Below are 57671 nucleotides of genomic sequence, written 5' to 3' on the forward strand. Positions count from 1 at the left end.
CAAGAGGTAATTTAAAATAATTTTCCAACTGTCGTTTTTTTCAGCAAAACAGGCAGTAACACGCCATTAAAAAAGCAATTTGTCGCTTAATCGCCGCAGTGACGCCTCGCGATGGCATACTAATTTCGATAAAGCAGATAAAGGATGAGTCTACATGCCCTTAAGCGTACAGCAGTTAGCCGCACAGAAGAATATTTCATGGATTCTGGCAGAAAAACTGGCGCAGCGAATTTTAACCGGTGAATATGCTCCCGGTGAGATCCTGCCCGGTGAAATTGAGCTGGGCGAGCAGTTTGGTGTAAGCCGGACCGCTATAAGAGAAGCCGTAAAAACGCTGACGGCGAAGGGAATGGTTTTGCCCCGCCCTCGCATTGGAACCCGGGTCATGCCGCAGACCAACTGGAACTTTCTCGATCAGGAGCTGCTCGCCTGGTGGACAACGGAAGATAACTTCTCGCAGGTAATCAACCACTTTCTGGTAATGCGCAACAGCCTTGAGCCGCAGGCATGCAGGCTGGCTGCAGCCAATAGTTCCGCAGAGCAAAAAGCCCATCTCAATACCTTAATGTCAGAGATGATAGCGCTGAAGCACAACTTTAAGCGCGAGCGCTGGATTAAGGTCGATATGGCCTGGCATGAGCATATCTACACAATGAGCGCTAATCCGTTCTTAACGTCCTTTGCCTCATTGTTTCATTCCGTATACCAAACTTACTTTACGTCGATTACCTATAACGATGTGGTGAAACTAGAATTACACCAGGCTATCGTTGACGCTATCGTTCAAAGCGATGGCGATGGCGCATTCAGGGCCTGCCAGAGGTTACTTAACGCCCCTAACGAACAGCCGGATAACGCACGGGATAATAAATGATTGAAAAAAAAGCGCGTAGCATGGCCGGTTTGCCCTGGATCGCGGCGATGGCTTTCTTTATGCAGGCATTAGACGCCACTATCCTTAACACCGCGCTTCCCGCTATCGCACAAAGCCTGAATCGCTCTCCTTTGGCGATGCAGTCTGCCATTATCAGCTACTCTCTGACGGTTGCTATGCTGATCCCGGTTAGCGGGTGGCTCGCCGACCGCTTTGGCACTCGCCGGGTATTTATCATCGCCGTCAGCTTATTTACCCTTGGTTCACTGGCCTGCGCACTTTCCGGTTCGCTTGGCGAGCTGGTTATTTTCAGAATTGTTCAGGGGATCGGCGGAGCGATGATGATGCCGGTTGCGCGTCTGGCCTTATTACGCGCCTACCCGCGCAGCGAGCTATTGCCAGTGCTCAATTTTGTGACCATGCCGGGGCTGGTCGGCCCAATCCTTGGTCCCGTACTGGGAGGTGTGCTGGTCACCTGGGCCAGTTGGCACTGGATTTTCCTGCTTAACATTCCCGTCGGCGTCGCAGGGATTCTGTACGCGCAAAAATATATGCCGAACTTCACCACCCCACGGCGAAAGTTTGATATGAACGGTTTCTTTCTCTTTGGTCTGAGCCTGGTGCTGTTTTCCAGCGGTATAGAGCTGTTTAGCGAGAAGCTTGTCGCCGGCTGGATCGCCCTGTGCGTTATCGCCGCCAGCATAGCGCTGTTGATCGCCTATATCCGCCACGCTCGTCGCCACCCGGCACCGCTGATTTCGCTCTCCCTGTTTAAAAACCGTACTTTTTCGGTGGGTATTTCCGGCAACCTCACCACCCGCCTTGGAACGGGGTGTGTACCTTTCCTGATGCCGCTGATGCTGCAGGTGGGTTTTGGCTATCCGGCGATGATCGCCGGGTGCATGATGGCACCAACGGCGCTGGGCTCCATTCTGGCAAAATCGATGGTAACGCGAGTACTGCGCCGTCTGGGATACCGACGCACCCTGTTCGGCGTAACCCTTTTTATTGGCCTCGCCATCGCCCAGTTTTCGTTACAGTCCCCCGCCATGCCGATTTGGGTATTAATTGTTCCGTTGTTTATTCTGGGAATGGCGATGTCCACGCAGTTCACCGCGATGAATACTATTACGCTTGCCGATCTGACCGATGAGAATGCCAGCAGCGGCAACAGCGTGCTGGCGGTGACGCAGCAGCTTTCTATCAGCTTAGGCGTGGCGATCGGTGCCGCGGTGCTGCATTTCTATGAAGGTTTCAAAGGTGCCAGCACTGTTGAACAGTTCCATTATACCTTTATCACGATGGGGGTGATTACAGCGCTCTCCGCGCTGGTCTTTATGCTGCTGAGGACCAAAGACGGCCGCAACCTGATCAAGGAACGGCACCGCGCTAAGCCGACCCCCGCGTCATCAGAACGGGAGTAAGCTGCAGCCTCTGCTGCTGCATTGTGGGCTGGGACATTCGGTGTATCAGCACATCAATGGCCAGTTCGCCCAGTTCATCTTTTGGCTGATGAATCGTCGTAAGCGGCGGCGTCATATAACGCGCCAGTTCGATATCGTCATAGCCAATTACCGCCATATCCTGCGGAATACGCAGCCCTGCCTGATAGAGGGCCTGATAGGCACCGACGGCCATCGCATCGTTGCCAGTAAATACGGCCTGTGGACGCAGCGGATGTCTCAGCAGCGTTTGCATAGCGGTAAGGCCGCCGCTGAACTCAAAATCGCCGGTAATTTCATACCCTTCAGGGATCGCCAGCCCGCAGCGCGTCATGGCCGCCCGGAAACCTTCCAGGCGCAGCCGCGCCGGCGTTTTATCCAGTGGCCCGGTAATACAGGCAATACGGGTAAAGCCTTTATCAATAAGATGCTGCGTTGCCAGATCGCCGCCCAGCAGAGAGTTATCCTGAATTAAATCGCTGTCGCCTTCGCTATCGAAGGGCGACCAGTCCATCATCACCGTGGGAATCGACGGATAGCGCTGCACTATTTCCCGGGAAGGCTGATGCGTTTCGGTACACAGCAGCAGCAAACCATCCACCCGCTTTTGCATCAGGGTTTCCAGGCTGCGATTCATCCGTTGTTCATCGCCCTCGGTATTGCACAACACCAGGCTATAGCCTCGCTCAAAGCAGCTACGCTCAACGCCGCGCACCACCTCGGAATAAAAGGGGTTGGTACTGGCGACAATCAGCATACCGATGGTGCGGGTCTGGTTGAGCTTCAGGCTGCGCGCCAGGGCGGAAGGGGCATAGTTGAGCGTCTTTATCGCCGCCTCAACTTTTTTGACGATCGCCTCGCTGACAAAACGGTCTTTATTAATGACGTGGGAAACCGTCGAAGTAGAAACACCCGCCATGCGGGCAACATCCTTCATCGTAGCCAAGCGTCACCTCTGTTGAGCTAAAAACATCGCGATCTCTTCGCGCCAGGGGACGGAAGGCTGCGCCCCCTTACGGGTCACCGCTATCGCCGCGGCGGCGTGCGCAAAGCGAATCGCCTCATGTAGCGGCATCGCTTCCAGTAGCGCGGTAATCAGCGCGCCGTTAAAGGTATCCCCGGCGGCAATCGTATCCACCGCCTCGACGCGAAATCCCGGCACACGGCTCCCTTCGCCACTAACGCTGGCCCACACGCCCCGGCTGCCTAAGGTAATCAGTACCGTCTGGATGCCCTTATCATGCAGCGCCTGCGCCGCTCTGGCGGCGTCACGATCGTTTTCCACCCGGATCCCGGTCAGCTTTTCCGCTTCCGTTTCGTTGGGCGTAATAATGTCCACCAGCCCCAGCAGTTCATCAGATAAGAGACGCGCCGGTGCCGGGTTGAGCACGACGGTTGTCCGGTTCTGCCGGGCAATTTTCGCCGCCGCCAGCACGCTCTCTGGCGGCGTCTCCAGCTGCATAAGCAGCGCCGAGGCCTGCGCGATACGATCGCGCTGGGCCTCTACCCGCGCAGGGGAGAGCGCCGCATTGGCCCCGGCATGTATACCGATAACATTTTCACCATCATCGTTAACGAAAATCAGCGCCACTCCGGTAGATTCACCGCTGATAACGCTGATGGGCGCGATATCCACATTGTCGTCGTTCAGTTGGCGGCGAATACGCTTGCCGATATCGTCGTCACCGGTACAGGCGATAAACGCCACCTTCGCGCCGCTGCGGCCGGCAGCCACCGCCTGATTCGCACCTTTACCGCCAAAGGCCACCTGATAGTGGCTACCCGTAACGGTTTCGCCCGGGGCCGGAAAGGATTCAAGGTTAAGGATGTGGTCAACATTAATGCTGCCAAGGACGACAAGGTTGCCTGCGCTTTTCATATTCAGAGATATCCATCTGTAACGCCACCGAAACGAGCCGCTGGCGTAAACCCTGCTTGTTTTCCATTGCCCCACAGGCGGCCTGCGGCCGCCTGAGACTGATGACAAACCCCAGGCCGAACTCGTTCGGCCATAATCACCACAAAAATAAACAAGGAAAATCAATTCATTGATTTTCGGCTGCTAACCACAAAGAGGGGAAAACCACGTTTTTTCCCTCTTTGTCAGCAATCTGAGGCGGCCCGCGGCCGCCTGAATTGCAGCTTACTGCTTAACAACCAGCTTCAGATCGACCGGATAAGTCGTCTGCACCTGCTCACCTTTCAGCACTTTATCCGCCGTTTCGACGCCTTTCGCACCAATCTGATCCGGCAGTTGGGCAACTGTTGCCGCCAGCTTGCCGCTGTTTACCGCTTTCTCGCCATCGGGCGTACCGTCAAACCCCACCACCATCACATCGGATTTCCCGGCGGTCTGTAGCGCCCGCAGCGCGCCCAGCGCCATTTCATCGTTCTGGGCGAAGACCGCCTGCACGTCAGGATGCGCGGTCAGCAGGTTCTGCATAACGTTCAGCCCTCTGGTGCGATCGAAATCGGCCGGCTGGCTGGCAAGCACGTTAAATTTATGCGCCGCGACGGCCTGTCGGAAGCCTTCACCGCGTTCACGCGCCGCGGAGGTTCCGGCAATGCCCTGCAGCTCAATAACCTTCGCGCCTTCACCCACCTGCTTAGCGATATAGTCGCCGGCGATTTTACCGCCCAGCACGTTGTCAGATGCGATATGGCTTACCACTTCGCCTTTCGAGGCGTGACGGTCCAGGGTAATTACCGGAATTTTGGCCTGGTTGGCCATTTTCACGGCGTTCCCCACCGCATCGGAATCCGTCGGGTTAATTAGCAGAATCTTCGTACCGCGCACAGTTAAATCCTGAACGTTCGCCAGCTCTTTTGCCGGGTTATTCTGAGAATCGAGCACCACCAGGCTGTAGCCCAGCTTGTCCGCCTCTTTCTGCGCCCCCTCCTTCAGGGAAACAAAAAAAGGATTATTGAGGGTGGAGACCACCAGCGCAATGGTGTCTTTTGCCATCGCATTCGCGCTTACGGTGGCGCTCAGGGCAACGGCGGAAATCAGGGTAGCCAGTTTTTTCATGTTCATTTTCAGATGTCCTGTAGTCGTTATTACTGCTTCTTGTTGTCTACCAGCACCGCCAACAAAATCACCACCGCCTTGACGATCATCTGGTAATAGGAGGAAACGCCCAGCAAATTCAGGCCGTTATTGAGGAAACCAAGAATCAATGCACCGATCAGGGTTCCGATAATCCGCCCTTTGCCGCCCGCAAGACTAGTGCCACCCAGCACCACCGCCGCAATAGCGTCCAGCTCATAGCCGGTGCCGGCGGTTGGCTGTGCGGAGGAGAGACGCGCCACCTCGATAATCCCGGCCAGCGAGGCCAGCAGGCCGCAGAGCGCGTAGACGATAATTTTGATCTTATTAACGCTGATGCCGGACAGGCGCGTGGCTGCTTCATTACCGCCCAGCGCATAAATATAGCGTCCCAGTCGGGTGTGGTGCAGCATGTACCACGCCACCAGGAAAACAATGCCCATCAGCCATACGGGAGTCGGCATCCCCAGCGGGCGGCCAATGCCGAACCAGCCGAACAGATCGGCGTTATCGCTAAAGCCGGTATTTATCGGGCTGCCGTTGGTATAGACCATGGTGACGCCGCGTAGCAGCAGCATCATCACCAGGGTGGCGATAAACGCCTGCACCCGGCCCTTCGCCACGATAACGCCGGTGACGGCACCTACGGCAGCTCCCAGCGCCAGCGCTGCCGCAACGGCCACCAGCGCGTTGACCTCAATCCCGACGATTGAGGCGGCAACCGCGCCGGTGAGCGCCAGCAAGGAACCGACGGACAGATCGATACCCGAAGTCAGAATCACCAGCGTCATTCCGACCGCCATAATGGCGTTTACCGAGGTTTGCTGGAGAATATTGAACAGGTTATTGACGGTAAAAAAGTTGGGGCTTAGCGTAGAGACAATCGCGATCAGCACCAGCAGGGCGATAAGCGACTTCTGCTCCATCAGCCACGCTTTTGTGAAATAACGGCGACCAGAAACGGCCTGAGTAGTCATCTTTTTACTCCTGATTCACGCGATTAAGCTTGCCCACGGCGGCAGCCATTAATACTTCCTGAGTGGCCTGCTCGCGAGTAAATTCGCAGCCGGAATGCCCCTCATGCATGACGATAATACGGTCGCTCATGCCTAACACTTCCGGCATCTCCGAGGAGACCAGAATGATGCTCAGGCCTTCGGCCTTGAACTGGTTAATTAACTGATAAATCTCTTTTTTGGCCCCGACGTCCACACCGCGGGTCGGCTCATCGAGGATCAGCACCTTCGGGCGGGTCATCAGGCCGCGGGCGATAGCCACCTTCTGCTGGTTACCGCCGGAAAGCAGGCCGATTGCCTGCTCCATCGACGGGGTTTTGACGTTGAACAAGCGGATAAAATCGCTGACCGCCTGCTGCTCATCTTTATGTTTCAGGCCGCCGCCGGTGCGGCTGAAGTAGCGCAGCGCGGTCAGCGACATATTCTCTTTAACCGACATGCCGAGCACCAGGCCGTCACGCTTACGGTCTTCTGAGATATAGACGATGCCGTTGGCTAAACCCTCCTGCGGCGAGCGCGCCACTACCTCATGCCCGTCGAGAGAGACACGTCCGCCGGTACGCGGCAGCGCGCCGTACAGCACCTTCATCAGCTCGGTGCGCCCGGCCCCCATCAGGCCAGAAACGCCCAGAATTTCACCGCTGCGCAGGGTAAATGAGACATTATTCACCCCCGGCCCGCTCAGGTTCTCGACCTTCAGGCGCACCTCGCCCGGCGCTTTATCCAGGTGCGGGTACTGATCTTCAAGCTTACGCCCGACCATCATTTCGATAAGTGTATCTTCGGTCAGCGAAGCGACTTCGCGCTCGGCGATAAACTGCCCGTCGCGGAACACGGTCACGTCGTCGCAAATCTCGAAAATCTCTTTCATCCGGTGGGATATATAGACAATGCCGCGCCCCTGCGACGTCAGCTCGCGGATCGCGCGAAACAGGGATTCCGTTTCGGTATCGGTCAGCGCGTCCGTCGGCTCGTCCATAATGATGACCTTCGATTCAAAGCTCAGCACCCTGGCGATTTCCACCATCTGCTGATCGCCTATCGACAATTCACCGACCAGGCGATCGCTTTTAAAGCGCAGATTGAGTTTGGCTAACAGAAGATCGGCTTCGGCATACATCTTCTTCCAGTCGATTTTACCGAAGCGATTAACAAACTCGCGACCGAGAAAAATATTTTCGGCGATGGAGAGCTGCGGGATCAGGTTCAGCTCCTGGTGAATAATGCCGATCCCGGCTTCCTGAGAGGATTTTGGCCCGTTAAAGGTGGTCTCCCGCCCCAGCCACAGCAGCGAACCGGCATCGCGGGTATAGATGCCGGTCAGCACCTTCATCATGGTGGATTTACCCGCGCCGTTCTCACCCACCAGCGCCATCACGCGGCCGGGGTAAACGTTCAGCGCAGCGCCGGAGAGCGCTTTTACGCCAGGGAAGGCTTTATCGATCCCTTTGAGCTGTAGTAATGCGTCCATGTCGGCCTCAGAAAGTAACGCCGGCACAGAGAATAATATTCGCATACGGCGAACACTCTCCGCTGCGAATTACCGCCTGGCTGTCTGCGGTTTGCTGTTTGAACTGTTGGTGGGAAACATATGAAATCTCAATGGTGTTTCCCTGGCGTTGCTCCAGCAGCGCAAGGTAGTCAAGCAGCGCGGCGTGGAGCCGGGGATTATGCTGTTTTATCTCCTGAGCCAGAATGGCGGCCTCAACCTGCATCTCCTGGGTCACCACCTCCACAACCTGCATAAAAGAGGGGATGCCCTGGGTTAATGCCATATCGATCCGTGACGTGCCGTTCGGGACGGGTAAACCGGCATCGCACACCACCAGCGTATCGGTATGCCCCAGCCGGGAGATAATCGATGAGATTTCAGAATTGAGTACCGTGCCTTTCTTCATTTTATTCCCCATCAGCGAAACGTTTCGCTGGCGGCGAGTCTACGCCGATTCGCGCGCAGAAAACTATCGCGATATGGCAAAAATGTGATCGCTATCGAAACGTTTCGCTTGCGAAGATGCAAAAAATGAAGTGGCAGACGGTAACCCGGCGGGCGGACGCCGCCGGGCAGACGGTTATATCTCGACCTGGGTGCCCAGCTCGATAACCCGGTTCGGCGGGATCTCAAACTGATCGGGAGCCCGCAGAGCGTTACGCTGCAGCAGCAGATAGAGCTTGCCGCGCAGGCGCAGATACCACGGTCGTTTGCCAAGGATCAGCGACTCGTGCGACATAAAGAAGGACGTTTCCATCATCCGGCAGCTTAGCCCTTCCAGGCCACAGCGATGAAATACCTCTTCAACGTTCGGCGTTTCGCGCCAGCCGTAGCTGGCCACCACCCGCCAGAAAGTAGGCGACAGCCGCTCAATCTGCACCCGACGAACGTTATGCACGTACGGCGCATCTTCGGTGCGCAGGGTCAGCAGGATCACCCGCTCGTGCAGCACCTTGTTGTGCTTAAGGTTATGCAGCAGTGCGAACGGGATAACGTTCAGCGCGCGGGACAGGTAAACCGCCGTCCCCGGCACGCGAACCGGCGGCGATTTCTCCAGCGAGACGATCATCGCCTCCAGCGAATTTCCATGCTCATGCATACGTCGCAGCAGGCGAAAGCGTTCACTCTTCCAGGTGGTCATAATAATGAACATCACGATACCCAGAGAGAGCGGCAGCCAGCCGCCCGACAGCAGTTTATCGAGATTTGCCGAGAACAGCGGAATATCAATGCACAGCAAAGCTACCAGGATCAACGCCACTAAATATTTATTCCAGCGCCAGTTTTTACGCGCCACGGTGGTGGCCAGAATGGTGGTCAGCACCATCGTACCGGTTACCGCGATACCGTACGCCGCGGCCAGATTACTGGAGTGTTCGAAGCTGACGATCACCACCACCACCGCGCAATAGAGCAGCCAGTTCACAAAGGGAATGTAGATCTGCCCCGACTCCATTTCAGAGGTGTGGATAATGCGCATTGGCGAAAGATAGCCCAGCCGAACGGCCTGGCGGGTCAGCGAAAAGACCCCGGAAATCACCGCCTGGGAGGCGATGACCGTCGCCAGCGCGGCGATAATCAGCAGCGGAATAAGCGCCCACTCCGGGGCCAGCAGGAAGAACGGGTTTTTAATCGCCTCCGGATGCTTTAACAGCAGCGCCCCCTGACCGAAGTAGTTAAGCACCAGCGACGGCAGCACCACCGTAAACCACGCCAGCCGAATAGGCAGCTTGCCGAAGTGCCCCATATCGGCATACAGCGCCTCAACGCCGGTAATCGACAGCACTACCGCGCCAAGCGCAATAAAGGAGACGGTTTTATACTCCAGGAAGAAATGGATCGCCCACTGCGGATTCAGCGCCTGCAGCACCTCCGGGTTGCCAATAATGCTGCGCAGGCCGAGCACAGCCAGAATCAGGAACCACGTCAGCATAATCGGCGCAAAGAGCTTGCCGACCATCCCGGTGCCGTGCTTCTGAATCATAAACAGCAGCGTCAGGACAATAATAGAGAGTGGGACTATCCAAGTATCCAGCTGCGGGGCGACGATCTCCAGACCTTCGATGGCAGACATCACCGAAATCGCCGGCGTGATCACCACTTCCCCATAAAAGAAGCTGCCGCCGATAAGGCCCATGATCACCAGCGCGGAGGTAGCTCTGGCAGACGTATTACGACCGGCCAGCGACATCAGCGTCAGTATCCCCCCTTCGCCGGCGTTATCCGCGCGCATCACGAAGGTAAGATATTTAATGGAGACCACAAAGATAAGCAGCCAGAAGATTAGCGACAGAAAGCCAAATACGGCGTCCCGTTCAACGCCAAAACCAAACTGACCGGACAAACATTCACGGAGCGTATAAAGTGGGCTGGTGCCAATATCACCATAGACAACCCCAATAGCCGCGAGGGTAACCGCAGACAATGATTGCTTATTATCAGTGCTCATAGACTCATCTTTCGTTTATACACATTACGCTTCAGGCTGCCTCCCCGCTGGCGTAGCTCGTTATCCGGCACTCCGTTATCGGCCTCTGAGGCAACCTGAACGTTTTTTGTGTATAGATATGAAATGTGTGCGTCGTCCCTTGGCCCACAAAAAAGCGCACAGTATGCACGATTAATCGTAAAATCGTACCCCTAATCGTGGCCAGATTAACCCGACCCGATGATAAATAAACGGCCCTTTAGTCTGTTAAGGCCAGGAAGATGAAAGGTTATATACCCTAAATAATTCGAGTTGCAGGACAAAACGCAGCGCGTTTTGAACAGCCCCGGGGCTGGCCCCGAAGGGGTGAGGCCCTCAGGCCGAATCACGCGGCGACACAGTGACAAATTCGTCAGGAACGAATTTGAACAGCCGCAGGCTGCCTCTGGTGAGAGACAGGGATGTCTCTCATTAATCCCCGGGAGCTTACTGAAGTAAGTGACCGGGGTGAGCGAGGAAAGCCAACGCGCATACAACTTGAAGTATGACGGGTATACACGTCATTCATTCAGCATGTTTAACGAAAGGACGCCACTCAATTATGGCTCAACCACACCTGTTAGCGGAAAGAATTTCCCGTCTGAGCAGCGCGCTGGAAAAGGGGCTTTATGAACGCAGCCACGCCATCCGCCTGTGTCTGCTCGCGGCCCTGAGCGGCGAGAGCGTTTTTCTGCTCGGCCCGCCGGGGATAGCTAAAAGCCTTATCGCCCGCCGCCTGAAATTTGCCTTCCAGCGCGCGCGTGCCTTTGAATATCTGATGACCCGCTTCTCCACGCCGGAAGAGGTGTTTGGCCCTCTCTCCATTCAGGCGCTGAAGGACGAAGGGCGCTATGAGCGCCTGACCGCAGGCTATCTGCCGGAAGCGGAAATTGTCTTTCTGGATGAGATCTGGAAAGCGGGTCCGGCGATCCTCAACACCCTGCTGACCGCCATTAACGAGCGCCATTTCCGCAACGGCGCTGATGAAAAAATGATCCCCATGCGCCTGCTGGTCGCGGCCTCCAACGAGCTGCCCGAAGCGGACAGCAGCCTGGAAGCCTTATACGACCGGCTGTTGATTCGTTTGTGGCTGGATAAAGTTCAGGATAAAGCGAATTTCCGCTCAATGCTGATCAGCCAGCAAGAGGAAAACGACTGCCCGGTGCCGCCGTCACTGCAGGTCAGCGATGAGGAGTATGCCCGGTGGCAGAAAGATATCAGCACTATTTCGCTGCCCGATAGCGTATTCGAACTGATATTCACTCTGCGGCAGCAGCTGGATGCACTGCCGGATGCTCCCTATATTTCCGACCGACGCTGGAAAAAGGCGCTTCGTCTGCTGCAGGCCAGCGCCTTTTTTAGTGGGCGCGACGCGGTCTCCCCTGTCGATCTTATCCTGCTGAAAGACTGCCTGTGGTACGACGACAAAAGCCTGCATTTAATCCAGCAGCAGTTGGAAATAGTGATGACCGGTCACGCCTGGCAGCAGCAGGCGATGCTGGCCCGCCTGAGCGGCATCACCCAACGGCATCGCCAGCTTCAGCAGCAGCAGAGCGATAAAACCGCTTTCACCGTGATTCGTCAGAGCGGGATGTTCAGCCGCCGCCCCCATTATGAACTGCCGCCGGAGGCAAAAGACGCCACCCTGACGCTGCTACTGCAAAAGCCGCTCAGGCTACACGACCGGGAGACAATCCATATCGCTTTCGATCGCAACGCACTGGCGCTGTGGCTGACGAAGGGCGGAGAGATCCGCGGTAAGCTGAACGGGATCGGTCACCCTCTGGCGCTGAATATGGCCGTCGACGACGCCCGCCAGCTGGTGGTGCGCGACGTGAGCCTGCAGGAAACCCGGCTGGCGCTGCCGGGAGCGGTCAGGGAGACCTTTCCCGACGAAATTAAACAGCAACTGGAGGCGCTGGAAAGCGACTGGCGACGGCAGCACGCCCGATTCAGCGAACAGCAAAAGTGCCTGTTTATTCCCGGCGAGTGGCTGGGTCTTATTGAGGCCAGTTTGCAGGACGTGGCCACCCAGATCCGTCAGGCGAGCCAATGCTGACGCTGGATACGCTGAATGCGATACTGGCGGTCAGCGAAGACGGGATGATCGAAGAGATACTCCTTACGCTATTGGCCACGCCGCAGCTGGCGATCTTTTTTGAAAAATATCCCCGACTCAGACAGGCCATAGCCGGCGATCTGCCGCGCTGGCGGGAAACGCTGCGCGGCCGGATAAAAGAGACGCACGTTCCACCTGAGCTGGCGGAAGAGATAGCGGAGTATCAGCAAAGCCTGCGGCTTGAAACGCCGCAGTTCATCGCCAGGCTGCCGCAGCTCCTGCCCCGGCTCCACCAATTGCACTCCTCCTGGGCCGGACAGGCACAGCAACTGGTGGACGGCAACAACGCCTTTACCCCCGCCCTGCATACCCTTTTTCTGCAGCGCTGGCGTTTGAGTCTGGTCCTGGAGGCCACCGCCCTTAACCAGCAGCTGCTGGAAGATGAACGCGAGCGGCTGTTGAATGAGGTACAGGAGCGGATGGCGCTCAGCGGCCAGCTGGCACCGGTGCTGGCGGAAAACGACGCCGGTGCCGGACGCCTGTGGGATATGAGCGCAGGTCAGCTTAAGCGCGGCGACTACCAGCTCATCGTTAAATATGGCGATTTTCTGGCCCAGCAGCCGGAGCTGCGGCGGCTTGCGGAGCAGCTGGGCCGTTCCCGGGAAGCCCGGTCGGTCCCGCACCGGGAAGCGCCAACGGAAACCTTCCGCACGCTGGTGCGCGAACCGTCGTCGGTGCCGGAACAGGTCGACGGCATTCAGCAAAGCGACGATATTCTGCGCCTGCTGCCGCCGGAGCTGGCCACCCTCGGCATTACCGAACTGGAGTATGAATTTTATCGTCGGCTGGTGGAAAAACAGCTGCTTACCTATCGCCTGCACGGCGAGGCCTGGCGAGAGAAGATCATTGAGCAGCCGGTGCTGCACCAGCACGTTGACGAGCAGCCGCGCGGGCCGTTTATTGTCTGCGTGGACAGCTCCGGCTCTATGGGCGGTTTTAACGCACAGTGCGCCAGGGCGTTCTGTCTGGCGCTGATGCGCATTGCGCTGGCCGACAACCGCCGCTGCTTTATTATGCTGTTTGCAACCGAAGTGGTGAGCTATGAGCTGACCGGCCCCCAGGGAATCGAGCAGGCCATCCGCTTTTTAAGCCAGCGCTTTCACGGCGGTACGGATATCGCCAGCTGTATTCGTACAATAATTGAACGTATGCAGAACCGGGAGTGGTTTGACGCCGACGCGGTGGTAATTTCAGACTTTATCGCCCAGCGGCTGCCGGATGAGGTGGTCAATAAGGTAGCAGAGCTGCAGCGCCTTCATCAGCACCGCTTTCACGCCGTGGCGATGTCGGCGCACGGCAAGCCCGGCATCATGCGCATTTTCGACTATATCTGGCGCTTTGATACCGGGATGCGCAGCCGCCTGCTTCGACGCTGGCGGCGTTAGACAACATTACAGCAGCGCAGAAACGCTTTCGCGGACCTGTGCGGGCCAGACGCCACACTGGACCTGACCGATGTGCGGCAGCTGCAGCAACAGCATGGTCAGGCGTGACTGGCCGATGCCGCCGCCGATGGTCTGCGGCATTTCACCGCGCAGCAGCGCCTGGTGCCACTCCAGGCTCAGGCGATCTTCGTCACCGGTAAGCTGAAGCTGATGCTTCAGCGTATCGGCATCTACGCGGATCCCCATTGAGGAAAGCTCAAAGGCATCTTCCAGCACCGGGTTCCAGACCAGAATATCGCCGTTCAGACCGGCATAGCCCAACTCAGAGGCGGTGCTCCAGTCATCATAATCCGGCGCACGCACGTCGTGACGTTTACCGTCGCTTAGCGCGCCGCCAATCCCGACCAGGAACACCGCGCCCAGCTCTTTAGCGATTGCCCGCTCGCGGCCCTTGGCGTCAAGCTCCGGATAGCGGGAGAGCAGCTCCTGGCTGTGCACAAAGTGAATCTGCTCCGGCAGGAACGGTGCCAGACCAAACTCTTTGCTGACCGCGGCTTCAGTGGCCTTAATTCCCGCCCAGATCGCCTCTACCGTGCTTTTCAGGGTGGAAAAGTGGCGCTCGCCGTCGCCCATTACGCGCTCCCAGTCCCACTGGTCAACATAGACCGAGTGGAGCGGAGAAAGCCGTTCCTCATCGGGGCGGAGGGCCTTCATGTGCGTGTACAGCCCTTCACCCGCGCTGAAGTCGTGTTGTCCCAGCGTCTGTCGTTTCCACTTCGCCAGTGAATGCACTACCTCGAACTGGGCTTCAGGCAGCGCCTTCACCTTCACCTGCACCGCTTTTTCACAGCCCGACAGGTTATCCTGCGTACCATCTCCTACCCGGCTGAGAATCGGGGCCTGAACCTCAATCAGGCCCAGACGCTCCTCCAGCTGACGAGAGAAATGTGATTTCACGAAGCTAATCTGACGTTGTTTGGCAATGTAAGCGGTTTTCATTATGTTTTACTCCTGCGTCCTGTTGCCACTGATTAAGCAACAAAACAGGGTCAACATTCAATAATCAAGAGATAAAAAGCCTTATTCGTTTTTAATTGATTAAAAAAACACGCTAAAATAGAGCGAATCATTAATCTTCATATGAAAAAACAATGGAAAATTATCAGATCGACAATCTGGACCGCGGCATTCTTGAGGCTCTGATGGCAAATGCCCGCACCGCCTATGCCGAACTGGCCAAGCAGTTCAGCGTCAGTCCGGGGACTATTCACGTCCGCGTTGAGAAGATGAAGCAGGCCGGGATCATCACCGGCGCGCGAATTGATGTCAGCCCCAGGCAACTGGGTTACGACGTCGGCTGCTTTATCGGCATCATTCTGAAAAGCGCCAAGGATTACCCCTCCGCGCTGGCGAAGCTGGAAAGCCTGGATGAAGTGACTGAAGCGTATTACACCACTGGCCACTACAGCATCTTTATTAAGGTGATGTGCCGATCGATCGACGCCCTGCAGCAGGTGCTTATCAACAAGATCCAAACAATTGATGAAATACAGTCCACCGAGACCCTGATCGTCCTGCAGAACCCGATTATGCGCACCATCAGGCCATAGACGCTTTTTTTCATCCCACAGTTTTCCACAGGTAGATCCCAGCCCGCGCACAGCGTACAATAGCCCTTCTTTTATAAGGAAGGGCGCAAATGGCGGATATCACTCTTATTAGCGGCAGCACCCTCGGCGGCGCTGAATACGTGGCGGAGCACCTGGCTGAAAAGCTGGAAGAGGCCGGTTTTTCAACCGCGACTCTGCACGGCCCGCGGTTAGAGGATCTCCCCCTCTCCGGGATCTGGCTGACAATCAGCTCCACCCACGGCGCGGGTGACATTCCGGATAACCTTGTTCCTTTATATAAAGCTCTGCGGGAGCTGCATCCCGATCTGTCGCTGGTTCGCTTCGGTGCCATCGGCATCGGCAGTCGGGAGTACGACACTTTTTGCGGCGCGATCGAAAAAGTCGAGGCGGAATTAAAGCGCGCAGGTGCAAAACAGCTAGGTGAAACGCTCAGGATCAACGTCCTCGAACACGAAATTCCGGAAGATCCAGCGGAAGCCTGGCTGGGATCCTGGATTAATTTACTCAAATAAGTGTAAAGATCGTGCGATCGACTGGGGATAACTCTGGTAAGAACCTTGGATCAACCGGTAGTTATCCAGAGAATAAGCCTTGTGCACTTTTTGACTTGTGCATAACTACCCATTCTGATCCCAGCTTATACGCCCCGGGATCACCGATCGTTCACAGCTATTGATCCTTGCCAACGTCTTGATCTTCTTAGCCAGATCCAGGTTATCCACAGAGATCGGCGATCCTAATAAGAGATCACAATAGAACAGATCTCTATATAAAAAGATCTTCTTTTTAATACCCAGGATCCCGGCCCTTTCTCCCGCGTCTAAAGTTGAGTAGAATCCACGGCCCGGGCTTCAATCCATTTTCATACCGCGTAATGCGAGGCAATCACCATGTTTTATCCGGATCCTTTCGACGTCATCATCATTGGCGGGGGTCATGCAGGCACTGAGGCCGCAATGGCCGCGGCGCGTATGGGTCAACAGACCCTGCTTTTGACACACAATATCGACACCCTGGGGCAGATGAGCTGCAACCCGGCGATCGGCGGTATTGGGAAGGGACACCTGGTAAAAGAGGTCGATGCGCTCGGCGGGCTGATGGCGAAGGCTATCGACCATGCGGGGATCCAGTTCAGAATACTAAACGCCAGCAAAGGCCCGGCGGTGCGCGCCACCCGCGCTCAGGCGGATCGGGTGCTTTATCGACAGGCGGTACGCACCGCTCTGGAAAATCAGCCCAACCTGATGATCTTTCAGCAGGCGGTGGAAGATCTGATTGTCGAAAACGATCGTGTAGTCGGTGCCGTGACCCAAATGGGGCTAAAATTCCGCGCCAGGGCGGTGGTCCTGACTGTGGGGACTTTCCTCGACGGGAAGATCCATATCGGGCTGGATAACTACAGCGGCGGCCGCGCCGGCGATCCGCCATCTGTTCCACTTTCCCGCCGTCTGCGCGAACTGCCGCTGCGCGTAAGCCGCCTGAAGACCGGCACGCCGCCGCGTATCGATGCGCGCACCATTGATTTCAGCGTCCTGGCGCAGCAGCATGGTGATAATCCGCTGCCGGTATTCTCGTTTATGGGTCATGCCTCACAGCATCCGGACCAGGTGCCTTGCTATATCACTTACACCAACGAGAAGACCCACGACATTATCCGTAATAACCTCGATCGTAGCCCGATGTACGCCGGGGTGATCGAAGGGATCGGCCCGCGCTACTGTCCATCGATCGAAGACAAGGTGATGCGCTTTGCCGATCGCAATCAGCACCAGATCTTCCTGGAGCCGGAGGGGCTGACCTCCAGTGAAATTTATCCGAACGGTATCTCCACCAGCCTGCCGTTTGATGTGCAGATGCAGATCGTCCGCTCAATGCAGGGGATGGAAAACGCCAGGATCGTCCGTCCGGGCTACGCTATCGAATATGATTTTTTCGACCCGCGCGATCTGAAGCCGACCCTGGAGAGCAAGTTTATTCAGGGGCTGTTTTTTGCCGGGCAGATTAACGGCACCACCGGTTACGAAGAGGCTGCCGCCCAGGGGCTGCTTGCCGGTCTTAACGCCGCGCGCCTGTCTGCGGACAAAGAGGGCTGGGCCCCCGCCCGCTCCCTGGCCTATCTTGGCGTGCTGGTGGACGATCTCTGTACCCTGGGGACTAAAGAGCCGTACCGCATGTTTACCTCGCGGGCGGAGTATCGCCTGATGCTGCGTGAAGATAACGCCGATCTGCGCCTGACCGAAGCCGGACGCGAGCTGGGTCTGGTGGATGACGAGCGCTGGGCGCGCTTCAATGAGAAGCTGGAGAATATCGAACGCGAGCGCCAGCGCCTGAAGGCGACCTGGATCACGCCATCCGCCGACGCGGCGTCTGAAATTAACGTTCACCTCACCTCACCGCTGTCGCGGGAGGCCAGCGGCGAAGATCTGCTGCGTCGCCCGGAGATCGGCTACCGGCTGTTGACCAGCCTGTCGCCGTTCGCCCCGGCGCTGGAGGATGCCCAGGCGGCCGAACAGGTTGAGATCCAGGTGAAATATGAGGGCTATATTGCCCGTCAGCAGGATGAGATTGAAAAGCAGCAGCGCAATGAAAACACGCTGCTGCCCGCCACGCTGGATTATCGTCAGGTTGCCGGGCTGTCGAACGAAGCGATCGCCAAGCTCAACGACCATAAACCCGTCTCTATCGGCCAGGCGTCGCGTATCTCCGGCGTTACGCCCGCAGCTATTTCCATTCTGCTGGTCTGGCTGAAAAAACAGGGAATGCTGCGTCGCAGTGCGTAAAAAAGGGCGTCGCCGGACGGCGGCGTCATACCCGAAAATAATCTTTTACAGGCTATTAGCGTGCTCAATAAACTCTCTCTGCTGCTGAATGAAGCAGGTATTTCTCTTAGCGAATTCCAGAAACAACAGCTGGTTGCCTACGTGGAGATGCTGCATAAATGGAACAAGGCGTACAACCTGACGTCGGTGCGGGACCCCAACGAGATGCTGGTACGCCATATCCTTGACAGCATTGTGGTTGCACCATTTCTGCAGGGTGAGCGTTTTATTGACGTCGGCACGGGGCCTGGGCTGCCGGGCATTCCCCTGTCCATCGTGCGCCCTGAGTCGCAGTTCACGCTGCTGGACAGTCTGGGGAAACGGGTGCGTTTTCTGCGCCAGGTGCAGCACACCCTTGCCCTTAAAAATATTACTCCGGTGCAGTATCGGGTAGAAGAATTTCCCGGAGAGCCGCCCTTTGACGGCGTGATCAGCCGGGCATTCGCCTCGCTTAACGATATGGTTAGCTGGTGCCATCATCTGCCCGGTGAGAACGGCCGTTTCTATGCGCTGAAGGGGCAAAAACCGACGGAAGAGATCTCCTCTTTGCCGGCCGGATTCTGCGTGGAATCCGTGGAAAAACTGCGGGTGCCGAAGCTGGAAGGCGAGCGCCATCTGGTGGTCATTAAGCCAAATAAAAGTTAATTTTTATCAAAAAAAGCAGATAAAAATGGCCCCCCCGTGGTGTTAAAAAGGGTGAACGGGCGAAGAAAAATCAGAGAAAGTGCTTAACGCAGTGTTTACGCAATCTTATCACCCGCGATAGCCCATCTGCTTTGTTAAGAGGTGAATGAGTCAGGAGTGAAAATATCAGCTCGCTATATATTTATGTGAAGAATCCGCGAGGGTGTTAAATATTTATTATAAATGTCAATGGCGGGTTTTAGTCCTGTAAGTAGTCGTTTTTAAAACACTACTTCAATTTAAGCTTAACTATCAAAAAGATAATTTGTTGCTTTTAGCCACATTATTTTTGGACGTCGGTACGAATATGTGCAATGTGTGATCTAACGCACGCTTTATTGTCAGTATTTACGCGACATTTGCTTTTTTGCTCCAGGCATCACAGTTTGGCGAAAAGTAAGAAATGCGGGCTACAGAAAAAAATTTAAAGATTTATTCACCTTTTGGCTACTTATTGTTTGAAATCACGAGGACGCACCGTATAATTTGACCGCTTTTTGATGCTTGACTCTAAGACATAAAGAACGTTTTATACGACACGCGGCATACCTTGAAGCAAGCAGGAGTGAAATACGTGATGTCTGTGTCGCTCTTGAGTCGAAACGTTGCTCGTAAGCTTCTGTTTATTCAGTTTCTGGCTGTGACAGCAAGCGGATTGCTGTTTGGCTTCAAAGACCCCTTCTGGGGCGTTTCCGCACTATGCGGAGGCATGGCAGTCTTACTGCCTGGCACGTTGTTTATGATATTTGCCTGGCGTCACCAGGCGCATACACCCGCTAAAGGCCGCGTGGCATGGACATTTGCGTTCGGCGAAGCGCTCAGGGTGTTGGCGATGCTGGCTTTGCTGGTGGTGGCGCTGGCGGTTTTGAAGGCGGTATTTCTGCCGCTGATCGTTACGTGGGTTTTGGCGCTGGTGGTTCAGATACTGGCGCCGGCTGTAATCAACAACAAAGGGTAAAAGGCATCATGGCTTCAGAAAATATGACGCCGCAGGATTACATAGGACACCATCTGAATAACCTTCAGCTGGACCTGCGTACATTCTCGCTGGTGGATCCGCATCACCCCCCAGCCACCTTCTGGACGCTCAATATTGACTCCATGTTCTTTTCGGTGGTACTGGGCCTGTTGTTCCTGGCTATGTTCCGCAGCGTGGCTAAAAAAGCGACCAGCGGCGTGCCGGGCAAATTTCAGACTGCGATTGAACTGGTAATTGGCTTTGTGCATGGCAGCGTGAAAGACATGTACCATGGCAAAAGCAAGGTGATCGCGCCGTTGGCCCTGACGATTTTCGTCTGGGTATTTCTGATGAACCTGATGGATTTACTGCCTATCGATCTGCTGCCGTATATCGCCGAGCACTGGATCGGGCTGCCGGCGCTGCGCGTGGTGCCGTCTGCCGACGTGAACATCACCCTGTCGATGGCGCTGGGCGTATTTATCCTCATTCTGTTCTACAGCATCAAAATGAAAGGCATCGGCGGCTTCACGAAAGAGTTGACGCTGCAGCCGTTCAATCACTGGGCGTTCATTCCCGTCAACTTAATCCTTGAAGGGGTAAGCCTGCTGTCCAAACCGGTTTCGCTGGGTCTGCGACTGTTCGGCAACATGTATGCCGGTGAGCTGATTTTCATTCTGATTGCTGGACTGTTGCCGTGGTGGTCACAGTGGATTCTGAATGTGCCGTGGGCCATTTTCCACATCCTGATTATTACGCTGCAAGCCTTCATCTTCATGGTTCTGACGATCGTCTATCTGTCGATGGCGTCCGAAGAACATTAATTTACCAACACTACTACGTTTTAACTGAAACAAACTGGAGACTGTCATGGAAAACCTGAATATGGATCTGCTGTACATGGCTGCCGCTGTGATGATGGGTCTGGCAGCGATCGGTGCTGCGATCGGTATCGGCATCCTCGGGGGGAAATTCCTGGAAGGCGCTGCGCGTCAACCCGATTTGATTCCTCTGCTGCGTACTCAGTTCTTTATCGTTATGGGTCTGGTGGATGCTATCCCGATGATCGCTGTCGGTCTGGGTCTGTACGTGATGTTCGCTGTCGCGTAGTAAGCGTTGCTTTAACCAGAGCAATATCAGAACGTTAACTAACTAGAGGCATTGTGCTGTGAATCTTAACGCAACAATCCTCGGCCAGGCCATCGCGTTTGTCCTGTTCGTTCTGTTCTGCATGAAGTATGTATGGCCGCCGCTAATCGCCGCCATTGAAAAACGTCAGAAAGAGATTGCTGACGGTCTTGCTTCCGCAGAACGAGCTAAAAAGGATTTGGACCTTGCACAGGCCAACGTGACCGACCAGCTGAAAAAAGCGAAGGCGGAAGCTCAGGTAATTATCGAGCAGGCAAACAAACGCCGCGCTCAGATCCTGGACGAAGCCAAAACTGAAGCAGAACAGGAACGTACTAAAATCGTGGCCCAGGCGCAGGCGGAAATCGAAGCTGAGCGTAAACGTGCCCGTGAAGAGCTGCGTAAGCAAGTTGCTATCCTGGCTGTCGCTGGTGCCGAGAAGATCATCGAACGTTCCGTGGATGAAGCTGCTAACAGCGACATCGTGGATAAACTTGTCGCTGAACTGTAAGGAGGGAGGGGCTGATGTCTGAATTTATTACGGTAGCTCGCCCCTACGCCAAAGCAGCTTTTGACTTTGCAGTCGTTCACCAAAGCGTAGAGCGCTGGCAGAACATGCTGGCGTTTGCCGCCGAAGTATCCAGGAACGAACAAATGGCGGAGCTTCTCTCGGGCGCGCTTGCGCCGGAAACGCTCGCTGAGTCGTTTATCGCAGTCTGCGGTGAGCAGCTGGACGAATACGGTCAGAACCTGATTCGGGTAATGGCGGAAAATAATCGTCTGATGGCGCTCCCGGACGTGCTGGAGCAGTTTATTCACCTGCGTGCGGCGAGTGAGGCTACCGCAGAGGTAGAAGTCACTTCTGCCAGCGCGCTGAGTGAAGAACAGCTTGCAAAAATCAGCGCCGCGATGGAAAAACGTCTGTTACGCAAAGTTAAGCTGAATTGCAAAATCGATAAGTCTGTAATGGCGGGCGTTATCATCCGAGCGGGTGATATGGTCATTGATGGCAGCATTCGCGGCCGTCTTGAACGCCTTGCAGACGTCTTGCAGTCTTAAGGGGACTGGAGCATGCAACTGAATTCCACCGAAATCAGCGAACTGATCAAGCAGCGCATTGCTCAGTTCAATGTGGTGAGCGAGGCTCACAACGAAGGTACAATCGTTTCCGTCAGTGACGGTGTTATCCGCATTCACGGGCTGGCCGATTGTATGCAGGGGGAGATGATCTCCCTGCCGGGTAACCGTTACGCTATCGCCCTGAACCTGGAGCGCGACTCCGTAGGTGCGGTAGTGATGGGGCCGTACGCTGACCTTGCCGAAGGCATGAAGGTCAAATGTACCGGCCGTATCCTGGAGGTTCCGGTAGGCCGCGGCCTGCTGGGGCGCGTGGTCAACACTCTGGGTGCGCCGATTGACGGTAAAGGTCCGGTTGAGCACGACGGCTTCTCCGCCGTTGAGGCTATCGCGCCGGGCGTTATCGAACGTCAGTCCGTCGATCAGCCGGTGCAGACCGGTTATAAATCCGTTGACGCCATGATCCCAATCGGCCGCGGACAGCGTGAACTGATCATCGGCGACCGTCAGACCGGTAAAACCGCGCTGGCCATCGACGCCATCATCAACCAGCGCGATTCCGGCATTAAGTGCGTTTACGTGGCTATCGGCCAGAAAGCGTCCACCATCTCCAACGTGGTGCGTAAGCTGGAAGAGCATGGCGCGTTGCAGAACACTATCGTTGTGGTTGCGACTGCCTCTGAATCCGCCGCGCTGCAGTATCTGGCTCCGTATGCCGGCTGCGCGATGGGTGAATATTTCCGCGACCGCGGCGAAGATGCGCTGATCGTTTATGACGATCTCTCCAAGCAGGCCGTCGCTTATCGTCAGATCTCCCTGCTACTCCGTCGTCCGCCAGGACGTGAAGCCTTCCCGGGCGACGTATTCTATCTCCACTCCCGTCTGCTGGAGCGCGCCGCGCGCGTTAACGCGGAATACGTCGAAGCCTTCACCAAAGGTGAAGTGAAAGGGAAAACCGGCTCTCTGACCGCGCTGCCGATCATTGAAACCCAGGCAGGCGACGTTTCCGCGTTCGTTCCGACCAACGTTATTTCCATTACCGATGGTCAGATCTTCCTGGAAACCAACCTGTTTAACGCCGGTATTCGTCCTGCGGTAAACCCGGGTATCTCCGTATCCCGCGTGGGCGGTGCGGCGCAGACCAAAATCATGAAAAAACTGTCCGGCGGTATCCGTACCGCGCTGGCGCAGTATCGTGAACTGGCGGCGTTCTCTCAGTTTGCTTCCGACCTTGACGATGCGACCCGTAAGCAGCTGGACCACGGTCAGAAAGTGACCGAGCTGCTGAAGCAGAAACAGTATGCGCCGATGTCTGTCGCGCAGCAGTCTCTGGTGCTGTTCGCGGCGGAACGCGGCTATCTGGCGGACGTTGAGCTGGCGAAAATCGGCAGCTTCGAGGCCGCTCTGCTGGCTTACGTCGACCGCGATCACGCTCCGCTGATGCAAGAGATCAACCAGTCCGGCGGCTATAACGACGAAATCGAAGGCAAGCTGAAAGGCATCCTCGATTCCTTCAAAGCAACCCAGTCCTGGTAACGTCTGGCGGCCTGCCCCAGGGCGGGCCGTAAGGCATTGAGGAGAAGCTCATGGCCGGCGCAAAAGAGATACGTAGTAAGATCGCAAGCGTCCAGAACACGCAGAAGATCACTAAAGCGATGGAGATGGTCGCCGCTTCCAAAATGCGTAAATCGCAGGATCGCATGGCGGCCAGCCGTCCTTATGCAGAAACCATGCGCAACGTGATTGGTCACCTTGCGAACGGTAATCTGGAATATAAGCACCCTTACCTGGAAGAACGCGACGTTAAGCGCGTGGGCTACCTGGTGGTGTCGACCGACCGCGGCCTGTGCGGTGGTTTGAACATTAACCTGTTCAAAAAACTGCTGGCGGATATGAAAGAGTGGACCGATAAGGGCGTTCAGTGCGATCTCGCAATGATCGGCTCCAAAGGCGTATCATTCTTTAATTCCGTAGGGGGCAACGTTGTTGCTCAGGTGACGGGCATGGGGGACTCCCCTTCCCTGTCCGAACTGATCGGCCCGGTTAAAGTGATGTTGCAGGCCTATGATGAAGGCCGTCTGGACAAGCTTTATATTGTCAGCAACAAATTTATAAACACCATGTCTCAGGTTCCGACTATCGCTCAGCTGCTGCCGCTACCGGCGGCGGAAGATGAAGAGCTGAAGCGTAAAACCTGGGACTACCTGTACGAACCCGATCCGAAAGCGCTGCTGGATACCCTCCTGCGCCGCTATGTCGAGTCTCAGGTTTATCAGGGCGTGGTAGAAAACCTGGCCAGCGAGCAGGCCGCACGAATGGTGGCGATGAAAGCCGCGACCGATAATGGCGGCAGCCTGATTAAAGAGCTGCAGTTGGTATACAACAAAGCTCGTCAGGCCAGCATTACTCAGGAACTCACCGAGATTGTCTCGGGGGCCGCCGCGGTTTAACCAGGTTATTTCGTAGAGGATTCAAGATGGCTACTGGAAAAATTGTCCAGGTAATCGGCGCCGTAGTTGACGTCGAGTTCCCTCAGGATGCCGTACCGCGCGTGTACGACGCCCTTGAGGTGCAGAATGGTAGTGAGCGTCTGGTGCTGGAAGTACAGCAGCAGCTCGGCGGCGGTATTGTGCGTACCATCGCCATGGGTTCTTCCGACGGTCTGCGTCGCGGTCTGGACGTTAAAGACCTCGAACACCCGATCGAAGTTCCGGTAGGTAAAGCAACGCTGGGTCGTATCATGAACGTGCTGGGCGATCCGGTTGACATGAAGGGCGACATCGGCGAAGAAGAGCGCTGGGCAATTCACCGCGCGGCCCCGACCTATGAAGAGTTATCCAACTCTCAGGAACTGCTGGAAACCGGCATCAAGGTTATCGACCTGATGTGTCCGTTCGCCAAGGGCGGTAAAGTAGGCCTGTTCGGCGGCGCGGGCGTAGGTAAAACCGTAAACATGATGGAGCTGATCCGTAACATTGCGATCGAGCACTCCGGCTATTCCGTGTTTGCGGGGGTGGGTGAACGTACCCGTGAAGGTAACGACTTCTACCACGAAATGACCGACTCCAACGTTATCGATAAAGTATCGCTGGTGTATGGCCAGATGAACGAGCCGCCGGGAAACCGTCTGCGCGTTGCGCTGACCGGCCTGACCATGGCAGAGAAATTCCGTGATGAAGGTCGTGATGTTCTGCTGTTCGTCGACAACATCTACCGCTACACCCTGGCCGGTACGGAAGTTTCCGCGCTGCTGGGCCGTATGCCTTCCGCGGTAGGCTATCAGCCGACCCTGGCGGAAGAGATGGGCGTTCTGCAGGAGCGTATTACCTCTACCAAAACCGGCTCTATCACCTCCGTACAGGCGGTATACGTCCCCGCGGATGACCTGACTGACCCGTCGCCGGCAACCACCTTTGCGCACCTTGACGCAACCGTGGTACTGAGCCGTCAGATCGCCTCTCTGGGTATCTACCCGGCCGTTGACCCGCTGGATTCCACCAGCCGTCAGCTGGACCCGCTGGTGGTAGGCCAGGAGCACTACGACACCGCGCGTGGCGTGCAGTCTATCCTGCAGCGTTATCAGGAACTGAAAGACATCATCGCCATCCTGGGTATGGACGAACTGTCTGAAGAAGACAAACTGGTGGTAGCTCGCGCGCGTAAGATCCAGCGCTTCCTGTCCCAGCCGTTCTTCGTGGCAGAGGTCTTCACCGGCTCTCCGGGTAAATATGTCTCCCTGAAAGACACCATCCGTGGCTTTAAAGGCATAATGGAAGGTGAATACGATCACCTGCCGGAGCAGGCGTTCTACATGGTGGGTTCCATCGACGAAGCCGTAGAAAAAGCCAAAAAACTTTAACGCCTTAATCGGAGGGTGATATGGCAATGACTTACCACCTGGACGTCGTCAGCGCAGAGCAGCGGATGTTCTCTGGCCTGGTCGAGAAAATTCAGGTAACGGGCAGCGAAGGCGAACTGGGGATTTACCCTGGCCATGCGCCGCTGCTCACCGCCATTAAGCCTGGTATGATTCGCATCGTTAAGCAGCACGGCGAGGAAGAGTTTATCTATCTGTCAGGCGGCATTCTGGAAGTGCAGTCCGGCAGCGTAACCGTGTTGGCGGATACCGCGATTCGCGGACAGGATCTTGACGAAGCGCGGGCTCTGGAAGCGAAGCGTAAGGCGGAAGAGCATATTAAAAGCTCTCATGGCGACGTGGATTACGCTCAGGCGTCTGCGGAGCTGGCCAAAGCGATCGCCAAACTGCGCGTTATCGAGTTGACTAGAAAAGCGATGTAACACCGGCTTGAAAGTAGAAAACCAGTCTGTTGGCAGGCTGGTTTTTTTTTGCCTGCGTTTCAGCTTTTTTGAAATTAAAACGGTGATTTAATTTTTTTGTGATGTTTATCACAAAAAACTTGATCGGTTAAAAAAGGCGGCGTAGACTCCGTTTTTGTGAAGTTCATCACAAAAATAATTCACCTGTTAAGGAAGTCATCATGAAACTGATCAATAAAATCATCTCTTTCTTCAACAACATGAACGTCTCTTTCGGGACTTTTAATCTGTAATCACTGTAGCCGCAGGCGAAGCTAATCTCGCGCGGCGTGAACAGAAAGAATATATAAAAAGGTCGCCTGGCAGTGGCCTTTTTGCTTTTCTGACGTCCCCCTTTTCCCGTCCGGCTTTTTTCAGGTCGTAAAAAAATAGCAAAAACACTTACCTGTCGCGTTAATATCGTGTCAATCGAACTTTTGACAAGACAAAAGGCATGGTAATGCACGAAAATGTCCGTCATATCAGGCGGGAATCGCAGGCATTGATCGTTTTATCTCCGGCCCATTTTACGCTGAAAAAAATGTAGTTATTTCAATGCGAAACGGTATAAATTCGTTCTCAAACCACAGTCAGGACGCATATGTTGAATAGTGATATGAGCGTTGTGATCCTTGCCGCAGGCAAAGGCACACGTATGTATTCCGATCTCCCAAAGGTGCTGCATACCCTCGCCGGCAAAGCGATGGTGCAGCATGTCATTGATGCAGCAAATGAATTAGGCGCTTCACAGATCCATCTGGTTTACGGACACGGTGGCGATCTGCTGCAAAAGACCCTGAAAAATGACAACCTTAACTGGGTGCTCCAGGCTGAACAGCTGGGAACCGGCCATGCGATGCAACAGGCTGCGCCGTTCTTTGGCGATGACGAAGACATATTAATGCTCTATGGCGACGTGCCGCTGATTTCTGTCGACACGCTGCAACGCCTGCGTGATGCCAAACCGCAAGGGGGCATTGGCCTGCTCACGGTTAAGCTGGACGATCCCAGCGGCTATGGCCGTATTACGCGCGAGAACGGCAAGGTCACGGGTATTGTTGAACATAAAGACGCCAGCGATGAACAGCGCCAGATTCAGGAGATCAACACGGGTATCCTGGTCGCTAACGGTGCCGACATGAAGCGCTGGCTGGCGAAACTGACCAACAACAACGCGCAGGGTGAATACTACATCACGGATATTATCGCGCTGGCGTATCAGGAAGGGCGTGAAATTACGGCCGTACACCCGGCTCGCATTAGCGAAACCGACGGCGTGAACAACCGTCTGCAACTTTCCCGCCTGGAGCGAATTTACCAGTCCGAACAGGCAGAAAAGCTGCTGCTGGCGGGCGTAATGCTGCGCGACCCGCTGCGTTTTGATCTGCGCGGTATCCTTAATCACGGGCGCGATGTGGAAATTGACGCTAACGTTATTATCGAAGGTAACGTTACCCTCGGCCACCGGGTGAAGATCGGCGCGGGCTGTGTGATTAAAAACAGCGTAATTGGCGACGATTGCGAAATCAGCCCCTACAGCGTGGTGGAAGAGGCACATCTGGAAGCCGCCTGCACCATCGGTCCGTTCGCCCGCCTGCGTCCGGGTGCCGAGCTGCTGGCCGGCGCTCACGTCGGCAACTTCGTTGAGATGAAAAAGGCACGGCTGGGCAAAGGCTCCAAGGCTGGGCATCTCACCTATCTGGGGGATGCGGAGATTGGCGACCGCGTTAACATCGGCGCGGGCACCATTACCTGCAACTATGACGGTGCCAACAAGTTTAAAACCCTTATTGGCGACGATGTGTTTGTCGGCTCCGACACCCAACTGGTGGCTCCGGTGAGCGTTGGTAACGGGGCCACCATTGCTGCCGGAACGACCGTAACCCGCGACGTTGCCGATAACGAACTGGTAATAAGCCGCGTGCCGCAGGTGAATAAGCAGGGCTGGCGGCGTCCACAGAAGAAAAAATAAATCAGGCGGCCGGCGCGTATCGCCGACGGTCTGACGGCTGAGGGGAAAGATCTCCTCTCGAACAGGCAGTACCTATACCCTAAATAATTCGAGCTGCAGGACAAAACGCAGCGCGAATTGAACAGCCGCAGGCTGCCTCTGGTGAGAGACAGGGATGTCTCTCATTAATCCCCGGGAGCTTACCGGAGTATGTGTCCGGGGTGAGCGACAAATCTGCCTGGAGCAGATTTGAACGCCGCGCAGCGGCGGCCCGTCAGGGCGAGTCTCATGGATAAGACGAGTAACCAGAAGCCAACGCACATGCAGCTTGAAGTATGACGGGAATATAAAAATAACCCCACTCTCTACAAGGCTCGGGGTGCCCGAAAATACGGGCTTTAACCTAACGCTCTTTTCGGTATGGAAGACGTTGGGGAAACAGGTTGACCGACAACGCATGGCATACAGCCACAATCGGAATCAAAAAACTATGTGTGGAATTGTTGGCGCTATCGCGCAGCGTGATGTAGCTGTAATCCTTCTCGAAGGTTTACGTCGTCTGGAATATCGGGGTTACGACTCCGCCGGTCTGGCCGTGGTGGATGCGGAAGGGCATATGACCCGCCTGCGTCGCCTCGGCAAGGTGCAGATGCTGGCCCAGGCCGCAGAGGAGCACCCCCTCCACGGCGGCACCGGTATTGCCCATACCCGCTGGGCAACCCACGGCGAACCCTCAGAAGCGAATGCGCATCCGCATGTTTCTGAACACATTGCGGTGGTGCATAACGGCATTATCGAAAATCATGAGCCTCTGCGTGAAGCGCTGAAGGCGCGTGGTTACACCTTCCTTTCTGAAACGGACACTGAAGTTATTGCTCACCTGGTGCACTGGGAGCTAAAGCAGGGCGGCACCCTGCGTGAGGCCGTACTGCGGGCTATCCCCCAGCTGCGCGGGGCGTACGGTACGGTTATTATGGACACCCGCCACCCGGATACCCTGCTGGCGGCGCGCTCCGGCAGTCCGCTGGTGATAGGTCTGGGCATGGGCGAAAATTTTATCGCGTCCGATCAGCTGGCCCTGCTGCCGGTAACCCGTCGCTTTATCTTCCTTGAAGAGGGCGATATTGCCGAGGTAACCCGTCGTTCGGTCTCCGTTTTCGATAACACCGGGGCGGAGGTACAGCGTCAGGATATCGAATCCAGCCTGCAGTATGACGCCGGCGATAAAGGTATTTACCGCCACTATATGCAGAAAGAGATCTACGAACAGCCGAATGCGATCAAAAGCACCCTGACCGGGCGCATCAGCCACGGTGAGGTGGATCTCAGCGAGCTGGGTCCGCAGGCCGACGAGCTGCTGTCGCGAATCGAGCATATCCAGATCATTGCCTGCGGCACCTCCTATAATTCCGGGATGGTCTCCCGCTACTGGTTCGAAGCGCTGGCCGGTATTCCGTGCGACGTCGAAATTGCCTCTGAATTTCGCTACCGCAGGTCGGTGGTACGCCGTAATAGCCTGATGATCACCCTCTCGCAGTCCGGCGAAACGGCGGATACGCTGGCGGGTCTGCGTCTGTCGAAAGAGCTGGGCTATCTGGGGTCGCTGGCGATCTGTAACGTGCCCGGCTCCTCGCTGGTGCGTGAATCCGATCTGGCGCTGATGACCAACGCCGGCACCGAGATTGGCGTGGCCTCCACGAAGGCGTTCACCACGCAGCTGACCGTGCTGCTGATGCTGGTGGCGAAGCTGGCGCGCCTGAAGGGACGGGATGCGGCGATTGAGCGCGACATCGTCCACGGCCTGCAGGCCCTGCCGAGCCGCATTGAGCAGATGCTCTCCCAGGACAAACGTATTGAAGCGCTGGCGGAAGATTTTTCCGACAAGCATCATGCCCTGTTCCTCGGACGCGGCGATCAATATCCGATCGCTCTGGAAGGGGCGCTGAAGCTGAAGGAAATCTCCTATATCCACGCGGAGGCCTATGCGGCAGGCGAGCTGAAGCACGGCCCGCTGGCGCTGATCGACGCCGATATGCCGGTTATCGTGGTAGCGCCAAACAATGAGCTGCTGGAAAAGCTGAAATCCAATATTGAGGAAGTACGCGCCCGCGGCGGCCAGCTGTACGTTTTCGCCGATCGTGACGCCGGTTTCGTCAGCAGCGATAACATGCACATTATCGAGATGCCGCACGTGGAAGAGGTGATTGCGCCGATCTTCTACACCGTTCCGCTGCAGCTGCTGGCCTACCACGTGGCGCTGATCAAAGGCACCGACGTGGACCAGCCGCGCAACCTGGCTAAATCGGTTACCGTCGAGTAAGACTCCCTGCTCCACCTTCGGGTGGAGCTTTTTAAACCCGTCATTCAGGCTGCGCGTATGGTGGCCTTTGGCTACTCGCCTAATCCATACATCCGCTCCTTCGGCTGTTCCGTCATATAGTGATCGCATCCCGCCGCGCCAGGAAAATATTCCGCACTAAAAACACACTGCATAACTATTTGATTTTTAGTGGTTAGTTTAACGATTCAGAGGCTGAAACCGCGCCGTCATAAAACTGTCATATTGCGTACATTTAACTGTCACCTGTTTGTCCTATTTTGCTCATCGTAGCCACTTAAACAATCATTTACGAAACCGTGCAGGAGACATGATGAAAGCTATGCGTACCACCATCGCAACCGTTGTCGCCGCGACCTTATCCATGAGTGCCTTTTCCGCTTTTGCCGCCGCGAGCCTGACGGGAGCAGGGGCAACTTTTCCTGCGCCGGTCTATGCCAAATGGGCTGATTCCTACCAAAAAGAGACCGGGAATAAAGTCAATTACCAGGGTATCGGCTCCTCTGGCGGCGTAAAGCAAATTACGGCAAATACCGTTGATTTCGGCGCTTCCGATGCCCCGCTGGCCGACGAGAAGCTGAATCAGGAGGGGTTGTTTCAGTTCCCGACCGTGATCGGCGGCGTGGTGCTGGCGGTCAATATTCCCGGCCTGAAGTCCGGGGAGCTGGTGCTGGACGGCAAAACCCTGGGGGATATTTATCTCGGTAAAATCAAAAAGTGGGATGACGAAGCTATCACGAAGCTGAACCCCGGAGTGAAGCTGCCGGCGCAGAATATCGCCGTGGTGCGTCGCGCCGATGGCTCCGGGACATCCTTTGTCTTCACCAGCTACCTGGCGAAAGTGAGCGAAGAGTGGAAGACGAAGGTGGGTTCCGGCTCCACCGTGAACTGGCCAACCGGCCTCGGTGGGAAAGGTAACGACGGCATCGCCGCCTTCGTTCAGCGTCTGCCGGGCGCGATTGGCTACGTGGAGTATGCCTACGCCAAACAGAATAACCTGGCGTATACCAGGCTGATTTCCGCAGACGGTAAGGCGGTCAGCCCAACCGAAGAGAGCTTTGCCAACGCCGCGAAGAGCGCCGACTGGAGCAAAACCTTCGCCCAGGATCTGACCAATCAGCAGGGCGACGATGCGTGGCCGATTACGTCCACCACCTTCATTCTGGTCCATAAAGTGCAGAAGAAGCCGGAGCAGGGGGCTGAAGTGCTGAAGTTCTTTGACTGGGCGTTTAAAAACGGCGCTAAGCAGGCGAACGATCTGGACTACGCCAGCCTGCCGGACAGCGTGGTCGAGCAGATCCGCGCCGCGTGGAAAACCAGCGTTAAGGACGGCAGCGGTAAAGCGCTGTACCAGGCTGTATCTCTTAATCATTCGTGAGCATTGACGCCACGCCAGGCTAAGGGACCGCGGTCTGGGCTGCAGGCGTACCGCCGCTCCCGGCAGCCCATACGCCAGGGTATGGCATTACGTTAGCCAGGAAGCACGATAAAATGCGCGTTTCCTGGCCCAAACCTGAAGAGTGATTTATGGCTGCAATCAGGCCCGTTTTTAACCCGCCGGGTAAAAAAGGCGACATAATTTTTAGCGCGCTGGTCAGGCTGGCCGCGCTAATTGTGCTATTGATGCTGGGCGGTATCATCGTCTCCCTGATCGTCTCCGCCTGGCCGGGCATTAATACCTTCGGCTTTTCCTTTCTGTGGACCAAAGAGTGGGACGCGCCGAACGACGTCTACGGGGCGCTGGTGCCCATTTACGGCACGCTGATAACCTCCTTTATCGCGCTGCTGATCGCCGTTCCGGTAAGTTTCGGCATCGCCCTCTTTTTAACCGAGCTGGCACCCGGCTGGCTGCGACGCCCGCTGGGGATTGCCATTGAGCTGCTGGCGGCTATTCCAAGTATTGTTTACGGCATGTGGGGGTTGTTTATCTTCGCTCCGCTCTTTGCCGCCTATTTTCAGGAGCCGGTAGGTAACGTGCTATCCGCCATCCCGTTTGTCGGGACGCTGTTTTCCGGCCCGGCGTTCGGTATCGGAATTCTGGCGGCGGGGGTGATCCTCGCCATCATGATCGTTCCCTATATTGCGGCGGTAATGCGCGATGTCTTTGAACAAACCCCGGTGATGATGAAAGAGTCGGCCTACGGCATTGGCTGCACCACCTGGGAGGTAATCTGGCGTATCGTGCTGCCGTTCACCAAAAACGGCGTTATCGGCGGCATCATGCTTGGCCTGGGCCGGGCGCTGGGAGAAACGATGGCGGTCACTTTTATCATTGGCAATACCTGGCAGCTCGACAACGCTTCGCTCTATATGCCGGGTAACAGCATTACCTCGGCGCTGGCGAATGAGTTCGCCGAGGCCGAATCGGGTCTCCACGTGGCGGCGCTGATGGAGCTGGGGCTGATCCTGTTCGTGATTACCTTTATCGTGCTGGCCATATCTAAGCTGATGATCATGCGCCTGGCGAAGAACGAGGGGGGACGCTGATGGCCACCCTTGACGTGCAAACAACCGTACAGCTGGCGGAGTCGCGCCGCAAAATGCAGGCCAGGCGGCGGCTGAAAAACCGCATCGCGCTGACGCTTTCAATCGCCACCATGGCGTTTGGCCTGTTCTGGCTGATCTGGATCCTGCTGGTCACCGTGACCCGCGGTTTCGACGGCATCTCGCTGGCGCTGTTTACCGAAATGACCCCGCCGCCCAATACGGCGGGGGGCGGCCTGGCGAATGCGCTGGTGGGCAGTGGGCTGCTGATTATGTGGGCCACGGCGTTCGGCACTCCACTGGGTATCCTGGCCGGGATTTATCTCGCTGAATATGGTCGAAAATCGTGGATTGCCGGGACCATCCGTTTTATTAACGACATTCTGCTCTCCGCGCCGTCGATTGTGGTCGGCCTGTTCGTCTACACCATCGTGGTGGCGCGAATGGAGCACTTTTCCGGCTGGGCAGGCGCTATCGCGCTGGCGCTGCTGCAGGTGCCCATCGTTATTCGCACCACCGAGAATATGCTGAAGCTGGTGCCGGACAGCCTGCGCGAAGCGGCCTACGCGCTGGGAACCCCGAAATGGAAAATGATCTCTGCCATCACGCTGAAGGCCTCGGTCTCCGGAATTATGACCGGCGTGCTGTTGGCTATCGCACGTATTGCCGGGGAAACCGCGCCGCTGCTGTTTACCGCGCTCTCCAACCAGTTCTGGAGCACCGATATGATGCAGCCGATCGCCAACCTGCCGGTGACCATCTTTAAATTTGCCATGAGCCCGTTTGCCGATTGGCAGCAGCTGGCCTGGGCTGGCGTCCTGATTATTACCCTGTGCGTGCTGCTGCTGAACGTCCTGGCGCGCGTTATTTTCGCCAGCAAGAAACACGGTTAATTATTTACGGCGTGGCGGAGAGGCGACGCCGGATGAGGAAAAGTGAAATGAGTATGGTTGATCCGGCCCCGGGCAAGATTCAGGTGCGCAATTTGAACTTCTGGTACGGCAAATTTCATGCCCTGAAGAATATCAGCCTGGATATTGCGAAGAATCAGGTAACGGCGTTTATCGGGCCATCGGGCTGCGGTAAGTCGACGCTGCTGCGCACCTTCAACAAAATGTACGCGCTCTACCCGGAGCAGCGGGCGGAGGGGGAAATCTTGCTCGACGGCGACAATATTCTGACTAACGCGCAGGATATCGCGCTGCTGCGCGCAAAGGTGGGCATGGTGTTCCAGAAGCCGACGCCCTTTCCGATGTCTATTTACGACAATATCGCCTTTGGCGTGCGCCTGTTTGAGAAACTTTCCCGCGCGGAGATGGATGAACGGGTGCGCTGGGCGCTGACCAAGGCCGCACTGTGGAATGAGACCAAAGATAAACTGCATCAGAGCGGCTATTCGCTCTCCGGCGGCCAGCAGCAGCGTCTGTGCATCGCCCGCGGTATCGCCATTCGCCCGGAGGTCCTGCTGCTTGATGAGCCGTGTTCGGCGCTGGACCCGATCTCCACCGGGCGCATTGAGGAGCTGATCACCGAGCTGAAGCAGGATTACACCGTGGTTATCGTAACGCATAACATGCAGCAGGCGGCGCGCTGCTCCGATCATACGGCGTTTATGTACCTGGGGGAGCTGATTGAGTTCAGCGATACGGATGCGCTGTTCACCCGGCCGGCAAAGAAGCAGACGGAAGACTATATTACCGGCCGCTACGGTTGATATGTTCTTTATCTTTCAGGCCGCAGCCGCTGTCTTGCTACAGCCAGAAAACTTTTGGTCATCGGGAGGAGTGATGGACAATCTGAATCTTAATAAACATATTTCCGGCCAGTTTAATGCGGAGCTGGAAAGCATTCGCACCCAGGTGATGACGATGGGGGGCATGGTGGAGCAGCAGCTTTCCGACGCCATTACCGCCATGCACAACCAGGACAGCGAGCTGGCGAAGCGCGTCATTGAAGACGACCAGAAGGTTAACATGATGGAGGTGGCCATTGACGAGGCGTGCGTGCGGATTATCGCCAGGCGTCAGCCGACGGCCAGCGACCTGCGCCTGGTGATGGCGATTGTCAAAACCATCGCCGAGCTGGAGCGCATTGGCGACGTGGCGGACAAAATCTGCCGTACCGCGCTGGAGAAGTTCTCCCGTCAGCATCAGCCGCTGCTGGTGAGCCTTGAGTCGCTGGGCCGCCATACCGTGCAGATGCTGCACGACGTGCTGGACGCCTTTGCGCGGATGGATCTCGATGAGGCGGTGCGTATCTATCGCGAGGATCGGAAGGTCGATCGGGAGTACGAGGGCATTGTCCGTCAGCTGATGACCTACATGATGGAGGATTCGCGCACCATCCCGAGCGTGCTGACAGCGCTGTTCTGCGCCCGCTCCATTGAGCGTATTGGCGACCGCTGTCAGAACATCTGCGAATATATCTTCTACTTCGTGAAGGGGCAGGATTTTCGCCACGTGGGCGGCGATGAGCTGGATAAGCTGCTGGCGGGGAGCGATCCCCAGGCATAACCCCGGTTAAATTGCCCGACAGGATGAACCCGCCGGGCCGACGATAGCCAGGCTAAATACGCGCCGTTAAATCCCTTATCTGTACGCCCGTTAGCGCGTAATGTTCCAGCCGCGGGCTTTCCACAGCTCCGGCAGCTGCGCCAGCCGGGTAAAGGAGGTCACCTTCGGGTGGTCAATGGGCTTATTGTGCGGATCGGCGCAGAAGTAGAACACCTCCATTCCGGCCGCAATCCCCGACTGCGCGCCGGCGCTGGAGTCATCCACCAGGATACAGTTTTCGACGTTGACGTTCATTGCTTTCGCCGCATGGAGCATCAGCGCCGGGTCGGGCTTCCAGCGCTGGATCTCGTAGCCGCTGAACAGCAGATCGGGGAAATGGTGCAGCATACCGAGCTTGCCCAGCGAGTGCTGCATTTTGCTGACCGGGCCGTTTGACACCACACAGACCGGCACCGACATAGCGTCGAGCAGCGCGCTTGCGCCGTCGATGGCCTCCAGTTCGCTGTCGAAAAGGCGCGCGACCTCGGCGCGGAAGACCTGCTCCAGGGCCGTCTTCTCCAGGGTAATCCCATTTTCTGCGCTGATAATATCGATGATCTCGTAAAGTTTGACGCCCTTAAAGCGCCTGAAGATTTCGGCGAGATCGAGCGTAATACCAAATTCCTTAAACATGGCGACATACGCGCGGGAACAGATGACTTCACTATCGACCAGCGTACCGTCGCAGTCAAAAAATACCGCTTCAATTTCGGACATGCCTTTCCCTTCTATACCGGTTTAACGTTTTCGTATTGCCTGATGATGAGACACAATCGTTGCCGTATATACCCGTCATACTTCAAGTTGCATGTGCGTTGGCTTCGGGTTACTCGTCTCATCCATGAGACTCGCCCTGACGGGCCGCCGCTGCGCGGCGTTCAAATCTGCTCCGGGCAGATTTGTCGTTCACCCCGGTCACTTACTCCAGTAAGCTCCCGGGGACTAATGAGAGACATTCCTGTCTCTCACCAGAGGCAGCCTGCGGCTGTTCAAATTCGTTCCTGACGAATTTGTCACTGCGTCGCCGCGTGATTCGGCCTGAGGGCCTCACTCCTTCGGGGCCAGCCCCGGGGCTGTTCAAAACGCGCTGCGTTTTGTCCTGCAACTCGAATTATTTAGGGTATAAGCAATTTGCATGAAAAAAAGCCGCTCGCGGGCGTCACTATTGTCGCATTTTGGTATAGGATAGCGACGAATTTTCCCTCCTTGCCCGGAAATAGATAATGGAACAACCTCACTCCACCCCGACCTCTGGTCAGGGTATGCTGGAACGTGTGTTCAAACTGCGCGAACACGGCACAACGGTGCGTACCGAAGCCATTGCCGGTTTCACCACCTTCCTGACGATGGTTTACATCGTTTTTGTTAACCCACAAATTCTGGGCGTCGCCGGCATGGACCCCAGCGCGGTTTTTGTGACCACCTGCCTGATTGCGGCCTTTGGCAGCATCCTGATGGGGCTGTTCGCTAACCTGCCGGTGGCGCTTGCTCCGGCGATGGGCCTGAACGCCTTCTTCGCCTTTGTGGTGGTAGGTGCTATGGGGCTGCCGTGGCAGATCGGGATGGGGGCCATCTTCTGGGGGGCCGTTGGCCTGCTGCTGCTGACCCTTTTCCGCGTGCGCTACTGGATTATCGCCAATATTCCGCTCAGCCTGCGCGTTGGGATTACCAGCGGCATCGGCCTGTTTATCGGTATGATGGGGCTGAAAAACGCCGGGATAATCGTTGCTAATCCGGAGACCCTGGTCAGCATCGGTAACCTGACCTCCCACAGCGTGCTGCTGGGGGCGCTCGGCTTCTTTATTATCGCCGTTCTGGCGTCGCGTAATATCCATGCCGCGGTGCTGGTTTCCATTATTGTCACCACCCTTCTGGGCTGGCTGCTGGGCGACGTGCAGTACAGCGGCATTGTCTCCGCGCCGCCGAGCGTCGCGCCGGTGATAGGCCAGGTGGATCTCGCCGGTTCGCTTAACGTCGGGCTGGCGGGGATAATCTTCTCCTTTATGCTGGTGAACCTGTTCGACTCCTCCGGCACGCTGATTGGCGTGACCGATAAAGCCGGGCTGGTGGATGCGAAGGGAAAATTCCCGCGCATGAAGCAGGCGCTGTTTGTGGACAGCATCTCCTCGGTTTCGGGCGCATTTATCGGCACCTCGTCGGTAACCGCCTATATTGAATCCTCCTCCGGCGTCTCGGTCGGCGGCCGTACCGGACTCACTGCGGTGATTGTCGGCCTGCTGTTTCTGCTGGTTATCTTCCTGTCGCCGCTGGCGGGAATGGTGCCGGGCTACGCCGCCGCCGGCGCGCTGATTTATGTGGGGGTGATGATGACCTCAAGCCTTGCGCGGGTGAAGTGGGAGGATTTAACCGAGTCGGTTCCGGCCTTTATTACCGCCGTGATGATGCCGTTCAGCTTCTCGATTACCGAAGGCATTGCGCTGGGCTTTATCTCTTATTGCGTTATGAAGATCGGCACCGGCCGCCTGCGTGAACTTAGCCCGTGCGTGGTGGTGGTAGCGCTGTTGTTTGTGCTGAAGATTGTCTTTGTCGACTGACGGGATGCCCCACCCGTCGGCGGGTGGGGCGTCTTCAGCCCGGCGCTGTTAGCCCGGTGCCGGAACAATAAAAAAGTTGTACAGGGCGAAGAGACACAGCGCGCTAATCAGTACGGCATAGCTCTTGTCATGCCAGTGGCTGAAGGTTGTCAGGCCGCGCTCTCTGCGTGCTTTTATATAGAACCCCAGCCCAAGGGTGTACAAAATCATCGACAGCAGCAGGTAGGTCAGTCCGCCCGCGTAGATCAGCCAGAATCCATACAGCGAGCCGATAAATCCGACTATCGCCAGTGAGAACTGCCGTTCCCGCAGCGCCAGTTTCAGAACAAACAGCGCCGCCAGCAGATAAGGGATCAGCACCATCGAGGTGGATAGCTGGATCAGCGTGTTGTAGCCCGACTCATAAACCCTCGCCAACAGAATCAAGCCGGTGATGAACGCGGTTGTCAGCCACAGGGAGTATTTTGGCGTACCCGCGTGGTTCAGTTGTCCAAAGCAGGCCGGGGCGGTATGCTGCGGCCCCCGACCGGCCAGCCAGAGCATTTCAGATGACAGCATCAGCCATGAAAGCAGGCCGCCGCTGACGGACACCACCAGGCCGATATTAATCAGCATTGCGCCCCAGGGACCGGTCACTTTTTCAAATACCAGCGCCATCGACGGGTTTTTCATGGCGGCCAGCTCGTGCTGGGGAACGATGCCCAGCGAAAGAATGGACACGCACATCAATAGCAGGCTGGTCATCGCGAATCCCAGGAACGTTGCCCGGCTAATGGTGCTCAGTCCTTTCGTGCGCGAAGAGTAAACCGTGGCGCTCTCTATACCCAGATAGACCCACACGGTATAGAGCATGGTGTGTTTTACCTGAGTGATAACGGAGCCAAGCTGGGGGGTGCCCCAGAAATCGATGCTGAAAGTTTTGATCTTAAACGCCAGCATAATGCAGATAATAAACAGCAGAATGGGAATAATTTTTGCGACGGTGATGATGCAGTTCAGGATAAAAGCCCCGTACACGCCGCGCAGAACGAAGAAATGGATAATCCAGATCAGGATCAGCCCGCAAACGACCGAAGGGAGCGTCGTCCCATCGCCAAAAAACGCCAGCGGTTTAAAGGAACCAAGGGCGCTGAACAGAATAATCAGATAGCTGGCGCAGGCCATCCATGCGGATATCCAGTAGCCCCACGCGGCGTTAAAACCAATGTAGTCACCGAAGCCTTCACGCACATAGCCATAAAGCCCGTCGGCGCTATCGCTGAATCGCAGGGAAAGATACTGAAAAATTCGCGTCAGGGTCAGCATTCCGCAAAGGGTGATACCCCATGCGATAAGCACAGCGCCAGCGCCGGCACCTTCCGCCATGTTCTGCGGCAAACTGAAGATACCGCTACCAATAATTCCGCCTACCACCAGAAGGGTGAGCGGCAATAAACCCAGTTTCTTTTTTGCCGTCGTCATTGCCGTCTGCCGTTACGTTAAGAAAAGCCGCTGACAAGAGCGGCGGAGTGAATTGTCTCAGAAACGTAGCGACATGCAGCTAACGCCGCCATCTATCTTTCGGTACTCTGAAGTATCGACTTCGATAACCTGGTAGCCCAGAGCAGCGATTTTCTCGCGGGTTTCAGGGTAGCCTGCGGGCATGATCACCCGGTCGTTAACCCAGATGCTGTTTGCGGCATAGGCTTCCTCACGGGGAATTTCAATAATATTCAGGTGCTGAAACTCAGGCTTATGGACGAACTCGCCGGCGGCCAGCAGGTTATTATTTTCCAGGTACGCCAGGCCTGTTTTTAAGTGGAGGACCTCTTTCAGGCTGACTATCGAACCCGTCATGCCGTACTTATTCAGAATGGCGATCGTCCGCTCGGCCCCGGACCGGTTGGTGCGGGCGGATAAGCCGATATAGTAATGTGAGCCGACCATCATGATATCGCCAGCTTCAACGGTATCCGGCGCGCTAATGTGCTCAAGTCTACCCGGATAAAAACGGCTTAACGTCTGCTCAATGCTCTCCGTCTCGCCACGGCGGCTTTCAGCGCCCGGGCGGGTAATAATCGCGCAGTGCGGCGTGCAGAGTGCGGTATCTTCGACAAATACAGAATCCGGAAAACGCTCATCCGCAGGCAGGAGAGTGATCGTCACATCGCACTGCTGCAGCGCGCGGATATATTCATTGTGCTGATCCAGGGATTTCAGATAGTCAGGTTTGCCAAGGTTGGCCGATGTTAGTCCATTAATCATTGATTTTCCGGGAGTTTTACAAATAACATGTTTAAACATCACGCGGTTTTCCTTAATAAATATGTAATGTTTATGCATATTAATTCGTGTTTATTAACTGTGTCAACCAGCAAGAGCCGGGGTAAATCACGTTAAAAAGCCAGGCGGCGTCGCTTAGCCGAGCACCTGAGGCGAGGTTTTACGGGGGCGGTTAACCTTCGTCAGGTTCCTGCGGGCAAAGCGTGTCGCCATTTTCCGCACCGTGTGTAACCATTGACGATCGTAAATAATCTTATCGTTGAAGCCGCAAGGCCGGGAGGCGATCGGCCGGTTAAAAGGCGGAACAGGTCATAATGGGCAGTTCCAGTCCGTCGAAAATCCAGGTATCATCTTTAATCTGGCTGACATAAAAGTAGTCAAAATTGTCCAGCTGAATATGGCTAAACAGCTCTTCAGGCGTATTATCATCCGGCGTTTTGCTGAGGCTATGGTGATAGGCGTGGTAAATTTTGCTGTTGCCCACTCTGGTTACCGAAAGCGACATGGTCCGATCGACGGTATACTGACGCTGCTCATCCGTCACCGAGCCCTTAAAGCTCAGCGCCATTATATTCTCCTGCAGGATAACCAGAGTTGTCAGCTTTGAGGTGATGACCCGCCCTGATGATAATTCTCGTCTGGTGTCGGTATTACTGAAGCATTTAATCCCCACCGTGGCGCTATCGCTCTGAGTTTTAAAGATAATTAATGCAAATATAATCAGGTTCAGGATAATAACTGCCACAGTCACTATTATCGTTTTTGAATTACGCATTTTTATTCCCCTAAAATATAGCGACTGGTCATGCAGCTGATATAATCCCCGGATTCATTTTTGTTACAAATGCTGATAAAGGTTCGTTTAATCTGCACCCGGTCAAACGTTGAATAATATATATCGCTGCTGTCCTTCTCACAGCTGATGCCCAGGCGGCTTAGTTCTTTTTTCGCCTGCTCGCCTGGCTGCGCCGGAGAATCGTAGCTGAGGTTGCCGACCAGAAACAAATTACACTTTTTATAAGTACCCATGTTGCGGATATCTGTCTCTTCGAACGACAGGTTATCGCTGACGTTTTCGTTATTAACAATAAGATAGAACATAATAATAGAAATAATATTTAACACCACGATGGTGGAAATCAATAGCCATTTTTTAACACTAATCTGCCGGTGGACTTCAGCTTTTTGTTCATGATAACTTACCGTCGCTGGTTCTTTTTTTTGCTCATTTAATACAGGTTCCACGCTGGCGGTGAAGCAAAGCCCCCGGCGGCGAATCGTTTGTATCAGGCCAGGATCGCGGCCTAATATTTTAAATGCTTTACGCAATTCACTTAGCGCAACGTTAACGCTGATCGTGGAGCCGGAGAAGCCATAATCTTCCCAGACGCTTTTAACCAGCTCGTCACGCGGTACGACCTTTTGTCGGTTCTTGATCAGCTCAGAGAGTAATCGGGAGGTCTGATTTGATAATTGTATGAAAGAGTCCTCTTCCTCCAATAAGCGAAGGACGCCGCTGTCCGCATCATAAACCATGCAATAATCAATAACATAGATCATGTTTCTCTTCATCCTTAAGATTATATTATGTTTTTCTTCTAGTATTTAGGTAAAAAATTTACAGGTCAAGGTGTGAAAATTACTGGTGGATTATGACGGGCGGTTATTCTTAATAATATTAAACAAAAATAGGGATATTCCTGGTGTTTTATGGAGTGTAGGGGTTTTTTAAACTTATAATTCACCTTAAGCTAGATTATAAATATTATTAAGGTGAAATGTTAGAATAATATTTCAATATTAAGCTTTTTTTAGCATTATTATGTCGCTGATGTCGGATCTGAGGCTTCTGCGCGTGATGAAGTCAGCTATGCCTGCGGCTTAACCGCTGCTACCTCTTTGCAATGCCAGCGGGACGAAAGCCGTTTTCGCCCGTAACACCTGATAGATGATATAGTGGAGTTTTGTATGAGCGATAAGTTTTTTGTGGTTACGGCGTTATCTGTAACTTTATTTTCTGGTTATGCGCTGGCAGATAATAACAGCGCAGGTGGCGCAATTAATTTTAGTGGGGCGATTACCGATACCACCTGTACGATTAACGGTGGAAAAAGCGCTGATTTTACCGTAGTGCTGAACCCCATTTCTGTATCCGATGCCGGTACTACCGTCGGGCCGATAACTAAAAACAAAAAATCATTTTCCCTGACGTTCTCCGGTTGCACGGGAGCCAGCACAACTACAAATAATAAAACACCATTAAAAATGTACTTCTCATCCGCGCAAAATATCTCTACTGATGGTAAATATTTAATCAATACCACGGTGAATGAAAACGATCCTGCCGTCGCTCTCAATGTAGGGTTCTCACTGGCTAAGCCGGGTGCGGCCACGCCCATTCTATTAAATCAGCCTTTTGATACCGGTGTTTTGGGAAATAAAACCGCCCCGGATGCGGAAACCATAACGCTGGACGTTTATTACTATAAAACCAACGCGCTGGCGGCCAGGGTAGGAAGCCTTAGCTCGAACCTGACCTACACCATCTCCTATTTATAATGGACTATGCCTGGCCTTGCCTGCATGGCCAGGCCAGGAAGAAACGTTGCAATGCGTATTTTTATATTATTGATAAGCGGCCTGCTGTCTCTATTTTCCTGCGCGGTTTCCGCCAATGTGGTTATTAATGGCACCCGCGTTATTTATCCTGGCGACAGTAAAGAGGTGGTGATTCAACTGGTTAATAACGGACCCGACCCGGCGCTGGTTCAGTCATGGATTGATGATGGTGATGTGAACTCGACGCCGGAAACGTCACGCGCGCCCTTTCTGCTCTCGCCTCCGGTAGTAAAGATCGACGGCGGAAGCGGCCAGCAGCTGCGCATTAAAAAGCTACCTGACTCGCTGCCTGCGGATCGGGAATCCATCTTTTATCTCAACGTACTTGATATCCCTCCCGTCCCGGAAAATGTGCAGGGAATGAATACGCTACAGCTGGCGATTAAATCGCGGATCAAGCTGTTCGTTCGCCCGCAGACGATAAAAAGTGAGGCCAGTCATGCTATCGATAAGGTCAGCCTGACGGCGGCGGGTCAGGCGTTTCGCATCGTTAACCGCAGCCCGTTCTTTATCACTCTTGCCAGTATCGACGATCGCCGCGGCAGGAAAATGCTCGAGGAATCGCTGATGGTTGCGCCCTTTTCCGACGCCATCGGCAAAACCCTTGCTCCGGCGATCAAGGCGCAGACCTACAGCCTGATATATGTTGACGATTTGGGCGCTTATAAGCATCACGACCTTATCGCGCAATAATGGGCACCAGGATGATGAAACAGACCCGGGATGCCCTGTGCTGGCTTGCGCTATGTCCGCTGTTGGCGGTGCAGGAAAGCGCGGCGGTAACCTTCAATACCTCTCTTCTTGCGGGGGCATCCGGGGAGTCCGATCTGTCGCGCTTTTTTGAAGACCGGAACATGCTCGCGGGCCGCCAGGAGATGGATATCTACGTTAATGACGACTGGAAGGGGCGTTATAACCTGCTTTTCGGCGACGATAGCCAGCACATTCAGATCAAAAAAAGTGATGCGGCCCTGCTTGGGCTGGATCTCAGCGCGCTGAAGACGCCGCCGTTTGATCCTGATTTCTATACCCTTCAGCAGGTGGTGCAGGGCGGAAGCGTGGCGGTGAATAGCGGTACGCTGAGCGTCCGCCTGACGGTGCCCCAGCGCTTCGTTGAACATACCGAAGCGGGCTATGTGCCCCCCAGGTTCTGGAACGAGGGGGTGCCGGCGCTGCTGCTTTCCTGGAACTCAACCTGGTATAAGACCTTTGCCCGTCAGGGCGGAAGCGGCGGTGATGACAACTTTTATACCGGACTGGAGTCCGGCGCGAATCTGGCGGGCTGGCAGTTTCGCGACAGCAGCGCTTTTCGCAAACGCTCCGGCGACGGCGGCAGCTGGCAAAATAACACCCGCTTTATCCGCAAACCGCTTGCGGCGATAAAATCATCGCTCACCGCAGGCGACTTCTACAGCGGCGGGACGCTGTTTGACTCTATCCGAACCCGGGGCGTTTCGCTGGCCTCCGATCTCGCCATGCGGCCGAACTCGCAGCAGGGCTTTTCTCCCGTGGTGCGCGGCGTGGCGCAAACTAACGCGATGGTCAGCGTTGTGCAGAACGGGGTGACGATCTACCAGGAGAACGTCCCGCCCGGTCAGTTTATTCTCGATAATATTCAGCCCACCGGCTCGTCAGGGGATCTGCTGGTGAAGGTGCGCGAGGCCGACGGGCGGGAGCAGATTTTTACCGTTCCCTTCTCGGCCGTGCCCGGTATGCTGAAAGAGGGAGTCAGCCAGTACGACCTGGTGGCGGGCAGGGTGAAGCAGGCCAATACCCGCTACGAACCGCCGTTTGTGCGGGGCACCGTGCGCTATGGTTTTAATAACCTGGTGACCGGCTATGCCGGCGCGCTATTCAGCAAAGAGTACCGCGCTGGTCTGCTGGGGGCGGGCTGGAACTTTCCCATCGGGGCGCTCTCCGTTGATATGACCCACGCCGACACGCGGCTGCCCTATAAACGGCAGAGCGGGCAGAGCCTTCGCGTTTCGTACAGTAAATTCTTTAATACCACCGCGACGAATTTTACCCTTGCGGCTTACCGCTACTCCACGAAAGGCTATTACAGCTTTAGTGATGCCATCTATTCCCGGGACGGCTATTCCCGGTACAGGAACTATCGCAACAACTTCGAGCCGCGGAACCCTGACGAAGCCGCGCCAGTCGATCTCAATACCTGGGATGCCCTGCGCTCCGCGCGGCCCAGAAACACCTTTACGCTCAACCTGAATCAGCGGCTGGGAGACTCGCTGGGCACCCTGTTTTTCTCCGGCACCTGGCGCGACTACTGGAATCAGCAAAATGCTAACCGTGAGTATCAGCTCGGTTATTCCAACGTCTGGCAGCGGCTCAACTACGCCGTTTCGGCCAGCCGGGTGCGCAACGACCAGCGGCAGGAGGAAACGCGCCTTTATCTTACGCTGAGCGTGCCGTTTTCGCTGTTTGACAACAGCGCCTGGCTCAGCGCGGGGATCTCCACCACCCGCTCGCGCTACCAGCAGAGCAACGTTACGCTCAGCGGCAGCGCGCTGGAATCACAGCGGCTTACCTGGACGCTGTCGGGGGCCAACCAGCAGGGCGGACAGAATACCGCCAGTGCGAACCTCGCGTGGCGCTCACGCTTCTCCACCCTTAGCGGATCGTACAGCGAGTCGGGGGACTATCGGCAGGCCGGCCTGAGCGCCCGCGGCAGCGTGGTGGCGATCCCCTGGCATGTGCTGGCGTCCAATGAAATGGGTAACACCCTGATGGTGGTGGAAGCGCCGAAGGCCAAAGGCCTGATGGTGAATGGCGACAGCAGTATCGTCACTAACGGCGACGGGCTGGCGCTGATCCCCTACGCCACGCCGTACCGTAAAAACACTATCACGCTGACCAATACCGAAGCGATGTCCGGGGCGGAGGTGAAGGGCAATCAGGCGAACAGCATCCCCTACGAGGGGTCGGTGAACGTGATTCGTTTTGCGACCGACACCCGCCGCTCGTGGACCTTCCGCGCGCTGGACGGCGCGGGCAGGGCGCTGCCGTTTGGGGCGGAAGTGGTTGATAAAAAAGGGCAGACGGCAGGCTACGTCGGGCAGGCAAGCGTGCTGTACGTCAAAGCTGACAACGCGCCGGAGCGGCTTGAGGTGCTGATGAAAAACCGGCGCTGCGTCCTCGTTCACCCGCCGCTGTCGCTCGACGGCCCGCCCGCGCAGTGTCGATAAAAAAGGATAATCTATGAGAAATTTTCTATTAGCCGCGCTGTTACTCGCCGTCAGCGGCCTGAGCTATGCCACCTGCCACAGCGGACAAATTCGCTATGCGTCGCCGCTGACGGTGGATCTCTCCGATAAGCTGACGCCTGCCACCCCGACGTGGACCGGCTCGTTCTACACGCAGTATACCGGGTCGTTTTTCTGCACTACCTGGGACAGCGAGTTTGGCTACACCCGCATTTTGAATACCGACGATCAGCACGCCACTATTCTCAGTTTTCATAACGGAAAATATAACGTGCGCGCGGAGATTATTAACAATATCGCCAATAAAAAGCTGGCATCCTACGGGAATCATACGGCTTCTGAACTGAACGTGCCGATAACGGTGCGGTTTACGCTGGTGCCGACAAGCGGTGCCGTGGTGGCGGGCGACACCATCACCCTGAAAGACGTTCTGTTCGTCACCGATCTCAGCGGTATGTCGCTTGGGGAGATATTAATCTGGCCGTTAGCCCAGTTGATAAAGATCCTGCAGTGGCTGACTAACGGCTTTCAGTGGCCTTACGATTCGCGCGATATGTTTGGTCAGCCGATGATTGTGACCTATACGCCGAAGCTGACCACCTGCAGCTTCAGTAACGCCGGGCTTTCCGTGGTGCTGCCGACCCTGGGTAAGAGCCAGGTGTTAAGCAGCGATCGCCCGGGCTTTACCCCTTTCACCCTCAATATGCGCTGCAGCGGGATCGCGGCGAATGGCACCGCCGATCGCGCCATTGATATGTTTCTTTCCAGCACCTCGCTGCTGGCAACCGACGCCACGGTGATGACCGACGGTGCTGCGGGGGCGGCGAAGGGCGTGGGGCTGCGCCTGGTCAGACGCGACGGCAGGGATACGCCGATTGTGCTCTCATCTTCCAGCGCCAGCAAAGGCAACGCCACTTCGCTGTTTTACGTGGCGTCAGGCGGCCCGCTGGAGGCGCAGTTTACTATTCCCGTCGGCGTCTATTACTATGCCTGGTCGCCGACGCTTCTCTCCCAGGGAAAAATCAATACCACGGCCACGCTCAATATTATCTATCCGTAGCCGGGGATTCCGCCTGAGGCGCTGATAAAGAAGATTTCGCCATTGCCCGGCAGCGTTTGACTCTGTGCCGCTGCGGAATATAGCATAAAAAACCCGCATTAACAGGCAGTTAATGCGGGTTAGTGAACGTTCACGGACAAAAAGCTATTTGCCGATACAGAAGCTGGAGAAGATCCTCCCCAGCAGATCGTCGGAGGTAAATTCTCCGGTGATCTCACTTAAGCTTTGCTGCGCCAGGCGCAGCTCTTCCGCCAGCAGCTCGCCCGCCCATGCGCCGAGCAGCTGCGCTTTACCCAGCGCAAGATGCTCTGCGGCCGTCGCCAGCGCCTGCAGATGGCGGCGGCGGGCAAGGAATCCGCCTTCCATACGGGTATCGAAGCCCATGCTCTGTTTGAGATGGTTGCGCAGCACCTCCACGCCCTGCCCGGTACGCGCCGAGAGACGAACCAGTGAGTGACCGTTTACTTCACTCATGCCCGGCGTTTCGCCGGTGGTATCAGTCTTATTGCGTACCACGGTGATCGGCAGCTTTTCCGGCAGGCGGGCAATGAAGTCCGGCCAGATTTCCGCCGGGTCGACGGCGTCGGTGGTGGTGCCGTCAACCATAAACAGCACCCGGTCGGCCTGTTCGATCTCCTGCCAGGCGCGCTCAATGCCGATACGCTCCACTTCGTCGCTGGCGTCGCGCAGGCCGGCGGTGTCGATGATATGCAGCGGCATACCGTCGATATGAATATGCTCGCGCAGCACGTCGCGGGTGGTGCCGGCGATATCGGTGACGATGGCCGCCTCACGTCCCGCCAGCGCGTTCAGCAGGCTCGATTTTCCGGCGTTAGGCCGCCCGGCGATGACCACCTTCATCCCTTCGCGCAGCAGGCTTCCCTGGCGGGCCTCGGCGCGTACGGCATCGAGATCGGCGATAACGCCGTTAAGCCGTGCTTCGATTTTCCCGTCCGAGAGAAAGTCGATCTCCTCATCCGGAAAGTCAATCGCCGCCTCCACGTAGATGCGCAGGTGAGTGAGCGCTTCCACAAGATGGTTAACCCTGGCGGAAAACGCGCCCTGCAGCGAATTTAGCGCCGAGCGCGCCGCCTGCTCCGAGCTGGCGTCAATCAGGTCGGCAATCGCTTCGGCCTGGGCCAGATCGAGTTTATCGTTCAAGAAGGCGCGTTCGGAAAACTCGCCAGGACGCGCGATACGCAGGCCCGGCAGCGTCAGAATACGTTTTAACAGCAAGTCGAGGATCACCGGGCCGCCGTGCCCCTGTAGCTCAAGCACGTCTTCGCCGGTGAAGGAGTTAGGGCCGGGGAACCACAGGGCGATACCCTGATCCAGCGCAGTGCCGTCGGCGTCTTTAAACGGCAGATAGTCGGCATAGCGCGGCTTTGGCAGCTTGCCCAGCACGGCTTCGGCAACCTCGCACGCCTTCAGGCCGGAGATGCGCAGAATACCGACGCCCCCGCGTCCCGGCGGGGTCGCCTGAGCGACGATAGTGTCGTTATGGCTCATGATTGCTCTCTTTAAAATGTAAAAAAGGCGGTCTATTGACCGCCTTCTCTGGCATTAACGTTACCGTAAATTCTCGAAATAATTCAAGTTGCAGGAAGGCGGCAAGTTAGTGAGGCCCCAGGAGCTTGACTTCCGTAAGTGACTGGGGCGAACTAAAGAAGCCAACGCATCTGCGGCTTGAAGAATGAAGAGAATCAGGATTTTTTCTTCTCGCGGCTGTGCAGGCCACGTTTTTCCAGGCCACGGTAAATCAGCTGCTGCTGAATGATGGTGACCAGGTTGCTGACGATGTAGTACAGCACCAGACCGGACGGGAACCACAGGAAGAAGACGGTAAAGATGACCGGCATAAAGGTCATGATCTTCTGCTGCATTGGGTCGGTCACGGTAGTCGGCGACATCTTCTGAATGAAGAACATCGTCAGGCCCATCAGGATCGGCAGAATGTAGTACGGGTCCTGCGCGGACAGGTCATGGATCCACAGGGCGAACGGCGCATGGCGCAGCTCAATGGAACCCATCAGCATATAGTACAGCGCAAGGAAGATTGGCATCTGGATAATCAGCGGGAAGCAGCCGCCCAGCGGGTTAACTTTCTCCGCCTTGTACAGGGCCATCATCTCCTGGCTCTGGCGCTGCTTATCGTCGCCCAGGCGTTCACGCATCGCCTGGATCTTCGGCTGCAGCATACGCATCTTCGCCATCGAGGTGTACTGCGCTTTGGTCAGCGGGTACATGATGCCACGCACGATAAAGGTGATGATGATAATCGAGAACCCCCAGTTACCCACAAAGCTGTGGATCCACTTCAGCAGTTTAAACAGCGGCTGGGAGATAAACCACAGCCAGCCGTAGTCTACGGTCAAATCCAGATGCGGGGCGACGGCGGCCATTTTGTCCTGGATTTCCGGACCGACCCACAGCGTGCTGGAAATGGCGCTCGTCTGGCCCGGCTGTACCAGTACCGGCTGCGATTTATAGCCGATGGCGGCGTTGCCGTTGCCCAGGTTCGCGGTGTAGAAGTTATGAGTGCCGTCGTTATGCGGGATCCACGCGGTGGCGAAATACTGCTGCAGCATCGCCACCCAGCCGCTCTGCGCGTTGATATTCAGGTTTTCGTTATCGGCGATGGTATCGAATTTGTATTTCTCATACTTCTCGTCGGGGGTGGAGTACGCCGCGCCGCGGAAGGTGTGCAGCGCAAAATTGCTGCTGCCGGTGTCCCGGTGGGCAGGCAGTTTGATGGATTGCTTCAGCTGGCCAAAGACGGCCAGTTCCAGCGGCTTCGCGCCGGCGTTCTGTACGCTGTAGCCAACGTTAACGGCATACTCGCCGCGCTTAAGGGTGAACGTCTTGGTAAACGTGTTGCCCGCCGCGTCGGTGTAAGTCATCGGGATCTGCAGCTCGTTCTGCCCGTCCGCCAGCGTCCAGACCTCTTTTTCAACGTTGTACAGCGGACGCGGGCCGTTGGCCGGGTTATCCGGGCCGTCACGGCCGGTCAGGCCGCTCTGCGCCTGATAGATAAACTGCGGGGTGGTTTCCAGCAGCTGGAACGACTCTTTGGAGCCAAGATCTTTAGGGTAAGCCGGCAGCAGGGCCTGTTCCACATCACCGCCACGGGTGTTGATGGTCAGCTCAAGCACGTCAGATTTAACCGTGATCGATTTCCCCTGGCCGCTGGCAGGTACGCCCTGGTCGGCGGCGCTACCCGCTGCGGTGGTCGTGGTCTGCGTGGTCTGTTGGGACTGGGGCTGCGGATTTTTATCCTGCTCCCAGGCTTGCCAGATCATGAAAGACACGAACAGCAAAGCGATGACTAAAAGATTGCGTTGCGAATCCATCGTTAGTGTTCTCTGGTATCAAATGGTCCGGGCGGGACGGGATCGTCACCACCAGGGTGTAAAGGGTGGCATTTTAATACGCGTTTCACCGTCAACCAACTGCCTTTTATCACTCCGAACCTGCGCAATGCCTCAATTCCGTAGCTTGAGCAGGTTGGAGTGAAACGGCAGTGCGGCCCAAGCAGCGGACTGATCAGGCGTTGATAAACCCGGATGAGGGCGATCAGGACCCGCGAGCCAGGCGACAATGGCGACGCCATAATTTTTCCAACGCTTCCGTCAGCGCCCGGTTATCGAGATCGGCAACCCCTTTTTTCGCCACCACCACGAAATCCATCGGCGGCAGTTCGTGCTGACGCAGACGAAAGCTTTCACGTGTCAGACGCTTAATCCGGTTGCGTTCATGGGCGCGTCGAACGTTTTTCCTGGCGACGGTAAGACCGATGCGGGGATGCCCCAGCGAATTCAGGCGGCCGAGAATGGTAATTTGCGGCGTGCCAGCCCGTTGCGGCTGCTGGAAGACGAATGTGAAATGAGTGGGAGTTAACAATCGTAACTCCCTGGGAAATGCGAGCTTAACCACTCAGGGTTAGCTTTATTACTTGGAAACGGTCAGACGAGCGCGGCCTTTAGCACGACGACGTGCCAGAACCTGACGACCATTTTTAGTAGCCATACGAGCACGGAAGCCGTGAGAACGGTTGCGCTTCAGTACGGACGGTTGAAAAGTGCGTTTCATGGCGATTTCTACCTAAACTTGAATAAATTCATGACATTTACGGTTGCCCGAACGTATTTCTAATAACGGACGCCGAAGTCGTGGGTGATTAAAGAGGCCGGATTGTAATAATTGTACACTCCGGAGTCAATTCACTTTCCTTAATTCCCGCCGTTTTCCGCACCTTTTCGCGTGGAAAATGGGCGGTTTTGACGTCCTGTTGCCGGACATAACGCGACGGGTGGAGAATTATACGGGCTGATGGGTAAAGCGCAAGGATCGTTCGGGATCTTTCTTCGATCCCAGGGAGCGGTAACGGCGGGCGCGGCGATTAATTTTCCGATATGCGCGCTAAGTCGTACAGAACTTCACCGGGATCGTTTACACTTAACCGGCACGGGATCGTCCTGTGGATAAATCGGGAAGAAACTGTGAGAAACAGAAGATCTCTTTCCCGGTTTAGGCTATGATCCGCGGTTCCGATCGTTTCAACGGATCCGGATCGGGTAAAATTGCAGACAGCAATTCGCACGTCACCCTCTGTACTCAGGGTCTTGTCGACGTGCGCCAACAATCATGAATATTTCAGCCTTTGTCATTTATTGACGTTTGTTCGAGTGGAGTCCGCCGTGTCACTTTCGCTTTGGCAGCAGTGTCTTGCCCGATTGCAGGATGAGTTACCAGCCACAGAATTCAGTATGTGGATACGCCCGTTGCAGGCGGAACTGAGCGATAACACGCTGGCCCTGTATGCGCCAAACCGTTTCGTGCTCGACTGGGTAAGGGATAAATACCTTAATAATATTAATGGATTACTAAATGACTTCTGCGGCGCGGATGTTCCGCAGCTGCGGTTTGAGGTGGGCACGAAGCCGGTAACCCGGACCCTGAAAACGCCCTCCGGCAGCAGCGTTACCGCACCGGCTCAGGCGGCGCAGCCTCAGCGAACGGCTCCGGCGGCGCGTCCGGGCTGGGATAACGTGCCGGCTCCGGCGGAAGCCAACTGGCGCTCCAACGTAAACGTCAAACATACCTTTGATAACTTCGTTGAAGGTAAGTCCAACCAGCTGGCGCGCGCGGCGGCGCGACAGGTGGCGGATAACCCCGGCGGCGCGTATAACCCGCTCTTCCTCTACGGCGGCACCGGCCTCGGTAAAACCCACCTGCTGCACGCCGTGGGTAACGGTATTATGGCGCGCAAGCCTAACGCGAAGGTGGTTTACATGCACTCCGAGCGCTTTGTTCAGGATATGGTCAAGGCGCTGCAGAATAATGCCATCGAAGAGTTCAAGCGCTACTACCGTTCGGTAGACGCCCTGCTGATCGATGACATTCAGTTCTTCGCCAATAAAGAGCGATCCCAGGAAGAGTTTTTTCACACCTTTAACGCCCTGCTGGAAGGTAATCAGCAGATCATTCTGACCTCGGATCGTTATCCGAAGGAGATCAACGGGGTTGAGGATCGTCTTAAATCCCGCTTCGGCTGGGGCCTGACCGTGGCGATCGAGCCGCCCGAGCTGGAAACCCGCGTGGCGATCCTGATGAAAAAAGCCGATGAAAACGAGATCCGCCTGCCGGGCGAGGTGGCGTTTTTTATCGCCAAGCGGCTGCGCTCCAACGTACGTGAACTGGAAGGGGCGCTGAACCGCGTGATCGCCAACGCCAACTTTACCGGCCGGGCCATTACCATCGACTTCGTGCGGGAAGCGCTGCGCGATCTGCTGGCGCTGCAGGAGAAGCTGGTCACCATCGACAACATCCAGAAGACGGTGGCGGAGTACTACAAAATCAAAATTGCGGACCTGCTTTCTAAGCGGCGGTCCCGTTCGGTAGCGCGCCCTCGTCAGATGGCTATGGCGCTGGCGAAAGAGCTGACCAACCACAGCCTGCCGGAGATCGGCGATGCGTTTGGCGGCCGCGACCATACTACCGTGCTTCATGCCTGCCGGAAGATCGAGCAGCTGCGTGAAGAAAGCCATGATATTAAAGAAGATTTCTCCAATTTAATCAGAACATTATCTTCGTGACGCTATGAAATTTACCGTTGAACGTGAACATTTATTAAAACCACTTCAGCAGGTCAGCGGCCCGCTGGGTGGACGTCCCACGCTGCCTATTCTTGGCAACCTGCTGCTGCAGGTGGCTGACGGTACGCTCTCGCTGACCGGCACCGATCTGGAGATGGAAATGGTGGCGCGCGTTGCGTTGATTCAGCCTCATGAGCCAGGCGCAACCACCGTTCCGGCGCGCAAGTTCTTTGATATCTGCCGCGGGCTGCCGGAAGGCGCGGAAATCGCCGTTACCCTTGAGGGGGAACGGATGCTGGTGCGCTCCGGGCGCAGCCGCTTTTCACTCTCCACCCTGCCTGCCGCCGATTTTCCCAACCTCGACGACTGGCAGAGCGAGGTAGAGTTCACCGTGGCCCAGGCGACCATGAAGCGCCTGATTGAGGCCACGCAGTTTTCAATGGCCCATCAGGACGTGCGCTACTACCTGAACGGTATGCTGTTTGAGACCGAAGGCGAAGAGCTGCGCACCGTGGCGACCGACGGCCACCGCCTGGCGGTCTGCTCGATGCCGATCGGCCAGTCGCTGCCCAGCCATTCGGTGATCGTACCGCGTAAAGGAGTTATTGAGCTGATGCGTATGCTCGACGGCGGCGATACCCCGCTGCGCGTGCAGATTGGCAGCAATAATATCCGCGCCCACGTTGGCGATTTTATCTTTACCTCCAAGCTGGTGGACGGGCGCTTTCCGGACTATCGTCGCGTGCTGCCGAAGAACCCGGACAAGCATCTGGAAGCCGGCTGCGACCTGCTTAAGCAGGCCTTTGCCCGCGCGGCGATCCTCTCTAACGAGAAGTTTCGCGGCGTGCGCCTGTACGTGAGCGAGAACCAGCTGCGGATCACCGCCAACAACCCGGAGCAGGAGGAGGCTGAAGAGATTCTGGACGTCACCTATCCCGGCACGGAGCTGGAAATCGGTTTTAACGTCAGCTATGTGCTGGACGTGCTTAATGCGCTGAAGTGTGAAACGGTGCGCATTATGCTGACCGACTCTGTTTCGAGCGTGCAGATAGAAGACGCGGCATCCCAGTCCGCAGCATACGTCGTCATGCCCATGAGGCTGTAGAAAATATCGGGCTATCTTACTTGTTATTCTGGCTCCGGGCAGTGCTCACAATCCTCACGTACTCCAGTACGCTCCGGTTGTTGCGCGCTGGCCGTAACCAGACTAACTGCGCCGATAACGCCCTGGTTATGAGCTGATATGTCGCTATCCCGACTGCTAATCAAAGACTTCCGCAATATCGAAAACGCGGATCTCGCTTTATCTCCCGGCTTTAACTTCCTGGTTGGCGCTAACGGCAGCGGCAAAACCAGCGTTCTGGAAGCCATCTATACGCTCGGCCACGGCCGGGCGTTTCGCAGTCTGCAGCCCGGCCGGGTGATTCGCCATGAGCAGCAGGCGTTTGTCCTTCATGGTCGATTACAGGGCGATGAGCGGGAAACCTCGATCGGCCTGAGCAAAGATAAACAGGGCGACAGCAAGGTGCGTATTGACGGCACCGACGGCCACAAGGTCGCCGAGCTGGCGCACCTGATGCCGATGCAGTTGATCACCCCGGAAGGGTTTACTTTGCTCAACGGCGGCCCCAAATACAGAAGGGCGTTCCTGGACTGGGGATGTTTTCATAATGAGGCCGGCTTCTTCACCGCCTGGAGCAACCTGAAGCGGCTGCTCAAACAGCGCAATGCGGCGCTGCGCCAGGTGAACCGCTATGAGCAACTGCGCCCGTGGGACAAAGAGCTGATCCCGCTGGCGGAACAGATCAGCGCCTGGCGCGGGCAATACAGCGCCGCCATCGCTGAGGATATGGCAGATACCTGCCGGCAGTTTTTACCGGAGTTTACGCTCTCCTTCTCTTTTCAGCGGGGCTGGGAGAAAGAGACCGACTACGCAGAGGTACTGGCGCGCAGCTTTGAGCGCGATCGCCTGCTGACGTACACGGCGTACGGCCCGCATAAGGCCGATTTCCGCATTCGCGCCGACGGCGCGCCGGTGGAAGATACGCTATCGCGCGGGCAGCTTAAACTTCTGATGTGCGCCCTGCGCCTGGCGCAGGGAGAGTTCCTCACCCGCGAAAGCGGGCGGCGGTGTCTCTACCTGATTGATGATTTTGCCTCTGAGCTTGATGATGCGCGCCGCGGGCTGCTGGCCAGCCGCTTAAAAGCGACGCAATCGCAGGTCTTCGTCAGCGCGATCAGCGCTGAACACGTTCTGGACATGTCGGATGAAAATTCGAAGATGTTTACCGTGGAAAAGGGTAAAATAACGGATTAACCCAAGATTAAATGAGCGAGAAACGTTGATGTCGAATTCTTATGACTCCTCCAGTATCAAAGTCCTGAAAGGACTCGATGCGGTGCGTAAGCGCCCGGGTATGTATATCGGCGACACGGATGACGGCACCGGTCTGCACCACATGGTATTTGAGGTGGTAGATAACGCTATCGACGAAGCGCTCGCGGGTCACTGTAAAGATATTATCGTCACCATCCATGCCGATAACTCTGTATCCGTACAGGATGACGGGCGCGGCATCCCGACCGGTATTCACCCGGAAGAGGGGGTGTCGGCGGCGGAAGTGATCATGACCGTCCTGCACGCGGGCGGCAAGTTTGACGATAACTCCTATAAGGTGTCCGGCGGTCTGCACGGCGTTGGCGTTTCCGTGGTAAACGCCCTCTCCCAAAAGCTGGAGCTGGTTATCCAGCGTGATAACAAAATTCATCGCCAGATCTACGAGCACGGCGTGCCTCAGGCACCGCTGGCCGCTACCGGTGACACCGATAAAACCGGCACCATGGTGCGTTTCTGGCCAAGCCTGGAAACCTTCACCAACGTCACCGAATTTGAATATGAGATTCTGGCGAAGCGCCTGCGCGAGCTGTCGTTCCTTAACTCCGGCGTCTCGATTCGTCTGAAAGACAAGCGCGATGGCAAAGAGGATCACTTCCATTATGAAGGCGGCATCAAGGCGTTCGTGGAGTATCTGAACAAGAACAAAACGCCGATCCATCCGAATATCTTCTATTTTTCTACAGAAAAAGACGGTATCGGCGTAGAAGTGGCGCTGCAGTGGAACGACGGTTTCCAGGAAAATATCTACTGCTTTACCAACAACATTCCCCAGCGCGACGGCGGCACCCACCTCGCGGGCTTCCGTGCGGCGATGACCCGCACCCTGAACGCCTACATGGACAAAGAAGGCTACAGCAAAAAGGCCAAGGTCAGCGCCACCGGCGACGACGCCCGCGAAGGGCTGATCGCCGTGGTTTCGGTGAAGGTGCCGGATCCGAAGTTCTCCTCCCAGACCAAAGACAAGCTGGTTTCGTCCGAGGTGAAGTCGGCGGTAGAACAGCAGATGAACGAGCTGCTGAGCGAATACCTGCTGGAAAATCCGTCTGACGCGAAAATCGTGGTCGGCAAAATCATCGACGCCGCCCGCGCCCGTGAAGCGGCGCGCCGCGCCCGTGAAATGACCCGCCGTAAAGGCGCGCTGGACTTAGCCGGTCTGCCGGGTAAGCTGGCGGACTGCCAGGAGCGCGATCCGGCGCTGTCTGAACTGTACCTGGTGGAAGGGGACTCCGCGGGCGGCTCCGCCAAGCAGGGGCGTAACCGCAAGAACCAGGCGATTCTGCCGCTGAAGGGTAAAATCCTCAACGTGGAGAAGGCGCGCTTCGACAAGATGCTCTCCTCCCAGGAGGTGGCGACGCTGATCACCGCGCTGGGCTGCGGCATCGGCCGCGATGAGTACAACCCGGACAAACTGCGCTATCACAGCATCATCATCATGACCGATGCGGATGTCGACGGCTCACACATTCGCACCCTGCTGCTGACCTTCTTCTACCGCCAGATGCCGGAAATCGTCGAACGCGGCCACGTCTATATCGCCCAGCCGCCGCTGTATAAAGTGAAGAAAGGTAAGCAGGAGCAGTACATTAAAGACGACGAGGCGATGGATCAGTATCAGATCGCCATCGCTCTTGACGGCGCGACCTTGCACGCCAACGCCAGCGCCCCGGCGCTGGCCGGCGAA

52 protein-coding genes (1 of these 52 running past the window's edge) are annotated in these 57671 nt (G+C 55.9%); 33 read left to right on the plus strand and 19 right to left on the minus strand.

The window, feature by feature from the left end:
* The first annotated feature begins 154 nt into the window (after positions 1 to 154).
* Together GJV78_RS16205 and mdtD are read left to right on the plus strand one after the other, a co-directional pair.
* Positions 155 to 874, plus strand: a complete 720-nt coding sequence (locus GJV78_RS16205) for a FadR/GntR family transcriptional regulator (protein ID WP_155109309.1) — start codon at positions 155 to 157, stop codon at positions 872 to 874.
* Positions 871 to 2298, plus strand: a complete 1428-nt coding sequence (mdtD, locus tag GJV78_RS16210) for a multidrug transporter subunit MdtD (protein WP_155109310.1) — start codon at positions 871 to 873, stop codon at positions 2296 to 2298. Before GJV78_RS16205 ends, mdtD begins: the two co-directional genes overlap by 4 nt.
* On the opposite strand, the gene rbsR is transcribed toward mdtD, so the two are convergent.
* From rbsR to kup, 7 genes are all read right to left on the minus strand, one after another.
* The gene (gene rbsR / locus GJV78_RS16215) at positions 2264 to 3262 is read right to left on the minus strand and encodes a ribose operon transcriptional repressor RbsR (protein WP_155109311.1); all 999 of its coding nucleotides are present in this window, start codon (positions 3260 to 3262) and stop codon (positions 2264 to 2266) included. The two genes, mdtD and rbsR, sit on opposite strands and share 35 nt — an antisense overlap.
* A 3-nt stretch (positions 3263 to 3265) precedes the next feature.
* A complete protein-coding gene (gene rbsK / locus GJV78_RS16220) occupies positions 3266 to 4195 on the minus strand; it encodes a ribokinase (RefSeq protein WP_155109312.1) in 930 nt (309 codons plus the stop codon).
* Positions 4196 to 4459: 264 nt separating this feature from the next.
* A complete protein-coding gene (rbsB, locus tag GJV78_RS16225; protein WP_155109313.1) occupies positions 4460 to 5350 on the minus strand; it encodes a ribose ABC transporter substrate-binding protein RbsB in 891 nt (296 codons plus the stop codon).
* Between the two features lie 23 nt (positions 5351 to 5373).
* Entirely contained in the window at positions 5374 to 6339 is a 966-nt protein-coding gene (gene rbsC, locus GJV78_RS16230; protein ID WP_155109314.1) for a ribose ABC transporter permease, read from the minus strand.
* A gap of 4 nt (positions 6340 to 6343) precedes the next feature.
* Positions 6344 to 7849, minus strand: coding sequence for a ribose ABC transporter ATP-binding protein RbsA (gene rbsA, locus GJV78_RS16235; protein WP_155109315.1), 1506 nt, complete (start codon positions 7847 to 7849; stop codon positions 6344 to 6346).
* A gap of 7 nt (positions 7850 to 7856) precedes the next feature.
* Positions 7857 to 8276, minus strand: coding sequence for a D-ribose pyranase (gene rbsD / locus GJV78_RS16240; protein WP_155109316.1), 420 nt, complete (start codon positions 8274 to 8276; stop codon positions 7857 to 7859).
* A 174-nt stretch (positions 8277 to 8450) separates the two neighbouring features.
* Positions 8451 to 10319 carry a low affinity potassium transporter Kup gene (gene kup / locus GJV78_RS16245; RefSeq protein WP_155109317.1) on the minus strand — a complete coding sequence of 623 codons (1869 nt, stop codon included), beginning with the start codon at positions 10317 to 10319 and terminating at the stop codon, positions 8451 to 8453.
* 580 nt (positions 10320 to 10899) lie between these two features.
* Here kup and ravA point away from each other — a divergent pair.
* Complete coding sequence (gene ravA / locus GJV78_RS16250) at positions 10900 to 12396, plus strand: ATPase RavA (protein ID WP_155109318.1); 1497 nt, start codon at positions 10900 to 10902, stop codon at positions 12394 to 12396.
* Positions 12390 to 13841: an ATPase RavA stimulator ViaA gene (viaA, locus tag GJV78_RS16255; protein ID WP_155109319.1), complete on the plus strand. Its 1452-nt coding sequence runs from the start codon at positions 12390 to 12392 to the stop codon at positions 13839 to 13841. Before ravA ends, viaA begins: the two co-directional genes overlap by 7 nt.
* 6 nt (positions 13842 to 13847) lie before the next feature.
* On the opposite strand, the gene asnA is transcribed toward viaA, so the two are convergent.
* A complete protein-coding gene (gene asnA / locus GJV78_RS16260) occupies positions 13848 to 14840 on the minus strand; it encodes an aspartate--ammonia ligase (protein ID WP_155109320.1) in 993 nt (330 codons plus the stop codon).
* A gap of 152 nt (positions 14841 to 14992) precedes the next feature.
* Between asnA and asnC the strand changes: the two genes are divergently transcribed.
* The 20 genes from asnC to phoU all read left to right on the plus strand — a co-directional run bounded on the left by asnC (position 14993) and on the right by phoU (position 35741).
* Positions 14993 to 15451 (plus strand): transcriptional regulator AsnC, encoded by a 459-nt coding sequence (gene asnC, locus GJV78_RS16265; protein ID WP_155109321.1) that lies wholly within the window; start codon positions 14993 to 14995, stop codon positions 15449 to 15451.
* An 89-nt stretch (positions 15452 to 15540) separates the two neighbouring features.
* Positions 15541 to 15984 carry an FMN-binding protein MioC gene (mioC, locus tag GJV78_RS16270; RefSeq protein WP_155109322.1) on the plus strand — a complete coding sequence of 148 codons (444 nt, stop codon included), beginning with the start codon at positions 15541 to 15543 and terminating at the stop codon, positions 15982 to 15984.
* A 378-nt stretch (positions 15985 to 16362) separates the two neighbouring features.
* Positions 16363 to 18252: a tRNA uridine-5-carboxymethylaminomethyl(34) synthesis enzyme MnmG gene (mnmG, locus tag GJV78_RS16275; RefSeq protein ID WP_155109323.1), complete on the plus strand. Its 1890-nt coding sequence runs from the start codon at positions 16363 to 16365 to the stop codon at positions 18250 to 18252.
* A gap of 60 nt (positions 18253 to 18312) precedes the next feature.
* Positions 18313 to 18936 (plus strand): 16S rRNA (guanine(527)-N(7))-methyltransferase RsmG, encoded by a 624-nt coding sequence (gene rsmG, locus GJV78_RS16280; RefSeq protein WP_167519605.1) that lies wholly within the window; start codon positions 18313 to 18315, stop codon positions 18934 to 18936.
* Positions 18937 to 19552: 616 nt separating this feature from the next.
* Positions 19553 to 19933, plus strand: a complete 381-nt coding sequence (gene atpI, locus GJV78_RS16285) for a F0F1 ATP synthase subunit I (RefSeq protein ID WP_155109324.1) — start codon at positions 19553 to 19555, stop codon at positions 19931 to 19933.
* Positions 19934 to 19941: 8 nt separating this feature from the next.
* Complete coding sequence (gene atpB, locus GJV78_RS16290) at positions 19942 to 20757, plus strand: F0F1 ATP synthase subunit A (protein ID WP_155109368.1); 816 nt, start codon at positions 19942 to 19944, stop codon at positions 20755 to 20757.
* A gap of 46 nt (positions 20758 to 20803) precedes the next feature.
* Positions 20804 to 21043: a F0F1 ATP synthase subunit C gene (atpE, locus tag GJV78_RS16295; RefSeq protein ID WP_000429386.1), complete on the plus strand. Its 240-nt coding sequence runs from the start codon at positions 20804 to 20806 to the stop codon at positions 21041 to 21043.
* Positions 21044 to 21101: 58 nt separating this feature from the next.
* A complete protein-coding gene (atpF, locus tag GJV78_RS16300) occupies positions 21102 to 21572 on the plus strand; it encodes a F0F1 ATP synthase subunit B (RefSeq protein ID WP_167519606.1) in 471 nt (156 codons plus the stop codon).
* Positions 21573 to 21586: 14 nt separating this feature from the next.
* Positions 21587 to 22120: a F0F1 ATP synthase subunit delta gene (atpH, locus tag GJV78_RS16305; protein WP_155109325.1), complete on the plus strand. Its 534-nt coding sequence runs from the start codon at positions 21587 to 21589 to the stop codon at positions 22118 to 22120.
* 12 nt (positions 22121 to 22132) lie between these two features.
* Entirely contained in the window at positions 22133 to 23674 is a 1542-nt protein-coding gene (atpA, locus tag GJV78_RS16310; RefSeq protein WP_155109326.1) for a F0F1 ATP synthase subunit alpha, read from the plus strand.
* Between the two features lie 50 nt (positions 23675 to 23724).
* Entirely contained in the window at positions 23725 to 24588 is an 864-nt protein-coding gene (gene atpG, locus GJV78_RS16315) for a F0F1 ATP synthase subunit gamma (RefSeq protein ID WP_155109327.1), read from the plus strand.
* Positions 24589 to 24614: 26 nt separating this feature from the next.
* A complete protein-coding gene (atpD, locus tag GJV78_RS16320) occupies positions 24615 to 25997 on the plus strand; it encodes a F0F1 ATP synthase subunit beta (RefSeq protein ID WP_155109328.1) in 1383 nt (460 codons plus the stop codon).
* Between the two features lie 20 nt (positions 25998 to 26017).
* Entirely contained in the window at positions 26018 to 26437 is a 420-nt protein-coding gene (locus tag GJV78_RS16325; RefSeq protein ID WP_155109329.1) for a F0F1 ATP synthase subunit epsilon, read from the plus strand.
* Between the two features lie 619 nt (positions 26438 to 27056).
* Positions 27057 to 28427 carry a bifunctional UDP-N-acetylglucosamine diphosphorylase/glucosamine-1-phosphate N-acetyltransferase GlmU gene (glmU, locus tag GJV78_RS16330; RefSeq protein WP_155109330.1) on the plus strand — a complete coding sequence of 457 codons (1371 nt, stop codon included), beginning with the start codon at positions 27057 to 27059 and terminating at the stop codon, positions 28425 to 28427.
* A 469-nt stretch (positions 28428 to 28896) separates the two neighbouring features.
* Positions 28897 to 30726 carry a glutamine--fructose-6-phosphate transaminase (isomerizing) gene (gene glmS / locus GJV78_RS16335; protein ID WP_155109331.1) on the plus strand — a complete coding sequence of 610 codons (1830 nt, stop codon included), beginning with the start codon at positions 28897 to 28899 and terminating at the stop codon, positions 30724 to 30726.
* Between the two features lie 331 nt (positions 30727 to 31057).
* The gene (gene pstS / locus GJV78_RS16340; protein ID WP_155109370.1) at positions 31058 to 32122 is read left to right on the plus strand and encodes a phosphate ABC transporter substrate-binding protein PstS; all 1065 of its coding nucleotides are present in this window, start codon (positions 31058 to 31060) and stop codon (positions 32120 to 32122) included.
* Positions 32123 to 32271: 149 nt separating this feature from the next.
* A complete protein-coding gene (gene pstC / locus GJV78_RS16345; RefSeq protein WP_155109332.1) occupies positions 32272 to 33231 on the plus strand; it encodes a phosphate ABC transporter permease PstC in 960 nt (319 codons plus the stop codon).
* Entirely contained in the window at positions 33231 to 34121 is an 891-nt protein-coding gene (gene pstA / locus GJV78_RS16350) for a phosphate ABC transporter permease PstA (RefSeq protein WP_155109333.1), read from the plus strand. Before pstC ends, pstA begins: the two co-directional genes overlap by 1 nt.
* 47 nt (positions 34122 to 34168) lie before the next feature.
* On the plus strand, positions 34169 to 34942 hold the full coding sequence (pstB, locus tag GJV78_RS16355) for a phosphate ABC transporter ATP-binding protein PstB (protein ID WP_155109334.1): 774 nt from the start codon (positions 34169 to 34171) through the stop codon (positions 34940 to 34942).
* A 73-nt stretch (positions 34943 to 35015) separates the two neighbouring features.
* Positions 35016 to 35741 (plus strand): phosphate signaling complex protein PhoU, encoded by a 726-nt coding sequence (phoU, locus tag GJV78_RS16360; RefSeq protein ID WP_155109335.1) that lies wholly within the window; start codon positions 35016 to 35018, stop codon positions 35739 to 35741.
* A gap of 90 nt (positions 35742 to 35831) precedes the next feature.
* Here phoU and yieH read toward each other — a convergent pair whose 3' ends face one another.
* Positions 35832 to 36497 carry a 6-phosphogluconate phosphatase gene (gene yieH / locus GJV78_RS16365; protein WP_155109336.1) on the minus strand — a complete coding sequence of 222 codons (666 nt, stop codon included), beginning with the start codon at positions 36495 to 36497 and terminating at the stop codon, positions 35832 to 35834.
* Between the two features lie 506 nt (positions 36498 to 37003).
* Here yieH and GJV78_RS16370 point away from each other — a divergent pair.
* Positions 37004 to 38335 carry an NCS2 family permease gene (locus tag GJV78_RS16370; RefSeq protein WP_155109337.1) on the plus strand — a complete coding sequence of 444 codons (1332 nt, stop codon included), beginning with the start codon at positions 37004 to 37006 and terminating at the stop codon, positions 38333 to 38335.
* Between the two features lie 48 nt (positions 38336 to 38383).
* Here GJV78_RS16370 and GJV78_RS16375 read toward each other — a convergent pair whose 3' ends face one another.
* The 4 genes from GJV78_RS16375 to GJV78_RS16390 form a co-directional block, all read right to left on the minus strand.
* Positions 38384 to 39796 carry a basic amino acid/polyamine antiporter gene (locus GJV78_RS16375; protein WP_155109338.1) on the minus strand — a complete coding sequence of 471 codons (1413 nt, stop codon included), beginning with the start codon at positions 39794 to 39796 and terminating at the stop codon, positions 38384 to 38386.
* Positions 39797 to 39853: 57 nt separating this feature from the next.
* The gene (gene ddaH / locus GJV78_RS16380; RefSeq protein WP_407929059.1) at positions 39854 to 40657 is read right to left on the minus strand and encodes a dimethylargininase; all 804 of its coding nucleotides are present in this window, start codon (positions 40655 to 40657) and stop codon (positions 39854 to 39856) included.
* A 232-nt stretch (positions 40658 to 40889) separates the two neighbouring features.
* Entirely contained in the window at positions 40890 to 41342 is a 453-nt protein-coding gene (locus GJV78_RS16385) for a hypothetical protein (protein WP_155109340.1), read from the minus strand.
* Between the two features lie 32 nt (positions 41343 to 41374).
* Positions 41375 to 42157: a winged helix-turn-helix domain-containing protein gene (locus GJV78_RS16390; RefSeq protein ID WP_167519607.1), complete on the minus strand. Its 783-nt coding sequence runs from the start codon at positions 42155 to 42157 to the stop codon at positions 41375 to 41377.
* A 408-nt stretch (positions 42158 to 42565) separates the two neighbouring features.
* On the opposite strand from GJV78_RS16390, the gene GJV78_RS16395 reads away from it, so the two are divergent.
* The 4 genes from GJV78_RS16395 to GJV78_RS16410 are packed head-to-tail and all read left to right on the plus strand — an operon-like array spanning position 42566 to position 47497.
* Complete coding sequence (locus tag GJV78_RS16395; RefSeq protein WP_155109342.1) at positions 42566 to 43156, plus strand: fimbrial protein; 591 nt, start codon at positions 42566 to 42568, stop codon at positions 43154 to 43156.
* Between the two features lie 51 nt (positions 43157 to 43207).
* Positions 43208 to 43909, plus strand: a complete 702-nt coding sequence (locus GJV78_RS16400) for a fimbrial biogenesis chaperone (protein ID WP_155109343.1) — start codon at positions 43208 to 43210, stop codon at positions 43907 to 43909.
* A 14-nt stretch (positions 43910 to 43923) separates the two neighbouring features.
* Positions 43924 to 46419, plus strand: coding sequence for a fimbria/pilus outer membrane usher protein (locus GJV78_RS16405; protein ID WP_155109371.1), 2496 nt, complete (start codon positions 43924 to 43926; stop codon positions 46417 to 46419).
* A gap of 13 nt (positions 46420 to 46432) precedes the next feature.
* On the plus strand, positions 46433 to 47497 hold the full coding sequence (locus tag GJV78_RS16410; RefSeq protein ID WP_155109344.1) for a fimbrial protein: 1065 nt from the start codon (positions 46433 to 46435) through the stop codon (positions 47495 to 47497).
* A gap of 144 nt (positions 47498 to 47641) precedes the next feature.
* On the opposite strand, the gene mnmE is transcribed toward GJV78_RS16410, so the two are convergent.
* The 6 genes from mnmE to GJV78_RS24285 all read right to left on the minus strand — a co-directional run bounded on the left by mnmE (position 47642) and on the right by GJV78_RS24285 (position 51901).
* Positions 47642 to 49006 (minus strand): tRNA uridine-5-carboxymethylaminomethyl(34) synthesis GTPase MnmE, encoded by a 1365-nt coding sequence (mnmE, locus tag GJV78_RS16415; RefSeq protein WP_155109345.1) that lies wholly within the window; start codon positions 49004 to 49006, stop codon positions 47642 to 47644.
* 194 nt (positions 49007 to 49200) lie between these two features.
* Positions 49201 to 50847: a membrane protein insertase YidC gene (yidC, locus tag GJV78_RS16420; RefSeq protein WP_155109346.1), complete on the minus strand. Its 1647-nt coding sequence runs from the start codon at positions 50845 to 50847 to the stop codon at positions 49201 to 49203.
* A gap of 2 nt (positions 50848 to 50849) precedes the next feature.
* Positions 50850 to 51107 (minus strand): membrane protein insertion efficiency factor YidD, encoded by a 258-nt coding sequence (gene yidD / locus GJV78_RS16425; RefSeq protein WP_003023846.1) that lies wholly within the window; start codon positions 51105 to 51107, stop codon positions 50850 to 50852.
* Entirely contained in the window at positions 51071 to 51430 is a 360-nt protein-coding gene (gene rnpA, locus GJV78_RS16430) for a ribonuclease P protein component (protein WP_167519608.1), read from the minus strand. Before rnpA ends, yidD begins: the two co-directional genes overlap by 37 nt.
* Positions 51431 to 51445: 15 nt before the next feature.
* Complete coding sequence (gene rpmH / locus GJV78_RS16435; RefSeq protein ID WP_000831330.1) at positions 51446 to 51586, minus strand: 50S ribosomal protein L34; 141 nt, start codon at positions 51584 to 51586, stop codon at positions 51446 to 51448.
* Positions 51587 to 51814: 228 nt separating this feature from the next.
* Entirely contained in the window at positions 51815 to 51901 is an 87-nt protein-coding gene (locus tag GJV78_RS24285) for a hypothetical protein (protein WP_456237493.1), read from the minus strand.
* 293 nt (positions 51902 to 52194) lie between these two features.
* On the opposite strand from GJV78_RS24285, the gene dnaA reads away from it, so the two are divergent.
* From dnaA to gyrB, 4 genes are all read left to right on the plus strand, one after another.
* Positions 52195 to 53592, plus strand: coding sequence for a chromosomal replication initiator protein DnaA (gene dnaA, locus GJV78_RS16440; protein ID WP_167519609.1), 1398 nt, complete (start codon positions 52195 to 52197; stop codon positions 53590 to 53592).
* A gap of 4 nt (positions 53593 to 53596) precedes the next feature.
* Complete coding sequence (gene dnaN, locus GJV78_RS16445; RefSeq protein WP_155109349.1) at positions 53597 to 54697, plus strand: DNA polymerase III subunit beta; 1101 nt, start codon at positions 53597 to 53599, stop codon at positions 54695 to 54697.
* A 138-nt stretch (positions 54698 to 54835) separates the two neighbouring features.
* The gene (gene recF, locus GJV78_RS16450; protein ID WP_155109350.1) at positions 54836 to 55909 is read left to right on the plus strand and encodes a DNA replication/repair protein RecF; all 1074 of its coding nucleotides are present in this window, start codon (positions 54836 to 54838) and stop codon (positions 55907 to 55909) included.
* 28 nt (positions 55910 to 55937) lie between these two features.
* Positions 55938 to 57671: the 5' portion of a DNA topoisomerase (ATP-hydrolyzing) subunit B gene (gene gyrB / locus GJV78_RS16455; RefSeq protein WP_155109351.1), read on the plus strand. 681 nt of this gene lie beyond the right edge of the window; 1734 of the gene's 2415 nt are visible here — the first part of the coding sequence; its start codon is at positions 55938 to 55940; its stop codon lies off the right edge, out of view.

It is taken from the genome of Intestinirhabdus alba (assembly GCF_009711095.1).
GTDB lineage: Bacteria > Pseudomonadota > Gammaproteobacteria > Enterobacterales > Enterobacteriaceae > Intestinirhabdus > Intestinirhabdus alba.

Bases quoted from the DNA above. Each gene is read 5' to 3' on its own strand.
- atpH (WP_155109325.1), top strand. From the start codon at position 21,587: ATGTCTGAATTTATTACGGTAGCTCGCCCCTACGCCAAAGCAGCTTTT.
- yidC (WP_155109346.1), bottom strand. From the start codon at position 50,847: ATGGATTCGCAACGCAATCTTTTAGTCATCGCTTTGCTGTTCGTGTCT.
- dnaN (WP_155109349.1), top strand. From the start codon at position 53,597: ATGAAATTTACCGTTGAACGTGAACATTTATTAAAACCACTTCAGCAG.
- atpG (WP_155109327.1), top strand. From the start codon at position 23,725: ATGGCCGGCGCAAAAGAGATACGTAGTAAGATCGCAAGCGTCCAGAAC.
- mdtD (WP_155109310.1), top strand. From the start codon at position 871: ATGATTGAAAAAAAAGCGCGTAGCATGGCCGGTTTGCCCTGGATCGCG.
- atpI (WP_155109324.1), top strand. From the start codon at position 19,553: ATGTCTGTGTCGCTCTTGAGTCGAAACGTTGCTCGTAAGCTTCTGTTT.
- recF (WP_155109350.1), top strand. From the start codon at position 54,836: ATGTCGCTATCCCGACTGCTAATCAAAGACTTCCGCAATATCGAAAAC.
- ddaH (WP_407929059.1), bottom strand. From the start codon at position 40,657: ATGCATAAACATTACATATTTATTAAGGAAAACCGCGTGATGTTTAAA.
- phoU (WP_155109335.1), top strand. From the start codon at position 35,016: ATGGACAATCTGAATCTTAATAAACATATTTCCGGCCAGTTTAATGCG.
- ravA (WP_155109318.1), top strand. From the start codon at position 10,900: ATGGCTCAACCACACCTGTTAGCGGAAAGAATTTCCCGTCTGAGCAGC.
- GJV78_RS16325 (WP_155109329.1), top strand. From the start codon at position 26,018: ATGGCAATGACTTACCACCTGGACGTCGTCAGCGCAGAGCAGCGGATG.
- mnmE (WP_155109345.1), bottom strand. From the start codon at position 49,006: ATGAGCCATAACGACACTATCGTCGCTCAGGCGACCCCGCCGGGACGC.
- GJV78_RS16205 (WP_155109309.1), top strand. From the start codon at position 155: ATGCCCTTAAGCGTACAGCAGTTAGCCGCACAGAAGAATATTTCATGG.
- rbsD (WP_155109316.1), bottom strand. From the start codon at position 8,276: ATGAAGAAAGGCACGGTACTCAATTCTGAAATCTCATCGATTATCTCC.
- GJV78_RS16370 (WP_155109337.1), top strand. From the start codon at position 37,004: ATGGAACAACCTCACTCCACCCCGACCTCTGGTCAGGGTATGCTGGAA.
- asnC (WP_155109321.1), top strand. From the start codon at position 14,993: ATGGAAAATTATCAGATCGACAATCTGGACCGCGGCATTCTTGAGGCT.
- GJV78_RS16375 (WP_155109338.1), bottom strand. From the start codon at position 39,796: ATGACGACGGCAAAAAAGAAACTGGGTTTATTGCCGCTCACCCTTCTG.
- pstS (WP_155109370.1), top strand. From the start codon at position 31,058: ATGAAAGCTATGCGTACCACCATCGCAACCGTTGTCGCCGCGACCTTA.
- rbsB (WP_155109313.1), bottom strand. From the start codon at position 5,350: ATGAACATGAAAAAACTGGCTACCCTGATTTCCGCCGTTGCCCTGAGC.
- atpD (WP_155109328.1), top strand. From the start codon at position 24,615: ATGGCTACTGGAAAAATTGTCCAGGTAATCGGCGCCGTAGTTGACGTC.
- pstA (WP_155109333.1), top strand. From the start codon at position 33,231: ATGGCCACCCTTGACGTGCAAACAACCGTACAGCTGGCGGAGTCGCGC.
- asnA (WP_155109320.1), bottom strand. From the start codon at position 14,840: ATGAAAACCGCTTACATTGCCAAACAACGTCAGATTAGCTTCGTGAAA.
- GJV78_RS16405 (WP_155109371.1), top strand. From the start codon at position 43,924: ATGAAACAGACCCGGGATGCCCTGTGCTGGCTTGCGCTATGTCCGCTG.
- rbsA (WP_155109315.1), bottom strand. From the start codon at position 7,849: ATGGACGCATTACTACAGCTCAAAGGGATCGATAAAGCCTTCCCTGGC.
- GJV78_RS16395 (WP_155109342.1), top strand. From the start codon at position 42,566: ATGAGCGATAAGTTTTTTGTGGTTACGGCGTTATCTGTAACTTTATTT.
- mnmG (WP_155109323.1), top strand. From the start codon at position 16,363: ATGTTTTATCCGGATCCTTTCGACGTCATCATCATTGGCGGGGGTCAT.
- pstC (WP_155109332.1), top strand. From the start codon at position 32,272: ATGGCTGCAATCAGGCCCGTTTTTAACCCGCCGGGTAAAAAAGGCGAC.
- kup (WP_155109317.1), bottom strand. From the start codon at position 10,319: ATGAGCACTGATAATAAGCAATCATTGTCTGCGGTTACCCTCGCGGCT.
- rbsC (WP_155109314.1), bottom strand. From the start codon at position 6,339: ATGACTACTCAGGCCGTTTCTGGTCGCCGTTATTTCACAAAAGCGTGG.
- atpB (WP_155109368.1), top strand. From the start codon at position 19,942: ATGGCTTCAGAAAATATGACGCCGCAGGATTACATAGGACACCATCTG.
- GJV78_RS16400 (WP_155109343.1), top strand. From the start codon at position 43,208: ATGCGTATTTTTATATTATTGATAAGCGGCCTGCTGTCTCTATTTTCC.
- yidD (WP_003023846.1), bottom strand. From the start codon at position 51,107: ATGGCGTCGCCATTGTCGCCTGGCTCGCGGGTCCTGATCGCCCTCATC.
- glmS (WP_155109331.1), top strand. From the start codon at position 28,897: ATGTGTGGAATTGTTGGCGCTATCGCGCAGCGTGATGTAGCTGTAATC.
- rpmH (WP_000831330.1), bottom strand. From the start codon at position 51,586: ATGAAACGCACTTTTCAACCGTCCGTACTGAAGCGCAACCGTTCTCAC.
- atpE (WP_000429386.1), top strand. From the start codon at position 20,804: ATGGAAAACCTGAATATGGATCTGCTGTACATGGCTGCCGCTGTGATG.
- yieH (WP_155109336.1), bottom strand. From the start codon at position 36,497: ATGTCCGAAATTGAAGCGGTATTTTTTGACTGCGACGGTACGCTGGTC.
- pstB (WP_155109334.1), top strand. From the start codon at position 34,169: ATGAGTATGGTTGATCCGGCCCCGGGCAAGATTCAGGTGCGCAATTTG.
- mioC (WP_155109322.1), top strand. From the start codon at position 15,541: ATGGCGGATATCACTCTTATTAGCGGCAGCACCCTCGGCGGCGCTGAA.
- rbsK (WP_155109312.1), bottom strand. From the start codon at position 4,195: ATGAAAAGCGCAGGCAACCTTGTCGTCCTTGGCAGCATTAATGTTGAC.
- viaA (WP_155109319.1), top strand. From the start codon at position 12,390: ATGCTGACGCTGGATACGCTGAATGCGATACTGGCGGTCAGCGAAGAC.
- GJV78_RS16390 (WP_167519607.1), bottom strand. From the start codon at position 42,157: ATGATCTATGTTATTGATTATTGCATGGTTTATGATGCGGACAGCGGC.
- atpA (WP_155109326.1), top strand. From the start codon at position 22,133: ATGCAACTGAATTCCACCGAAATCAGCGAACTGATCAAGCAGCGCATT.
- GJV78_RS16410 (WP_155109344.1), top strand. From the start codon at position 46,433: ATGAGAAATTTTCTATTAGCCGCGCTGTTACTCGCCGTCAGCGGCCTG.
- glmU (WP_155109330.1), top strand. From the start codon at position 27,057: ATGTTGAATAGTGATATGAGCGTTGTGATCCTTGCCGCAGGCAAAGGC.